The sequence below is a fragment of the Amycolatopsis sp. ATCC 39116 genome (assembly GCF_000231075.2).
Classification (GTDB): domain Bacteria; phylum Actinomycetota; class Actinomycetes; order Mycobacteriales; family Pseudonocardiaceae; genus Amycolatopsis_E; species Amycolatopsis_E tucumanensis.
Genome location: NZ_AFWY03000056.1, coordinates 1 through 51,203, shown reverse-complemented (window position 1 = coordinate 51,203; position 51,203 = coordinate 1). Strand labels below are relative to the sequence as shown.

Below are 51,203 nucleotides of genomic sequence, written 5' to 3'. Positions count from 1 at the left end.
TCCCGGCGCGGGTCGTCCTCCGCCGGACGTCGCGCGCCACCGTCCGCAACGCGCCGACCGCGCCGAGGCGCGTCGTCCGCGGCGCGACGCGGGTCGTCGTCGACCGGGCGGCGCCCGGGACGTCGCCCCGCCACACCACGCCCGGCTGCGACCGCACCCGCGGCAGCGCCGTCACCGCCCGGACGGTCCTCCGAGCCGGCACGGTCCTCCGCCGGACGACGCCGACGCGGCGCGTCACCCCGCGGCGCACCACCACGAGCCTCCCCGCCGGGACGCTTCGGGTCCGTGGGCCGCTTGCCGTCGCCGGCCTTCGGCTTCGCGTCCGGGTCGCGCTCGCGGTAGATCCGGACGATGCCCAGCACCAGGGTGCAGCCCGTCGTGATCGCCATCGTCGGGAAACCGTTGATCAGCGGCGTGCCGACCGCCAGCACCTTCGTCAGCATGTCGCTGTTGTCCGGCAACCCGGAGACCAGCAGCACGACCCCGGGCACGGTGATCCCCAGAATCAGCGGGGGCTGCACCATCGGCCCGAACAGACTGCGTCGTTGCACACCGCACACCGCGCCCACCGCGCCGACGAAGTACGCGCCCTGGAACAGCCAGCCGAGCTTGTTCTGCGTCTGCATGTCGATGACCGCGCCTATCACCGCCAGCCCGAAGGCGAGGAGCACGGCACCCCACCACGGCAGGCCCCGGCGTTCACCGACGATGGGACGCTGATCCCACGGCACGGGGATGTCGTCGGCGTCGGAATCGCTCCGGCGATCGGGAATGGCGGTCACGAGGCAACACCGTAACCTGTAGCCGGCCCCACTGGCTCCCCATCCCGGCGAGGATGCGGTTCAGACCACTGGCGCGCCCCCGCGGGAACCCGTCGTGATCAGGGGTTTCGGCTCGTCCGGCCGTGTTGGCAACCTGCCGGTAACGCGAATTTTTCGCTAGCTCGCGGCTATCTCGTCCCCCCTTCGGATGGGCGCCACCTCGGTCGGGCTGGCGGCCGCGTCCGACAGTGGCGCCACGGCTGCCCGGAACCCTTCGAGCGCCTCCATCTCCCGCCGGCGCGCCGACAGGAACCGCTGCAGGTGGGTGCTGCTGAGGTTGAGAGCCTCGACCGCGTTGCCCGCTGCCCGGTGCGCGGCCGCCGCGCCGGCCCGCACCCGCTCGATGTCGTCCACCACCGCCCGGTCGCTCGCGGCGAACAGCGCGGCCGACGCCACCACCGCGAACCCGGTCGGTCCGCACAGGAACACTCGCCGGTCGAGCATCCAGCGCAGCAGTTCGGGATCGGTGTCCAGCGCCGCCACCACAGCCGCGTCGGACGGCACGAACATCACCGTGCCGTAGATCGCGTCGGCCCAGCGCTGGTACCCCTTGCCCGCGAGCTCGGCCGCCCGGGAGCGGAGGTTGCGCACGTGGACCCGCAACGCGTCCATCCGCTCGTCCGGATCGTCGGTCTCGACCGCTTCCGCCCAGCAGGCCAGGCTCGCCTTCGCGTCGACCGGCACGGCCCGGTCGCCACCGACCCGCAGCACCATGTCCGGTTTGGCCGATCCACCGCCACCCAGGTCCGTCTGCAGTGTGTAGTGCAGCCCCTCGCGCAACCCCAGCGCCCGCGCGGTCTCCGCCAGTACCTGCTCGCCCAGTTCGCCCCTGCCGGTGATCGAGGCGAAGGCCACTTCGTACCTGCGCAGCGCGGCCTGCTGCTGATCCACGCGTGACCGCTCGGCTTCGACCTGGCGGGCCGCCGCGTCCGCGCGGCGCATGCTGTCGCCGTAGAGCCGCCACAGCAGGGCGACCGCCACGACCAGGACCAAAGCGATCGCGACGGCTGCCGTGCTGATCACGGTGGAGGCCACTGCCGCCCTCCTTTCTTGATCGTCGAGAACGTGACCGCATCATGACGGAGGGCACCGACAAAAACGGGGCCCGGCCGCGCGGATCCACTCCGAACACACGTTCGGGTGAAGCATCGCGGTGTGTCTGCGGGATTCTGTCGGACCCCCCTCCTAACTTGGGCCACGTGAGACTCCTGCACACCTCCGACTGGCACGTCGGACGCACCTTCCACGGGCTGGACCTGCTCGCCGAGCAGGACGCCGTGCTCGCGCACCTCGCGGACGTGGTGGCCGCCGAGGGGGTGGACGTCGTCCTCGTGTCGGGCGACATCTACGACCGTGCCGTGCCGTCCGCCGAGGCGGTGCAGGTCGCCAACCGCGCCCTGAGCCGCCTGCGGCACGCCGGCGCGCACATCGTCCTGACCTCCGGCAACCACGACTCGGCCCCGCGGCTGGGCGCGTTCGGCGAGTTCGCCGCCGCGGGCGGTCTGCACCTGCGGACCACGATCGACCGGATCGCCGACCCGGTCCTGCTCGACGACGAGCACGGGCCGGTCGCGCTCTACGGCATCCCTTACCTGGAGCCGGAACCGGCGCGGCACGCGCTCGGCGTTACGGGCGCTCGCGGGCACACGGGCGTGCTCACCGAAGCGATGCGCCGCATCCGCGCCGATCTCGCGGATCGCGCGCCGGGAACCCGCTCGGTCGTGCTCGCGCACGCGTTCGTGACCGGCGGCGCGCCGACCGAATCGGAGCGGTCCATCGCGATCGGCGGTGTGGAACAGGTTCCCGGCGCGGTCTTCGACGGCGCTGACTACGTCGCGTTGGGACACTTGCACGGCCCGCAGACGCTCGCCGAGCACCTGCGGTACTCGGGCAGCCCGGTCGCCTACTCGTTCTCCGAGGCGCAGCAACGGAAATCTGTGTGGATCGTGGACCTCGACGCGTCCGGCCTCGCCGGCGTGCGGCGGCACGAGCTGCCGGTTCCGCGCCGGCTCGCGAAGATCACCGGCAGGCTCGCGGACCTGCTCGCCGACCCGGCGCACGACGAGCTGGCCGAGTGCTACCTGTCGGTCACGCTCACCGACCCCGTCCGTCCGGTGGACGCGATGCGGTTGCTGCGGGAGCGGTTCCCGCACGCCGTGCACCTGGAGTGGCAGCCGGAGAACGGTAAGACGTCCGCCGCGTTGCGGTACGCCGCGGCGGTGCGGGGCCGGTCCGACGAGGAGATCGCGCACGGTTTCCTCGACGACTGCCGTGGCGCGCCGCCGAACGAGCGTGAAGCCGCGCTGCTCCGGACGGCCCTGGAGAAGGCGGACAGGGAGGACGCGGCATGAGACTGCACCGGCTGGAGGTGGCGGCCTTCGGACCGTACCGGTCCCGCGAGGTCGTCGACTTCGACGCGCTCGGCGCCGACGGGCTCTTCCTGCTGCACGGCGACACCGGCGCGGGCAAGACGACGCTGCTGGACGCGGTGGCGTTCGCGTTGTTCGGCACGGTTCCCGGTGCGCGCGGTCAGGTCAAGCGCCTGCGCTGCGACCTGGCGGATCCGGACGAGCCGACCGAGGTCGTGCTCGAACTGACCGTGCAGGGGCAGCGGCTGCGGTTGCAGCGCAGCCCCGAGTACCAGCGTCCGAAGCGGCGTGGCGAGGGAACGACGACGCAGCAGGCGAAGGCGGTGCTCCGGTGGGTCGGTCCGCCGCCCGCCGGCCAGCCCCCCGAGGGCCTGACGCGGATCGACGAGGTCGGCCGCACGGTCCAGCGCCTGCTCGGGATGAGCGCGGAGCAGTTCTTCCAGGTCGTGCTGTTGCCGCAGGGCGAGTTCGCCCGCTTCCTGCGCGCGGACACCGACGAGCGCGAGAAGCTGCTGGAGCGGCTTTTCGGCACGAAGCGGTTCGCCGAGGTCGAGGGCTGGTTCCGGGAGCGGCGGGCGGACCGGCGGCGCGAACTCGACCAGCAGCGCCAGGACCTGCGCGAGTGGACGGCGCGGTTCGCCCAGGTGGCTGGGGAGGACGTGCCTGAAGAGGACGTCGCGGGCTGGGTCGCGCGTACCGGCGAGCGGATCCGCTCCAGTGTGGAGCAGGCCCGCGAGGACGAGAAACGTGCCAGGGCGGCGCGCGAATCGGCTGACGAGCTGCTGGCCGAGCGGCTGTCGGCGGCGGAACGCGTGCGCCGGGTGCGGGAGGCGCACCGGCGGCTCGCGGCACTGGCGGAGCAGGAAGAGGACCGGAAGCGCTGGGCCGCCGAGCTCGAGTCGGCGAGGCGCGCGGCGGCAGTGGTGGGTGTCGCGGCACAGGCGGACCGGTGCGCGACGCAGCTGGACGAAGCCCGCGTGGCTGAGGAGCGGAAAGCAGCCGCCCTCGTGGCGACCGGCTTCACGGACGCGCAGGCGGACACCGCGGAGTTGCGCAAGCTGTCCGGGAAGCTGCGCGAGGAGGCCGGTGCGCTCGCCGGGCTGGTGGCCGAGGCCGAGCAGCAGGTGCGCGATCGACGGGACATCGAGCGCCATGCCGAGGCCGCGAGCGAGGCCAGGGCCCGCGTCCAGGTGCTCGGGGAGAAGCTGGCGGGCATTCCGGAGCGCGTGCGGGACCTGCGGGGGCGGCTCGATGTCGCGATCGACGCCGAGGCGAAGCTCGGTGAGGTCCGCAAGCGCGAGTCCGAACTGGTGGCCGCGGTCCGGGACGCGGAACGCCTGCCCGCGGCCGAGCGCGCCGTGGCGGATGCCGGAGCGGCGGCGCGCGAGGCCATCGACCAGCACCAGGAGGCGCGTGAACGGTTCCTCGAGCTGCGGAGGTGGCGGCTCGACGGGATGGCGGCCGAGCTCGCGTCCCGGTTGACGTCCGGCTCGCCGTGCCCGGTGTGTGGTTCCTCTGACCACCCGGCTCCGGCCATGGCGGCGCCGGAGGCAGTTTCACCGGAGCAGGAGCAGGCGGCCGAAGAGGCGGAGAGCCGGGCGGAGCGGCGCCGGAAGGCGGCGGAGGCGGCCAAGCACGACGCCGAAACGAAGCTCGCGGCGTTGCGTGAACGGCTGCGGGGCCGGGACGGAGCGCAGCTGACCGAGGAACTTTCCTTGCTGCGCAGGGAGATCGCGGGTCTCGACGCGCTGGCGAAGCAGCGGGCGCCGCTCGCGAAGCAGGTGCAGGCGGCCGAGACCGAGCAACGGGAACTGGAAGAGAAGCGCGCGGCCGAACTGCAGGCGGCCACGGCCGCCGAGACCCAGCACCGGGCGCTGACCGAGCGCGTCGCCGAACGCGCCCGGCGCCTGGAGGAGGCGCGAGGTGAGCACCCCGACGTCGCCGCCCGGCGCGCGCACCTGACGGGAATCCTGCGAGCGCTGGACGCCCTCGCCGAGGCGCGGTCCGCGGCTGCGAGCGCCGCTGAGCAGCTCGAGCGTCAGCGCGCGGAGGTCCGCGAAGCGTTGTGGAGAGCCGGTTTCGAGACCGTGGAGGAGATGCGGGCTGCCGCGCGTGACGAGGCGACGGTCCGTGATCTGGAGAAGCGGCTGGCCGACGCGGGTGCGGCGGAGGCGGCGGCGCGGGCCACGCTGAACGAGCCCGAGCTGTTCGGGGTCGGGCCGGACGACGAGGTGGACGTCGAGTCGGCGAGGGCGAAGGCCCAGGCGGCGCGGGAACGAGCCGAGGCCGCGGTGGCTGTGCTGCGGTCGGCGACCGCCCAAGCCGACGCCCTGGGCACGCTGGCCGAGCGGCTGGCGGCCGCGACCGAGCGGCTGCGGCCGCTGGAAGAGGAGTTCGCCGAGCTCGACGCGCTGACCGACGTGGTCAACGGGCGCGGGCAGAACGCGCGGAAGATGTCGCTGCGGTCGTACGTGCTGGCGGCCCGGCTGGAAGAGGTGGCCATCGCAGCGACGGCGCGGTTGCAGACGATGAGCCAGGGCCGCTACTCGTTCGTGCATTCCGATGCGGCCGGATCGCACGGCACGAGGGGCGGCCTGGGACTGGACGTGCTGGACGACTTCTCCGGCACGGTCCGTCCGGCGAAGACGCTGTCCGGCGGGGAGTCGTTCCTCGCGTCACTGGCGCTGGCCCTCGGGCTGGCCGACGTGGTCGCGGCGGAGACCGGCGGCTCGCTGCTGGACACGTTGTTCGTCGACGAGGGCTTCGGGACGCTCGACTCCGAAACCCTCGACGTGGTGATGAACATCCTCGACGAGTTGCGGGCCGGAGGCCGGGTGGTCGGCCTGGTGTCCCACGTGGAGGAGCTGCGGCAGCGGATCCCGACCCGGTTGCGGGTGCGCAAGTCCCGCACCGGGTCGAGTTTGGAGTTGCAGATGGCGTGAAGTTCAGGAGCGGTACGGGGTTTCGTGGTCGAGCAGCCAGCGCTTGACGTCCACGCCCCAGCGGAAGCCGCCCAGCGCGCCACCGATGCGGAGCACCCGATGGCAGGGCACGAACAGCGCCGCGGCGTTGCGGGCGCAGGCCGAGGCCGCGGCACGGATGGCGGCGGGGCGGCCGGCGAGGGCGGCGTACTCGGTGTAGGTGACCGGCTTGCCGGCGGGCACCGTGCGCAGCACGTCCCACGCGTGCTGCAGGAACTCGCCGGACCGCTGGCGCACGGGGATGTCGTCGATCGCGTCCAGTTCACCGTCGTGGTAGTGGCGGATCGCGGTGCTCACCGCGCCGAGGTCGCGCTTCTCGCGGAGTTCGGACGGGCGCAGTGAGGGGGAGATCTGGGGAGTCAGTTCGCCGAGGTCGGCGGTCCAGCCGGAGGCCAGGACGGCGCCGTCGCTCGCGACGATGGCGGTGAACGGTCCGATCCGGGTGTCGGTCGTGGACCAGTGGGCGATGCTCATGTCGGTTCTCCTTGACGGGGTTCAGGCTTGGCTCGAGCGCCACAGGTACATGCCGGCGTAGGACCGCCAAGGCCGCCACGCCTGGGCGCGTTCGGTGAGTGCGGGGATGTCGTCGGCGATGCCGAGGGCGGCCGCGCCCTTGCGGAGGACGAGGTCGCCGGTGAGCAGCACGTCGGGAGCGCCGAGGACGCGCATCAGCACGTAGTCGGCGGTCCATGGGCCGATGCCGGTGAGGGCGAGGAGTTCGGCTCGCAGCTCGGCGGGGTCGCGTCCGACGTGCACGTCGACGTCACCGGAGGCGAGTGCGGCGGCGGCGGCGAGGATGGCGTCGATCCGGCGCTTCGGGCCCCGCAGCACCTCGTGACCTCGCTCGGCCACCGCCTCGGCGGTGGGGAACAGCAGGAGGTCGGGCTGCCACGGGACCGGCTCGCCGAGCGCGGCGGTGAGCCGGCCGGCGGCGGTGCGCGCCGCGGCGACTGAGACCTGCTGGCCGAGCATGGCACGCAGCACCAGCTCGAAGCCGTCGGCGGCGCCGGGGACGCGGATGCCCGGGGTCGCGGCGACCGCCGGTGCCAGTGCCGGGTCGGCGGCGAGCACGCGCGCGACGGCCTCGGGGTCGGCGTCCAGGTCCAGCAGGCGCCGGGCCCGGGTGACCGCCGCGCCGAGGTCGCGGACGTCGGCGAGCCGGAGGCCGCAGCGCACGTGCCCGTCCTGCGGCCTCAGCGCCACCGTCGCGGCGCCGTGCGGGAGCCGGAGGGTGCGGGCATAGCTGTGCTCGTCGACGGACTCCACACCGGGCACGGCCCGGGCGGCGAAGAAGCCGAGGAGCCCGGCGGCGTCGAACGGCGGCCGGAACGGCAGTCGCAGGGACAGCCTGGTCCCGGCCGTGCCCGCTTCGGGCTCGGCGGCGCCGGCGCGGCGGCGTGCTGCGGCGGCGGCCGTGCGCAGCTGCGACGGGGTGCGGGCGAAGACCTCGCGGATGGTGTCGTTGAACTGCCGGACGCTGGCGAAGCCGGCCGCGAACGCGACGTCGGCCAGCGGCAGCTCGGACAGCTCGATGAGCAGCCGTGCCGAGTGCGCCCGGTGCGCGCGGGCGAGTGCCAGCGGTCCCGCGCCGAGTTCGGCGGTGAGGACCCGGCCGAGCTGCCGCTCGGAGTAGCCGAGGCGGCGGGCCAGGCCGGGCACGCCCTCGCGCTCGACGACCCCGTCGGCGATCAGTCGCATGGCCCGTGCGGCCAGGTCGGCGCGCACGTTCCACTCGGGTGAGCCGGGCACGGCGTCGGGCAGGCAGCGGCGGCAGGCGCGGAAGCCGGCGGCCTGCGCCGCGGCGGCGGTCGGGTAGAACCGCACGTTCTCCTGCCGCGGGGTGAGCGCCGGGCAGGACGGCCGGCAGTAGATGCCGGTCGTGCGCACGGCCGTGATGAACTGGCCGTCGAAGCGGGCGTCGCGCGAGGCGACGGCGCGGTAGCACCGCTCGTTGTCGCGCCAGAGCGCCTGCTCGGCCGGTGCGGCGATCGCTGTCATGGGTTCGATCCTGCCAGCAGGTCAGGCGCCTGACTGGCGGAATTCCGACATGGCCGTGAACGGGCGGCCGGGCCGGGTGGTGGGCCCGCCCCGTAGACTTCGGGCCGTGAGTCTGACCCTCGGTATCGTCGGCCTGCCCAACGTCGGCAAGTCGACCCTGTTCAACGCGCTGACCCGCAACGACGTGCTCGCCGCGAACTACCCGTTCGCCACGATCGAGCCGAACGTCGGCGTCGTGCCGCTGCCCGACGAGCGTCTGGACAAGCTCGCCGAGATGTTCAGCTCCGCCCGCACCGTGCCGGCCACGGTGTCCTTTGTGGACATCGCAGGCATCGTCAAGGGCGCGTCCGAGGGTGCCGGCCTCGGCAACAAGTTCCTCGCGAACATCCGTGAGGCCAACGCGATCTGCCAGGTCATCCGCGTGTTCGACGACCCGGACGTGGTGCACGTCGACGGCCGGGTGGACCCGTCGTCGGACATCGAGACGATCAACACCGAGCTGATCCTCGCCGACCTGCAGACGCTGGAGAAGGCGCTGCCGCGGCTGGAGAAGGAAGCCCGGACGAAGAAGGAGAACCGGCCCGCGCTGGAAGCCGCGCAGAAGGCGAAGGACATCCTCGACAGCGGACGGACATTGTTCTCCGCGCAGAAGGAGGTCGACACCGCGCTGCTGCGTGAGCTGAGCCTGCTCACCCTGAAGCCGTTCCTGTACGTCTTCAACGCCGACGAGGGTGTGCTGACCGACCAGGCGAAGCGCGAGGAGCTGACGAAGCTGGTCGCCCCCGCCGACGCCGTGTTCCTGGACGCGAAGGTCGAGGCCGAGCTGCTCGAACTCGACGACGAGGAGTCGGTGCGCGAGCTGCTGGAGTCGGTCGGCCAGACCGAGCCCGGCCTGCACGCGCTGGCCCGCGCCGGGTTCCACACGCTCGGGCTGCAGACCTACCTCACGGCGGGCCCGAAGGAGTCCCGCGCGTGGACGATCCCGCAGGGCGCCACCGCGCCCCAGGCCGCGGGTGTCATCCACACGGACTTCGAGCGGGGCTTCATCAAGGCGGAGGTCGTGTCCTACGACGACCTCGTCGAAGCCGGCTCGATGGCCGCCGCGCGCTCCGCCGGCAAGGTCCGGATGGAAGGCAAGGACTACATCATGGCCGACGGCGACGTGGTGGAGTTCAGGTTCAACGTCTGACCCGGCCTACCGCGCTGATCGCTCCGGCGGGGGCGACACCCGGTGGTCGGGGGTCGGCGTGTCTCGCAGGAGGGCCGGCATCCGGGCGTCGGCGAGTTTGAACAGTGCCGCGAACGCCAGGGCGAGCACCACGACGAGCCCCGCGTTGCGGATGGCTGCTCCGAGGCCCAGTTCCGTCACGTCCAGGAACGGGCACGGGTACCAGTCGGTGAAGGCGCCCTGCGTGAAGATGTAGACGAGCCACGCCAAGGGCCACACGAAGGCGCCCGCGACCGTCGACCACGAGATCCGCGGGCGCGGCCCGAACAGCAGCCACGCCGCGACCGTCGCCCACGGGGAGATGTAGTGGAAGCCGACGGTCGCGGCCAGGGCGGCTCCGGTGAGGTGCACCTGGGGCGCCAGCACGATCGCGAACACCAGCCCGGTGATGAGGATCCCCAGTAGCGCGTCCAGCCGCACCACACGTCAGACCGGGCCGTCGAATGTGGGGCGCCACACGAGCACCAGAGCGGCGGCGAGCACGAGCAGGTTGCTCTCGATGGTGAAGGAGCTGAAGAGCCGCCACAGGCGGACCCCGAGGCTGAGCGCCTCCCCGGTCTGGCCGGAATTCGCGTCGGCACCGCCGGTGAAGATCAGCGCCAGCTGGACGGCGAGCGAGGCGATCACGACGAGCGCGATGAGCCCGTGCCACCAGCGGGACACGGTCCGGGACGTTCGAGCCGCGGGAATCAGGTGACCGAAAGTAGCTCCTGGGTCCACGGAGCGCGTGCTCATGGCGCCGGGCCGCGGTCTCCGGGCGCGGCGGGGTGGGGTGGGGCGGCGCGAGGGCCGTGGGGCTGGTGGGCGGTGCGCGGGCTGGCGGGCCGGTGAGCCGTTGGGGGTGTCAGGGGCTGGTGGGCGGTGCGCGGGCCGGCGGGCCGGTGAGCCGTGGGCGATGTGTCGGCTGGCGGGCTGGTGGGCTGTGGGGGTTCCAGGGGTTGGTGGATGGTGCGCCAGCTGACGGGCCAGTGGGCCGTGGGGGTGTCAGGGGCTGGTGGATGGTGTGCCGGCTGACGGGCCGGCGGGCTGTCGGGGTGTCAGGGGCTGGTGGATGGTGTGCCGGCTGGCGGGCCGGTGGGCCGTGGGGTTCCAGGGGCTGGTGGGCGGTGTGCCGGCTGGCGGGCTGGAGGGCTCTGGGGGTGTTAGGGGTCGATGGGCGGTGCGCCGGCTGGTGGGCGGTGCGCGTGCCGCAGGGCGGGTGGACCATGAGCGGTGGGGCGTGCTGAGGTGGCAGGGCGCCTGCTCAAGGCCCAGCGGAGCCCGACGCCGGCGGCTGGGCGCCACCGAAAGAACAAGAGAACGCCCAGGCCGGGGAAGCCTGGGCGTTCTCTCGTGAACTGCGGGCGTCGAGCCCGTAACCGCCGATCAGCAGGTCACGTTCACCGATCCGCTCGACTCGAACGACACGTGCACGTGGTCGTAGTGGTTGGCCGTGGCGTCGCCGCGGTCTTCCATCGTCGACCAGCCGCTGCCGTCGTTGTAGCGCTGCCTCCAGATCACGTACTTGACGTTGAACTCGGACTGGTTGGCCAGCAGGTAGTCGGCGATGGCGTTGCCCGTGGACGTGTCCACCATGAAGTCCAGCGCGAGGCCACTGGGGTGGTCGCTCGTGCCGGAGCGGCCCGCTCGGCCGCCGATGTCGTCCACGCCGAACTTCGCGGCGATGTGGTTGCCCACCTTCGCCACGTGCGGCAATGTGCCCTCGAGCACCGACGAGCAGGCGTTCGCCGCCTTGGTCGTCGTCTTCGGGGTCGTCTTCGTGGACTTCGGCGTCGACTTCGAAGTGGTCGACGGCGGGGGCGCCACCGGCGGCGTCGTCGTCACCGGCGGGGGCGCCACCGGCGGCGTCGTCGTCACCGGCGGGGGAGGCGGTGGCGGCGTCGTCGTGCTGCTCGACGTGCTCGTCGGGGCCGAGGTCGTCGGCAGCGGCTTCATCTGCGCCGCCATGCTGGCCGTGTCCTGCCTGCTGAAGTTGCCGGTCAGCCAGACCGCGAAGCCCAGCACGAACGCCGCGGCCAGGCCGATCGCCAGGGGGACTCTCAGCGATTTCGCTTTGGATCTATGTCGACCCACCATTCGGAAGATCACCATTTTCGGGGAGGGGACTTTTCGGCCGTTCGGGGGATGGCCGCCCGTGACATTACGAATAGGACACGGAAAAGTCACCAACGAGTGGTCATGGACACAGATCAACTACGCGTGAAAAAGGCCCGCCGGGGTACCGGCGGGCCTTTGACCTGCTGGAACTCAGCCCAGCGCGGCGAGCACGAGAACGGCGAGCAGGGTGATCACGGTGGCCAGAGCGGTGACCCAGGCGCGCTGGGCCGGCGACAGGGCGGGCGTGGTGTTCATGGCGGCGAACCTCGGGGTGAGCAGGGACTTCCGCGCGTGACAGCGCCCACGACACCCCTGTCGTTACAGACCGGCGGCCGACGTGACCGAAATCACTCCTGTGGTCCCCGATGTCGCGCCGTGTACCAGAACACGGCCCCCGCCGCGGCGATCATCAACCCGAACGCCAGCGTCCCGACCACCACCGCGCGCGTCTCGCCCGGCGGTTCGACGGCGGTGGACGTGACCGCCGAAGCGGTCCCGGCGAGCACTCCCAGCAACAAGGCGACGGCGGCCCCCACGGCGGCCAGTCGCGTGACAACCTTCCTCATGGTGCGTTCCCTCCACCAGGGGCAACGCACGGGACCGGCCGCGAAGTTGCCGGTCCGGCCTAGATCACAGCGCGTCGATCGTGCCGTCGATCTGTTCGGCGAGCGACACGTCCTTCGCGGTGATCCCGCCCGCCGAATGGGTGCTGCACCGGAACGTCACGGTGCGCCACCGGATGTCCATGTCCGGGTGGTGGTTCACGCCCTCGGCGATCTCGGCGACGCGGTTGACCACCGCGATGGCCTGCGGAAAGTCGGCGAGTTCGGCCGTGCGCTCCAGCGCGTCGCCCGCGCGCTGCCAGTACGGCAGCTTGTTGAGGGCCTCGGAGATCTCGGTTTCGCTCAGTAGTTCCGCCATGTGCTCCATGGTGGTACGGCGGCGGGTACGCTGCACGGTTGCCACGGGAGTCCGGGTCCACCGGGCTGAGAGGCGGGTTCGCCCCGCGACCGTTCGCACCTGATCCGGATCATGCCGGCGCAGGGAGGGCCCCGACCTTTCTCGCCGGAACGAGCGAGGAGTGGTCATGAGATTCCGCACGGGCGTCCTGGTCGGCCTTGTCGCCGCCCTGACCGCGGGCTGCACGCTGGCCGGCAACGACGCGGAGGACGGCCCGGCCACGGTCACGCTCGTCACCCACGACTCGTTCGCCGCGCCGCAGCAGGTGCTCGACGCCTTCCGGCAGCAGACCGGCATCATGATCAACGTCGTGAAGAAGGGCGACGCGGGCGCGCTCACCAACACCCTGGTGCTCACGAAGGCCAACCCGATCGGCGACGCGGCGTTCGGCGTCGATTCGACCTTCGCCTCGCGCGCGCTCACCGAAGGCGTCTTCGCGCCCTACACCAGCCCCGAGGCCGATCGCGGCCCGCAGCGCTACGCCGTGGACTCCGAGCACCGCCTGTCCGCCGTCGACGTGGGCGACGTCTGCGTCAACATCGACACCACCTGGTTCGCCGAGCGCGGCATCCCGGAGCCCGCGACCTACGACGACCTGGTCAAGCCCGAGTACAAGGACCTGCTGGTCGTGGAGAACCCGGCCACCAGCTCGCCCGGACTGGCGTTCCTGCTCGGCACCATCGCCCGCTACGGCGAGCAGAACTGGCAGGCCTACTGGACCCAGCTGAAGGACAACGGCATGCGTGCCGTCGCCGGCTGGGAGGAGGCCTACGGCCAGGACTTCTCCGGCTCCTCCGGCAAGGGGCCGCGGCCGATCGTGGTGTCCTACGCGTCCTCGCCCGCCGCGGAGATCGGCGAGGACGGCAAGCCGCGCACGAAGGCGCTGCTGGACACCTGCTTCCGCCAGGTCGAGTACGCCGGTGTGCTGGCCGGCTCGCCCAACGCGGCCAACGCGCAGAAGGTGATCGACTTCCTGCTGTCCCAGCAGTTCCAGGCCACAGTGGCGGAGAACATGTACGTCTACCCGGCGCGGGAGGGCGTGGCGTTGCCCACGGCGTGGACGACGGCCGCCCCGCTGCCGCCGAACCCGGCGAGCCTGCCCGCCGAGACGGTGCAGGCCGGGCGCGAGCGGTGGATCGAGCAGTGGCGCTCCTTGCTCGGCCAGTGAGCCGTGCCGGGCTCGGGCTGGCGGCACTGGCCGTGCTGCCGCTCGGGTTCCTGGTCGTCTTCTTCGCCTGGCCGGTCGGCGCGATCCTGCGGCTGGGCTTCGTCGACGGCGAGGTGCTCGCCGCGCTCGCCGAGGGCGAGACGTGGCGGCTGGCCTGGTTCACGGTCGCGCAGGCCGCCGGTTCGACCCTGATCGCCGTGGTCGCCGGCCTGCCGGTCGCGTTCCTGCTGGCGCGCGTGCGGCTGCCCGGGGTGGCGGTCGTCCGGACGCTGGTGCTCGTCCCGTTCGTCCTGCCCACCGTGGTGGTGGGCCTGGCGTTCCGGGCGCTGTGGCCCGACGGCGGCTGGCTGTCCATCGTGCTGGCCAACGCGTTCTTCAACGTCGCCGTCGTCGGCCGCACGGTCGCCGGGCTGTGGGCGTTGCTGGACTCGCGGGCCGAGGACGCCGCCCGCGCGCTGGGCGCGTCCCGCTGGCGCGCGTTCCGCTCGGTGACGCTGCCCGCGCTGATGCCGGCGATCACGTCCGCGGCCGCCGTCGTGTTCCTGTTCTGCGCCACCAGTTTCGGCGTGGTGCTGATCCTCGGCGGCGCGCGGTACCGCACGCTGGAGACCGAGATCTACCTGCGCACCGAGAACCTGCTCGACCTGACCGGCGCGGCGGCGCTGTCGCTGGTGCAGATCGCCGCCGTGCTGGGCGCGCTGCTGCTCGGCGCGGCCGCTCGCCGCCGCCGGGAGAGCGCATTGCGGCTGCGGTCGCGCCGGGAGACCGCGCGCCGCCCGGTCGGCGGGGAGTGGGCCGTGGTCGGCGCGGCGGTGGTCGTGCTCGGCCTGCTGCTGACCCCGATCGTCGCGTTGCTGGTGCGCTCGGTGTCCACCGCGGACGGCTGGAGCCTGGCCGGTTACCGGGCGCTGTCCAGCACCGGCAACGACGGCACGCTCCAGGTGTCCGGCTGGGACGCGGCGCTGAACTCGCTGCGCACCGCGACCGACGCGACGGTGCTGGCGATGGTCATAGGGGTGTCGGCGTCGGTGCTGCTGGTCGCGTTGCGCCGGTCGCCGGGACGGCTCGCGCGCGGCGTCGGCGAGTCGATGGACGCCGCGCTGATGCTGCCGCTCGGCGTGTCCGCGGTGACCGTCGGGTTCGGCTACCTCATCACGCTCGACGCGCTGCCCGGCGACCTGCGCCGGTCGCCGCTGCTGGTGCCGCTCGCGCAGGCGCTGGTGGTGATCCCGCTGGTGATCCGCACGGTGCTGCCCGTGGTGCGGTCGATCGACGACCGCCTGCGCCAGGCCGCGGCCACCCTCGGCGCGAGCCCGGCGCGGGTGTGGCGCGAGATCGACGTGCCGCTGGCGTTCCGCGCCGTCGTCGCCGCTGCCGGGTTCGGCTACGTCGTCGCGCTCGGCGAGTTCGGCGCGACGAGCTTCCTGGCGCGCCCGCAGACGCCGACCCTGCCGGTCGCGATCGCGGCGCTGATCGCGCGGCCGGGCCAGCTCAACAACCAGATGGCGTACGCGGCGTGCGCGCTGCTCATGCTGGTCACCGCGGCCGCGGTGATCGTGATCGACCGGCTCGCGTCCGGCCGGGTGGGGGAGTTCTAGCCATGGCGTTGACCGTGTCCGGCCTGACCGTGCGGTACGGCCCGTTCACCGCCGTCTCCGGCGTGGACCTGGAGATCGCCGACGGCGAGGTGCTCGCGCTGCTCGGCCCGTCCGGCTCCGGGAAGTCGACGCTGCTGCGCGCGATCACCGGCCTGGAGCCGATCACCGCGGGCAGCGTGCGCTGGGACGGCGCCGACCTGGCCCGCGTGCCGGTGCACAAGCGCGGGTTCGGGCTGGTGTTCCAGGACGGCCAGCTGTTCCCGCACCGGGACGTGGCCGGGAACATCGCGTTCGGCCCGCGGATGCACGGGATGCCGCCGGCCGCGCGCGCGGAACGCGTGAGCCGGCTGCTCGACCTCGTCGGCCTGGCCGGCTACCAGAAGCGGCGGGTGACCGAGCTGTCCGGCGGTGAGGCGCAACGGGTGGCGCTGGCCCGCGCGCTCGCGCCGGAGCCCCGCCTGCTGCTTCTCGACGAGCCGCTGTCCGGTTTGGACGCCGGGTTGCGTGAGCAGCTGGCCGTCGACCTGGCCGAGATGCTGCGCAGCGCGAAGATCACCGCGCTGCTCGTCACGCACGACCAGGAGGAGGCGTTCACCCTCGCCGACCGCGTGGCCGTGCTGCAGGCCGGGAAGATCCGGCAGGCCGGGGCGGTGCGCGAGGTGTGGCGGCGGCCCGCGGACGAGGACGTCGCGCGCTTCCTCGGCGTCACCACGGTCGTCGACGGCGAGGCGGCGGACGGGATCGTGCGCTGCCCGTTCGGCGAGGTCGCCATCCCGGACGCTGCGGACGGGCCGGTCCGGCTCGGCCTGCGCCCCACCGGGCTGCGACTCGCGACCGCCGGGATCACCGGCGAGGTGCTGAGCAAGGTGCACCGCCGCGACAACGTCCGCTTGTCCGTGCGCACGAGCGCAGGCACGGTGGACGCGGTCGCGGCGGTGTCCGCCGACGTCAACCCGGGCGACGAGATCAGCATCGCCCCCGACCCGGACGGCGTCGCCCTGATCGGCTAACCGTCCTTCGTGGACAGCCGCGCGTAGGCCAGGGACAGGCCGATCACGACGTAGCACGCGGCGCGGATCGCGCCCTCGCCGAGCTGGTCGGCCGGGATCGGATCGCGCAGGATGTCCGCGATCGCGGTCCAGGACTGCGGCAGCAGGAACGGGTGCAGCCAGTCCACCGCCGACAGCAGGAGCAGCACCGTCGACACCACGACGCCGGCCAGCATCGACACCACGACGACCATCGGGTGCTCGGTGCACGCCGAGATCGCCAGCGCGATCGCCCCGACCGCCCACAGCTGCAGCGTCACCCACACCGCCGCCAGCGCGACCCGGCCCAAGGCGTCCACAAAGGACAGCGTGTTGCCGGACAGCGTGAACAGCGATCCGGTCCCGTTGATCACCAGCCCGGTCACCATCGCGACCACGGCCATCAGCAGCGCCGCGGCCAGCGTGAAGGACGCGACCCCGAGCGCCTTCATCAGCAGCAGCCTGCCGCGGCTCACCGGCGCGAGCAGCAGCCCGCGCAGCGTGCCCACGGCCGATTCGCCGGCCAGCGCGTCGCCCGCCGACATCGCCGTGACCAGCGGCAGCATCAGGTTCAGCGTCAGCCCGAGCGTGGCCAGCGGCAGGACCAGCGCGTTCCCGGCTGCGGACGCCAGCAGCGCGTTGTCGCCCTCACCACCGCTGGGCCCGCCGCCGCTGTCGCCCGCGATCGTCAGCCCGATCCCGACGATCACCGGGATCAGCGCGAGCAGGCCCAGCACGATCAGCGTGCGCGGGCGGCGGAAGATCCACCGCAGCTCGGCGCGGTAGAGCCGGTGGAACGGCACACTCCACCGTTCCACCGGCGCCGCGTCCAGTGTCGCCGTCATGACGCCCCCTCGTCCACATCCGGCAGGCCCCCGGTTTCGGAATCCCGTTGCGTCAGCCGCGCGAACAGGTCCTCCAGCCCGGTGCGGGCCCGCTTCGCCTCGTGCACGGACACCCCGGCCCGCACCAGCGTCTCGATCACCTGCGGCGCGGTCGCCGCGCTCAGGTCCGCCCGCACGCCCTCCGGCGTGAGCCGGCCGGGGATGCGGTTGTCGCGCAGGGCGGTGAGCGCCTTGTCACCGTCCGGAGTGGACACGACCAGCGACGGCGTGCCGGACTCCAGCAGCTCGTCCAGCTCGCCCTGCGCCACCACCGTGCCGTCGTGCAGGACCGCCACGTGCGTGCAGGTCGCCTCGACCTCGGCGAGCAGGTGCGAGGACACCAGCACGGTGACGCCCTCGGCGTGCAGCTCGCCGATGATGTTGCGGATCTCCCGCGTGCCCGCCGGGTCCAGGCCGTTCGTCGGCTCGTCCAGCACGACCATCCGCCGCGGCACGAGCAGGGCGGAGGCGAGCCCCAGCCGCTGCTTCATGCCCAGCGAGTACCCCCGGTAGCGCCGGTGCGCGGCGTGCCCGAGCCCGACCCGCTCCAGCGCGTTCTCGACCGCGCGGGGGATCGCCGCCGACGACAGCCGCGGCTCGGCGGCCGCGACGCGGCGCAGGTTCTCCCGCCCGGACAGGAACGGGTGGAAGCCCGGCCCCTCGACCAGCGCGCCGACATCCGGCAGCGCACGCGGCGCGCCGTCGGGCATCCGGTGACCGAGCAGCTCCACCTCGCCCTCGGTCGGGCGGACCAGGCCGAGCAGCATCCGGATCGTGGTGGTCTTGCCCGACCCGTTCGGCCCGAGCATGCCCAGCACCGCGCCCTCCGGCACGTCCAGATCGACCTGGTCCACCGCGACCGCGGTCCGGTACACCTTGCGCAGCCCCCTGGTCCGCGCGGCGAGTGCCGGACCCGCGGTGGGCGCTTCGACCGAAGCGCCCACCGGCAGTGTCTCCGTCATTTCGCTCCCAGAGCCTCGATCAGCACCTGCTCCGGCACCGCGCCGACGGCGAAGCGGCCGTCGTCGGTGACCAGCGCGGTGCCGACCTTCGTGGTGATCACGTAGCCGGTGCCGAACGCGCCGCTGACCGGCTTGCCGAACTGCGCCAGCAGGGCCTTCGGGTCCACGTTCTGCCCGCGCTCGCCCTGCTGCGGCGCCAGCGCCTCGGCCGGGAACGAACCGGTCAGGACGCTGTCCCAGCCGTCACCGCTGACCTGCACCGCGTCCTCGACGGCCCGCTGGTCCGGGTGCTCGGCAGGCGCCTGCTCCTCGGTCACCTTCGCGCCCTGCGGCGGGGTGAACTGGAACTCGCTCGCCGGCTGCGGCGCGAACGCGATGTCGCTGAACGCCACCTGGAACGCCGGGTCCGACGTGCCGTAGGTCATCACGGCCAGGCGCAGCGGCACGCGCTTCTCGGCATCGACCGCGACGCGCACCTCGCGCAACAGCGTGCGCTCGGTCGGCTTCGGCGTCAGCACCAGCTCGTACGCCGCGCGTCCGGCGACGCGGGCGGTGCCCTCGACCGTCACGGTGCTGCTCTCGCGGACCTTCGCGAGCACCTGCGTCGTCGCCGTCGCCGGGTCGCTGAGCTGGTACTCCTCCGGCTTCTGCAGCGCCTCCGGCGGCACCGTGACCTTCGTGGCCTCGTTCGACGCCGAGTTGTACGTCCACACGGTCGCGCCGTTGCGGACGACGGTGTGCTCGCTGGCCCCCTGCTCGATCGCGAGCTTGCTGTTGCCCGCGCCGTCGTTGTAGACGCGGGCCGCGTCGATGTCCAGGCTCGCGCCCCCCGGCAGGGTCGAGACCGGCAGGCCCAGGTTGTTGTCCACCGCGACCGTGCCCGCCAGCGCCGGCGTCTTGGTGGTGGCCACCGACTGCACCAGCTCCTCCGCGCTGATCGGCGGCAACTCGGGCGCCTCGCCCGCGGCCGCGGGCATCGCGAGCCAGGCGAGCCCGGCGGCGCCGAGCGCGGACCCGGTGACCGCGGCGGTGATGGCCTTCGTCTTCGGCTGCATCTCTTCTCCCTGTGTCAACCGAGCACCAGTGTGCTCTTTCCCCGCCGCTGACACTCCTCGATCCGCCCTGAGATGGCCCTGAGATGCTGAGAGACCGCTGAGAGCGCGCGCCCGAGCTGGAAAAACCGGGCATGCTAGACAACCGTGAACCCTCGGATCCTCGTGGTGGACGACGAGCCCGGTGTGCGCAAGGCGCTGCACCGCGGGCTGCGCGCGGAGGGCATGGACGTCGTCACCGCCCCCGACGGCCCGAGCGGCCTGCGCCTCGCGCAGACCGGGTCGTTCGACGTGCTGTTGCTGGACATCATGCTCCCCGGCCTGTCCGGGTACCGGGTGCTGCAGGCGCTGCGCGCGCAGGGCATCACCACGCCGGTGCTGATGGTGTCGGCCAAGGACGGCGAGGTCGACCAGGCCGACGGGCTCGACCTGGGCGCCGACGGCTACCTGGTCAAGCCGTTCTCGTTCGTCGTGCTGGTCGCGCAGATCCGCGCGGTGCTGCGGCGCGCCTCCAGCGAGGGGACGCGCGGGCCGCTGCGGATCGGCGGTCTCGTCGTCGACCGCGCCACCCGCGAGGTGCACTGGCACGACGACCCGGTCGCGTTGAGCCCGCGCGAGTTCAGCCTGCTCGAAGTGCTGGTCGGGCGAGCCGGGACGGTCGTCACCAAGGACGAGCTGCTGCGTGCGGTCTGGGGTGACGAGCAGGCCGCGACCCGCAACGTCGTCGAGGTCTACGTCGGGTACGTGCGCCGCAAGCTCGACGCGGTCGGGGCGGGCGCGCTGGTGCGGACCGTCCGCGGCCACGGCTACCTGGCCTCCGACGCCGCGCTGGACGAGGTCCTGCCCGGGTGAGCTTCCTCCGCCGGTGGTGGGAACGCCGGTCCATGCAGTTCCGGATCACGGCGCCGGCCGCCGCGGTCACGCTCGCGTTCCTGCTCGGCCTCGCCATCGTGGCGGGGCGCGGCCTCGGTCCGCTGCGCGACTCCTCCGTCGACACCGAGCTGTCCGAGGCGCTCGCTCCCGCCGCCGCGGCCGTGTCCGCGGGGCAGCTGCCGGTGCCGCCGGACGGCGTGACTCTGCGCGTGCTCGACACCGCGGGCGCGCCGGTCGACGGCGGTCCGGCGGCCTCGCTCGGGCCGGGTGACGTGCGCGCGCTCAAGGCGGGGCAGTCGGTGACCGTGGACCGGATGCGGTGGCTGGGCTCGGTGGTGACCGCGCCGGACGGGCAGCTGCGGCTGGTCGCGGCCGGGACCGGGCTGGTGGGCCAGCGCGCGGCCGTGCACAAGGCGGCGACCTGGTTGCTGTGGGCGGCCGGGATCGGCGCGGTGCTCGCCGCGATCGCGACTTGGCTCGTGGTGCGGTTCGCGTTGCGGCGGGTGAGCCGTCTGCGCCGCACGGTTCGCGCGCTGCCGCCGGGGGAGCGGGTGCCGCTGCCCGAGGCCGACGACGAGGTGCGTGCGCTGGCGGCGGACTTCAACGCGCTGCTGGCGCGGCAGGAGGAGGCGGCGCAGCGGCTGCGGCGGTTCACCGGCGACGCCGCGCACGAACTGCGCTCGCCGGTCGCGTCGATCCGCGTGCAGGCCGAGGTCGCCGTCGCGAACCCCGATCCGGAGCTGGCGCAGGAGACGCTGGCCGACATCCTCGCCGAAGCCGAGCGGCTGTCCGCGCTGCTGGACGGACTGCTGACACTGGCGCGGTCGGACGCCGGGGAGCTGCCGCCCGCCGAAGCGGTCGAACTGCTCACCGAGGCGCGCGCGGCCGCGGACCGGCTGCCGCCCGGATCGCCCGCCGTGCGCGTCACCGGGGTGGTCGGGCAGGCGTGGGCGCACGCGGCGCACTCCGAAGTCGAGCTGGTGCTGAACAACCTGCTGCGCAACGCCTGCCGGTACGCGTCATCGCAGATCGTGGTGTCGGTGCTGCCCGGGCATTCCACGGTGCGGCTGGTCGTGGACGACGACGGGCCGGGCATCCCGCCCGAGCACCGCGACCGCGTGTTCGACCGGTTCTACCGGGTGGGCGACGACCGCGCCCGCACCTCCGGCGGCACCGGCCTCGGGCTGGCGATGGTCGCCGAAGCGGTGCGGCGGCGCGGCGGGCGGGTGTCCGTCGGCGAATCCCCCGACGGCGGTGCCCGCTTCCAGATCGTCTGGCGATCGGCCGGTAACGTCTCCACCTCGTGAAGGTGATCGTGGGAGCGGCCATCGTGCGGGGCCGGTCCCTGCTCGCCCAGCAGCGCGCGTACCCGCGCGAGGTGGCCGGGCTGTGGGAACTGCCCGGCGGCCGCGTCGAACCCGGCGAGTCCGAAGTGGACGCCCTGCGGCGGGAGTGCCGCGAGGAGCTCGGGGTGGATGTCGTGGTCGGCTCGCGCGTCGGGCCGGACGTGCCGCTGCGGGCCGGGCTGGTGCTGCGCGTGTTCGCCGCCGCGCTGACCGACGAGCGCGCCCGGCCGGAGGCGCTGGACCACAAGGCGTTGCGCTGGCTCGACGCGGACGGCCTGGACGGCGTCGAGTGGCTGCCCGCGGACCTGGAACTGCTCCCGGACCTGCGGCGGTTGCTGACCTAGTCAGCGTCCGGTTGCGCCGTCGATCAGTTCGCGCAGGATGTCGGCGTGCCCGGCGTGGCGCCCGGTCTCCTCGATCAAGTGGGTGAGGGTCCAGCGCAGGGACGGCGCCGCGCCACGCCGCCCGCCCGGTCGCGGTCCGGGCGCGGACAGGTCCGGGCAGGCGGCGATCACGTCATTGGCGCTGGCCGTGGTGTCCCGGTAGGCGAGGACGACGTCGTCGGCGCTCTCGTCCGGTTCCGGGTGGAAGGTGGCCGCCCAGTCGTGAACCGGCTCGCCGAGCAGCCAGTGACGTTCGACGTGGGTGAGGTGCTTGACGAGGCCGAGCAGGTTCGTGCCCGACGGCACGCCGGGGGTGCGGACCTGCGGTTCCGGGACGCCCTGCGCCTTCGCGACCACTGCGCCGCGCAGGTAGTCGAGAAAGCCCACGAGCACGTCCCGTTCCGCGGGCCCGGTCCTCGGCGGGCGAGCGTCGCGGCGGCGCTTGGTGGACGGCATGGCCGCCACCCTGGCACGGGCTCTCCCCGGCGGGCACGGAAATTTGCCGGATCAGCAAGCTCGGGTCACCTGCCCGCGCCGACGAGCCGCATCGCCGAAGTCAGGCGGTGCTCGCCGCGTTCGGCGGCCCGGCTCGCGCCCTCCTTGCGGATCCGCGTCAGCTCCGCCGGGTCCGCCAGCAGCTCCAGCGTCCGCTCCCGGATCGGGCGCAGCGTCTCGACCACCGCCTCCGCCACGGCCTCCTTCAGCGCCCCGTACGAGGAGAACTCCGGGGCCACGTCCGCGGGCCGCTCGCCCCGGCAGCCGGCCAGGATCTCCAGCAGGTTCGCGACCCCGGGACGCTCCTCCGGCGCGTACTCGACCCCGGTGAACCCGTCGGTGACCGCGCGCCGCACCTTGCGGCGGATCAGGTCCGGCTCGTCCAGCACGAACACCACCCCGGCCGCGTCCCGCGCGGACTTCGACATCTTCCGCGCCGGGTCGCTCAGGTCCCGCACCCGCGCGCCCGTCGGCGGCAGCACCGGCCGCGGCACCGTGAACACCTCGCCGTAGGTGCCGTTGAACCGCCGGGCCAGCGCCCGCGCCAGCTCCACGTGCTGGTTCTGGTCCTCACCGACCGGCACCTCCGCCGCGCCCTGCAGCAGGATGTCGGCGGCCATCAGCACCGGGTAGGTCAGCAGGCTCAGCCGCACCCCGGGCTGGCCGCTGCCCTTCTCCTTGAACTGGATCATCCGCGCGGCCTCGCCGTAGCTGCACGTGCACTCCAGGATCCAGGTCAGCGCGCCCAGCTCGCGGGACAGGTCCGACTGCACGAACACCCGCTCGGCGGGGATCCCGGCCGCCACCAGGATGGCCAGCATCTCGCTGGTCCGGCCGCGCAGCTTCCCCGGGTTGTGCGTGGTCGTCATGGCGTGCAGGTCGGACACGAAGTACAGGTCGTCCGGCCCGCCGTCGGTCACCCAGCGCTGGATCGCGCCCAGGTGGTTGCCGAGGTGGGTGTGGCCGGACGGGGTGATCCCGGAAATTCGCATCGGTTGCTTCCTCGGGTCGGTGGCCACCCCCGCCACGGCCCCGGGAACGACGAAGGCCGCCTGCGCGGGCGGCCTTGTCGTGGGTTTCAGCGCACGTCGGAGGGACCGCCTGCGGGCGGCCACCAGAAGTTCACGATCGTACGCACACCGGCAGCGTAGCAGCGCCCGAAAGTAATATCCACATTGCCTTCCGGAAAGCAATTCTTTGGAATGTAGAACCGCTGTTGCACAGATTACTGGCAAATGGCTGAGAATTGTTTCCCGGGGGTACTCGCCGGGGCTACCGTGAAGGTATGTACATCGTGCTGATCGACTACACGGCCCCGGTGGAGGAAGTCGACTACTACCTGGCCGACCACGCGAAATGGCTGGACCGGCACTTCCGGTCGGGCGAGTTCCTGACGGCCGGGCGGCGCACGCCGCATTCCGGTTGCGTCATCATCACGCGGCCGATGCCGCGGGTGAAATTGGAGGCGATTCTGGCTTCCGACCCGTTCCGCCTGCGCCGGCTCGCGCGACACGAAATCGTCGAATTCGGCGCCACCCGCACCGCGCCGGAACTCCGGCTGGTGAACGAGGCGCTCGCCGTCTAGGCCGCCTTCTTGATGTCCGCCTTCGCCCGCTGGAGTGCGAGGACCGGGCACTTCTTGCAGCGAGGCTTCGAGCGGCAGCACTTCTTCTTGACCTTGCCCGCCTTCATGAGCTTGCGCACGACCTTGCGCGGGTCCGCGTCCTTCTTGCCCAAAACCACCACTCCACGACTCGGGGGTGCCCTCAGGTTAGGTGAGCCTAAGTGATCATCCACCGTGGCACTGGTCACAATGTGGTACCGGGTATCCTGAACGGGATCGCGTATGCCAAAGCGGGCCCGCGATTCATCCCTTCGAAATGTTCAGGAGCCCTCGCGTGCCCACAGCTACCGCCGAGAAGGTCCGCACCGACCTCCGCAACGTCGCCATCGTCGCGCACGTCGACCACGGGAAGACCACCCTGGTCGACGCCATGCTGCGGCAGTCCGGCGCCTTCGGCGAACGTGCCGAGCTCGTCGACCGCGTGATGGACTCGGGCGAGCTGGAACGTGAGAAGGGCATCACGATCCTCGCCAAGAACACCGCGATCCGCCGCCAGACCGCCGACGGCCCGGTCACCATCAACGTGATCGACACCCCCGGCCACGCCGACTTCGGCGGCGAGGTCGAGCGCGGCCTGTCCATGGTCGACGGCGTCCTGCTGCTGGTCGACGCCAGCGAGGGGCCGCTGCCGCAGACCCGGTTCGTGCTGCGCAAGACCCTGCAGGCGGGCCTGCCGGTCGTGCTGGTGGTCAACAAGGTCGACCGCCCGGACGCCCGCATCGCCGAGGTCGTCGAGGAGACCCACGACCTGCTGCTCGACCTGGCCGGCGACATCGAGGACGCCGACCTGGACGCGGTCCTCGACCTGCCGGTGATCTACGCCTCCGCGCGGGCGGGCAAGGCGAGCCTGGAGCAGCCCGCCGACGGCGCGCTGCCGGACAGCGAGAACCTCGACCCCCTGTTCGACGTCCTGCTGCGCCACGTGCCGCCGCCCAAGGCCGACCCGGACAGCCCGCTGCAGGCGCTGGTCACCAACCTCGACGCGTCGAACTTCCTCGGCCGCATCGCGCTCATCCGCATCCACGCGGGCAAGCTCCGCAAGGGCCAGACCGTCGCGTGGCTGCGCGAGGACGGCTCGGTGCAGAACGTCCGGATCTCGGAGCTGCTGGTCACCGAGGCGCTGGAGCGGGTGCCCGCGCAGGAGGCCTCCGCCGGTGACCTGGTCGCCATCGCCGGCATCCCGGACATCACGATCGGCGACACGCTGGCCGACGTCGAGAACCCGGTGGCGCTGCCCCGGATCACCGTCGACGAGCCGGCCATCTCGATGACCATCGGCGTGAACACCTCGCCGCTGGCTGGCCGCAACGGCGGCGACAAGGTCACCGCGCGCCTGGTCAAGGCGCGGCTGGACCAGGAGCTGATCGGCAACGTGTCGATCCGCGTCCTGCCCACCGAGCGCCCGGACACCTGGGAGGTCCAGGGCCGTGGCGAGCTGGCGCTGGCGATCCTGGTCGAGCAGATGCGCCGCGAGGGCTTCGAGCTGACCGTCGGCAAGCCGCAGGTGGTCACCAAGACCATCGACGGCAAGCTGCACGAGCCGTTCGAGCGGCTCACGCTGGACATCCCCGAGGAGCACCTCGGCGCGGTCACCCAGCTGCTCGCCGCCCGCAAGGGCCGCATGGAGGACATGAGCGGGCACGGCACCGGCCGCATCAAGCTGGAGTTCGTGCTCCCGGCGCGTGGCCTGATCGGGTTCCGCACCGACTTCCTGACCGAGACGCGCGGCACCGGCATCGCGAACCACGTGTTCGAGGGCTACCACCCGTGGGCGGGCGAGATCCGCACCCGGCACAGCGGTTCGCTGGTCGCCGACCGGTCCGGACCGGTCACCTCCTACGCGATGATCCAGCTCGCCGACCGCGGCACGTTCTTCGTCGAGCCGGGCGCCGAGGTGTACGAGGGCATGGTCGTGGGCGAGAACCCGCGTGCCGAGGACCTCGACATCAACATCACCAAGGAGAAGAAGCTCACCAACATGCGCTCCTCCACCGGCGACGAGCTGGAGCGCCTCGCGCGCCCGCGCAAGCTGGGCCTGGAGGAGGCGCTGGAGTTCTGCGCCGCCGACGAGTGCGTCGAGGTCGCGCCGAACGCGGTGCGGGTGCGGAAGGTGACGCTGGAGATCACGCAGCGGGCCAAGGAGCGTTCGCGCGCCAAGTCGCGCGGCTGAGTTCGCCGGGCCGGGGGACGTCCATCGCGGTGGGCGTCCCCCGTTCCGTTTCCGGGGGGAACCACGACACGCTCAGCAACGTCAACCTTTCGGCGGTACCTGATCCGGTGACAGCGAGTCCCGGCCGGTCTGGCAATCTCGGTACCGCGGCTACAGGCCTTGTGACACCATCATGGGCTCATCAGGGGAGGCAGCGTGCGGGGAAGCGGTAAAGCGGCGGCACTGGTCACGGTGCTGCTGACCGCACTGGCCGCCTGCACCAGCACCCCGCCGCCGCCGGTCGTGACGTCGCCGGTGGCCCAGTCGTCGAGCCCCGCGGCGCCGACTGCGTCGCAGATCGTGATCGGCGTGGACGACATCGCGGGCGGTTACAACCCGCACAACCTGGCCGACCAGTCCACGATCACCACGGCGCTGTCGCAGATGCTGCTGCCGTCGGTGTTCCGGCCCGACGCCAACGGCGAGAACCAGCTCGACACCACGCTGATGCGCTCGGCCGAGGTCACCTCGACCGACCCGTTCACGGTCACCTACCTGATCCGGCAGGACGCCTCGTGGTCCGACGGCGCGCCGATCGCGGTGGAGGACTTCGTCTACCTCGCCGAGGCCATGCGCGACCAGCCCGGTGTCGTGCAGCCCGCCGGGTACCGCCTGATCAGCAACATCCAGCCCAGCGAGGGCGGCAAGGGCGTCCAGGTGACGTTCTCCGAGCCGTACCCGGGCTGGCAGACGCTGTTTTCGAACCTGCTGCCGCAGCACCTGCTGAAGGACGCGCCGGGCGGCTGGCAGGGCGCACTGCAGGACAGCTTCCCGGCCTACGGCGGGCCGTTCTCGATCAAGACGCGGGACAACGCGCGCGGCGAGATCATCCTGGAGCGCAACGAGCGCTACTGGGACAAGCCGGCCGCGGTCGACCAGATCGTGCTGCGCCGGTCCGACGCCACCGGCCTGGCCGGCGCGCTGCGCAGCGGCAACGACCAGTTCGTCATGTCCCGCACCGACAGCGCCGGCCTGAACCAGTTCCAGGTGCTCGGGCCGAGCGTCCAGCTGGCCACGGTGGCCAGCCCGCGGGTGGCCGAGGTGCTGTTGCGCCCGGCGAACGGTCCGCTGGTGGACGACCAGGTGCGCGAGGCCGTGTCGGCGATCATCGACCGGAACAAGCTGATCGACGAGGGCACCGGGGGCGGTCCGTCGGCCGCCCTGCGGGCCGACGCGCAGGTGCGGTGGCCCTCGCAGGCCGGTTACGCACCGACGATCCCCGCCGGTTACGGCGTACCGGACCCGGCGAAGGCGGAGTCGCTGCTGACCGCGGCGGGCTACGTCAAGGAGGCCGGGATCTGGCGCAAGGACGGCAGGGCGCTCACGCTGGTCGTCGCGTCGCCGGGGCAGCAGGAGCCCTACGCGAGCATCGCGAAGGAGCTGAGCAACCAGCTCATCGCGGCCGGCATCCAGGTGAACACGCTGAACGCCCAGCCGCGGGACCTGTTCGCCAACCTGCTGGCGTTGCCGGTGAGTCAGGGCTCGACCGCCCCGACGGGCAACTCCGGCGCGGTGGGCGTCGACATCGCGGTGGCGCCGCTCCCGGTGGGCGGCGACGCGGCGACGGTGCTGGCGTCGACGTTCGGCTGCCGCCCCGGGCAGTCCACGCCGTCGGCGAACGTGGCCGTGATCCCGGCGAACCCGGCCGCCGTCTGCGACGAGAACCTGCAGACGACGATCGAAGAGGCGCTGACCGGGGAGAAACCCCTGGCGGACGCGCTGGCCGAGCTGGAGCCGAAGCTGTGGGCGCAGCACACGGTGCTGCCGTTGTTCCAGCTGGCCGACACGCTCGCCACGGGACAGGGCATCTCCGGGATGACCGCGGGCCCGCCGCTGCTGGGCCCCTTCAGCGAAGCCGTGAACTGGACCCGCAGCCCCCGCTGACCCCGCAACGACGAAGGCCCCCGGGCGGAACCGGGGCCTTCCTCTCGCACGAAACAGACCACAACCGCCACCCGGCAACGCCACGCACCAACCCCTTCGAGCCACCCCTCTCCCGCAACCCGATCCCCAGCCCAATCGGTTGCCGAGCCACCGGGTCAAGGCACGCTTTCCCGCCTTGACGCGGTGTCTCGGCAACCGAACACTGAAAGATCGGGTTCGGGAGGGACTCTCTCGATCGGGGCGTAGCGAAGCGAAGCCGGCGATTGAGAATCAGATCAACTGCCGCGCCCGCGCGTAGTGGCAAGCCGCCGGGTGGCCCTGCCCCCGGTCGACGAGCAACGGCTCCTCGTCGATGCACTTCGAGCGCTCCGCATCCGTCAGCTCGTTCGCGAACTTCGGGCACCGCGTGCGGAACCGGCAGCCGCTCGGCGGGTTCGCCGGGCTCGGCACGTCACCGGTGATCACGATGCGCTCCCGCGAGCGCTCCTTGCGCGGGTCGGGCACCGGGATCGCCGAGATCAGCGCCTGCGTGTACGGGTGCGCCGGGTTCTCGAACAGCTCCTCCGACGGCGCCGTCTCGACGATCTTGCCCAGGTACATCACCGCGATGCGGTTGGCGATGTGCCGGACCACGGACAGGTCGTGCGACACGAACAGGTACGACAGCCCGAACTCCGACTGCAGGTCCTGCAGCAGGTTCAGCACACCGGCCTGGATGGACACGTCCAGCGCCGACACCGGCTCGTCCAGCACCAGCAGCTTCGGCTGCAGCGCGAGCGCCCGCGCGATGCCGATGCGCTGCCGCTGGCCGCCGGAGAACTCGTGCGGGTACCGGTTGCCGTGCTCGGGCCGCAGGCCGACCGTGGCGAGCAGCTCGCGCACCCGCTCCCGGCCGCCCTTTTCGTACAGGTTGTGGATCCGCAGCGGCTCCGCGATGATCTCGTTGACCGGCATGCGCGGGTCGACCGAGGCGTACGGGTCCTGGAACACGATCTGCATCTGCCTGCGCAGGGACTGCATCTGCTTGCGCTGCAGCTTGCTCAGCTCGGTGCCCTCGAAGAACACCTCGCCCGCGGTGGCCGGCTGCAGGTTCAGCACCACCCGCGCGGTGGTCGACTTGCCGCACCCCGACTCGCCGACCAGCGCGAGCGTCTCCCGCTCGTAGATGTCGAACGACACCCCGGACACGGCCTGGACCTCGCCGATCTGACGCCGGATCAGCCCGCCGCTGCGCACCGGGAAGTGCTTGACGACGTTGCGGGCCGACAGCACGGGGGTCCGCTGGTCCTGCTCGGGCAGCACGCCGGCTGCGCTCTCGCTCATTCGGTCTTCTCCCCGGGGGTCACCGCGGCCACCGCGTCGACGTCGTCGACCGAGGTGGGGTTGAACAGATCAGTGGCTTCGCGGCCGGCCAGCTCGTCGCTGAAGTGGCAGGCCGCCTTGTGCAGACCGTCGGTGGTCGGCGCGAGCACCGGCTCCTCCCGGTCGCAGATGTCCTGCGCCATCGGGCAGCGCGGGCTGAACGGGCAGCCCGGCGGCATGTTGACCACCGAGGGCGGCGAACCCGCGATCGGGGTGAGCCGGTCGGTCTTGATGTCCAGCCGCGGCAGGCTGCCGAGCAGGCCCAGCGTGTAGGGCATGCGCGGGGTGTAGAAGATGTCGTCGACCGTGCCGGCCTCGACCACCTTGCCCGCGTACATGACCTGCACCCGGTCGGCCTGCCCGGCGATGACGCCGAGGTCGTGGGTGATCAGCACCATCGCGGCGCCGGTCTCCTGCTTCGCCGCCTGCAGCGCGTCCAGCACCTGCGCCTGCACGGTCACGTCCAGCGCGGTCGTCGGCTCGTCGGCGATGATCACCTCGGGCCGGTTGGCGATCGCGATCGCGATCACCACGCGTTGCCGCATACCGCCGGAGAGCTGGTGCGGGTACTCCGTGGCCCGCTGCTGCGGGTTCGGGATGCGCACCAGGTCCAGCAGCTCCACGGCCTGCTTGCGGGCCACGTCCTTGCGCACGTCGTGGTGCGCGGTGATGGCCTCGGCGATCTGGTCGCCCACCGGGTAGACCGGGTTCAGCGACGTCATCGGGTCCTGGAACACCATCGCGATGCCGCTGCCGCGGACCCGCGTCATCTCCTTCTCGGACAGCTCCAGCAGGTTGCGGCCCTTGAAGTTGATCGTGCCCCTGACGCGCGCCGAGCGGGGCAGCAGGCCCATGATCGCCAGCGAGGTCACCGACTTGCCGGAACCGGATTCACCGACGACGCCCAGCACCTCACCGCGGCCGAGCTGGTAGCTCACACCGCGGACGGCCTGAACCAGGCCGTCGTCGCTGGGGAACTGGACGGTGAGGTCCTCCACCGAGAGGACGGGGTCGGCCGTCGTCTGGGAGTCGAACGAGGTCATGCGCGCACCTTCGTCTGCTGGGGGTCGAACGCGTCGCGGAGCCCGTCCCCGATGAAGTTGATCGTCAGCGCGATCAGGATGATGAACAGGCCCGGGAAGTAGAACAGCCACGGGCGGGTGTCGACCGCCGTCTGCGCGCTGCTCACCAGCAGGCCGAGCGAGGTGTCCGGCGGCCGCACGCCGAAGCCGAGGAACGACAGCGCGGTCTCCAGCAGGATGCCGATGGACACCAGGATCGTCGCGTTCACGATCACCGAGCCGAGCGCGTTGGGCACCAGGTGCCGGAAGATGATCCGGCCGTCACCGGCGCCGAGCGCGCGGGCCGCCTCGATGAACTCCTTCTCCCGCAGCGACAGCACCACGCCGCGCGCGACGCGGGACACGTAGGCCCAGTACAGGCCGGCGATGACGACCGCGATCAGCCACCAGCTGCCGCCCGCGTTGTGGCCGAGCACGGCGGCGACGGCCAGCAGCGGCAGGGTCAGCACGAGGTCGGCGATGCGCATCAGGACGGTGTCGATCCAGCCGCGGTAGTAGCCGGCGACCGCGCCCCAGATCGTGCCGACGACCGTGGAGAAGATCGCGACCAGCACGGAGATCTGCAGTGAGATCTGGGTGCCGCGGAGCACCTGGGCCAGCATGTCCTTGCCGACCGCGTCGGTGCCGAACGGGTGCGCCAGCGACGGCGCCTCGGAGTTGTCCGGCGTGATGTCCTCGGGCCCGTACTTCCAGAGCCAGCCGCCGACGTAGGCCAGCAGCACGATCACGATCAGCAGGATCAGGCTCGCCACGGCCAGCCGGTGTTGCATGAAGCGGCGCAGGACCAGCTGGAACTGGCCGCGCTCCTGGACGGTGAACTCGCGCTCGACGGTGCCCTTGGGGCTGTCCTGCAGCTGGGCCGTCGCGGTGGTTTCGGTGGTCGAAGGCTCAGGCATGGCGGATCCTCGGGTCGAGCACGCCGTACAGCAGGTCGGCGACAAGGTTGAACAGGATGACGAAGGTCGCCGAGATCAGCAGCCAGGCCTCGACGGCGTAGACGTCGCTCTGGGCGATGGCGTCGAGCAGGAACGTGCCCGCGCCCTGCCACTGGAACACCTTCTCGGTCACGACGGCGCCGGAGATGATGGACGCGAGGTCCAGCGCGGTGACGGTGGTCAGCGGGATGAGGGCGTTGCGCAGCGCGTGCCGCCGCATCACGACGCCGCGGGACAGGCCCTTGGCGCGGGCGAGCCGCACGTAGTCGCTGTTGAGCACCTCGAGCATCGATCCGCGCTGGAAGCGGCTCCAGGAGGCGTAGGAGATCAGCGCCAGCGAGATGGTCGGCAGGATCATGTGCCCCAGCACGTCCGTGAAGTGGGCCCAGAAGCCGCCCTTCACGTAGATCGAACTCGCGCCGATCGTGTAGAAGACCTGGTCGCCGACGGCGTTGTTGATGTTGATGCCGGCCTGCTTCAGGAGCACCGCGAGCCAGAACGCGGGCATCGACAGGAAGAGGAAGCCGAAGAAGGTGGCCGTGTAGTCCAGCTTGGAGTACTGCTTCACGGCGCTGACGGCGCCGACGACGATCGCCAGGATCAACGCGATGACCATCGCGAGGAAGATCAGGCGGAACGTGACGCCGAAGCGGGAGATGACCTCGGAGCCGATGTCCATCGTCGAGTTGACGGACGGGCCGAAGTCGCCGCGGAAGATGCCGGTGATCCAGTTCCAGTACCGCTCCATCAGCGGCTGGTCCAGGTGCAGCCGGTGGGTCTCGGCGGCGATGGTCTGCGGTGGCGGTGGCGGATTTCGGGTGATGAGGTTGCTGAGCGGGTTGGCCGACAGCGACACCATCACGAAGACGACGAACGTCGACAAGATGAGGATCGGCACCGACACGAGCAGCCGGCGCAATGCGAAGGCGAGCATGGAGGTCTTCCTGCTGAAGTTCGACCAGCACGCCGCTCGTGACGGCGGAACCGGGCGGCGCGACCTGTCTAGTTGTGGTGGTTTTGTGCGGTTAGGGGGTGGGGGAGACCGGCGTCGCCGGTCTCCCCCACCGAATTACTTCTCAGTAATGTACTCCGGTCAGGGGGTCAGCCCTTCCGGATGCCCCATTCCTGCATGTTGTAGACCGGCCCGTCGAGGGTCGAGTTGTTGCGGATGTTGGCGATGTTGTCGTACGACGCGATGAAGGTCGGCTTCTGGTACAGCGGAAGCACGTACGCGTCGTCGGCCATGATCTGGTCGGCCTGGTTGAGCAGTTCCGCCGCCTTGGCCTGGTCGGTCTCGGCGTTGGCCTGCGCGATCAGGTTGTCGACCTGCGGGTTGGAGTACTCGCCGTAGTTGCTCTCCGAACCGGTGGTCCAGTTCTGCTGAGCACCGGAGAACGGGAACGGCGAGGCGACCCACGCGAACACGATGATGTCGAAGTCACCGTTGCTGGTGGTGTCACCGAGGTCGTCGGTGGGGATGATGTCCACCTTGACGCCCAGCTGGCTGGCGGCCTGCTGGAACAGCTCGCACTCGTTCTGGCGGATCTGGTTGCCCACGGTGTAGCGCATCCGCAGGGTCGGCACCGCCGCGCCGCTCGGGTCGATCAGCTGGTCGCCCTGCAGCTTGTAGCCGGCCTCGGTGAGGATCTGCTTCGCCTTGTTGATGTCACCCGTGCCCTGGCCGGTGGACGAGATGACGTCCTTGTAGCCCTCCTGGCCCGGCATGAAGTTGTGGTTCTGCAGCGGCTTCACCTTGTCGGTGAACTGGCCGACGGTCTTGTTGATGATGCCCTGGACGTCGACCGCGGTGTAGAGCGCCTGGCGCAGCGCCTTGTTGGCCAGCGCCGGGTTCTTCAGGTTGAAGTCGAAGTGCTCCCAGGTCAGGCCGAGGCCGATGTAGGAGGACACGTTCGGGATGTTGCGCACCTGGTTGACCAGGTCGACCTGCGGCTGCGGGTAGATGACCTGGACCTCGTTGTTCTGCAGGGCCGTCGGCTCCTGCGAGGCGTCGGTGATGATCCGGAAGATCACGCGCGACAGCTTCGGCTTGGCGCCCCACCACGCGGGGTTCGGCACCATGGTGACCGACACGTTGTTCTGGAAGTTGTCGATCTTCCACGGACCGCCGGACCAGGTCGGGACGGTCTCGCCGAACCACTTGTACGACTCGGCCAGGCCGGCCGGGGTGTTCAGGTCACCGTGCTGGGCGGCCAGGTGCGCGGGGTACATCGCACCGGTCGAGCTCCACAGGACCTTCCAGTCGGTGAACGGGTTGGTGAAGGTCACCGTGACCGTCTTGCCGCCGTCCGAGCCCACGACCGAGGCGATCCGGTCGTAACCGGAGGTGCTGGCGGGGGCGCAGTCCGGGCAGTCCTTGCCGTTCTGGACCTTCCAGTTGTAGATGAAGTCGTCCGCCGTGATCGGCGTGCCGTCGGACCACACGGCCTTCGGGTTGATCTTGTAGACCACCGTCTGCGGGTTCGTGCTGGTGATGTCGGCCGAGGTCACGAAGTCCGTCGCCAGCGTCGGCTTGAGGTCCGGCGTCGTGTAGAAGGTGTAGGGCAGGATGCCCTTGGTCACCATGCCGGTCTCGAAGACGTTGCCCTCACCGGACGTGACGTTCCAGTTCGGGATGTTCTTCTCGATCGCGAAGGTGACGTCACCGCCGTCCTGCAGCTGGTCAGCGGCGGCCGAGTTGCACGCGTTGGCGTTGGCGTCGCACTCGGCGAAGGCCTGGCCGGTCTGCACACCGCTGTTGTCACCACCGCCGCCGCCACACGCGGCGAGGACCAGCGCGGCGGTCGCGGCGAGCGCGCCGATTCTGGCGGCACGTGACTTGGTCTTCCCTAACATTCATTCTCCTTGCTCGACGCCGTCGTGGGTAGCGAGGCGGCCTCGTCCTGTGGCGGCGAACTGTCGAGGTGATCGAGTTTGCCCACCGTAGTCGTGCAACCTAGGCAGCGGAACAGCCGAGACGGCCACTCAGCGTGAGATTGTGATGGAACAGTGACGCGCGGTCCCTCACTCGAACGGGGGACGAGTGTCGCCGTTCGTGGCCGCCGGTCCTGCCCACCGGATCTCGGTGCACGGGCACCCCTTCTTGGATTTCCCCTGCTACGGCGCGGTGCGTAGCTCGGGGGAGAATAACCGACGCGTCCCACTTTGTGGACCCCACGAAAGGACTAGTCATACGCCTGTGACAGGAACGCCACACAATCTTCTAATTAACCTGAAGTCGTGACCGCTACCTCCGCACGCCGGCTCCTGCTCGTCCACGCCCACCCCGACGACGAGAGCATCACCACCGGCGGGACTATCGCCCGCTACGCCGCCGAAGGGGTCGAGACGACCCTCGTGACCTGCACACTCGGCGAGGAGGGGGAGATCATCCCCAAGGCGCTCGACCAGCTCGGCGCGTGGGCGGCGGACCAGCTCGGGGGCTACCGAGCGGGGGAACTGGCCTCCGCCGTCCGGGCGCTCGGGTTGACCCGTCAGTGTTATCTGGGAGGTATCGGGCGCTGGCGTGATTCGGGCATGGCGGGCACGCCCTCGGCCGACCACCCACGGGCGTTTTCCGGAGGAGATCCACATGAGCAGGCCGCCCAGTTGCGCGCCGTTCTGGACGAGACGCGGCCCCATGTGGTGGTGACCTACAACGACTTCGGTGGGTATGGGCACCCGGACCACATCCGGGCACACGCTGTAACCATGCTCGCCGTCGAAGACGCCCCCTACGTGCGGCGGGTCTTCCACATCGCCGCGTCCCGCGACGCGCTCGCCCGCGGGGTGGCGCGCCTGCGCGAGGAGCCGGGCCTGCCGTGGCGGTTGCCAGCCGACGGCGAGCTCCCGGTCACCCCGGACGAGGAGATCACCACCGCGATCGACGTGCGCGACCACCTCGACGCCAAGATCGCGGCGCTGGCCGCCCACGAGACGCAGATCAGCGTGCGGCCCCCGGCGTTCGCGTTGTCCAACGGCATCGCGCAGCCCATCGACGAGGTCGAGCACTATGTACTCGTGCGCGGCCCGGCGGAGGGCGCGGAGCGCGACCTGTTCGGAGGGCTGTAGGTGTCCAGGCTGCTGCTGGTGCTGCTGGTGCTCGACGCGGCGTTGCTGGCGGTGCTCGAGTTGTTCTTCCTGCCGCTGTACGTCGGCGGGACCATCCCGTTCCCGGTGACCGTGCTCGTCGCGGCGCTCACCACCCCGCTGCTCGTGCGGCTGGCCGGGCGGCTGGTGGCGCCGCGGGCGGCGTTTGCGCCGCTCGTCGCGTGGGTACTGGTCATAGTGATCGTCGGGCTGTTCGGGCCCGGCGGGGATCTCGTGCTGCTGCAGGACTGGCGAGCGTTGCTGCTCATCGCCGGCGGGGCACTGCCGGCGGCCATGAGCCTCGGTGGCGCGCTCGCCGTACCGCCGAAGAAGGGTGCTGCCAGCCGTGGGTGAAGCGATTTCCGATCGTCAGGTCGTCGGCGTGCTGCGCCCGGTCGTGCGCGCGTCCGGCCCGGTGCTGCACGCGCTGCGCACGCCGGGACGGCTGGAGGGCCTGGCTTCGGTGCGGGTGCCCGGTTCGGCCGCGTGGGAGGCGACCGACCGCGACGGCCACATCGACTGGTGGGTCAACCGCCTCGGCAGGCTGACGTCTCTGGTCACCTCGATCCCCGGCCTCGGCGGCGCGCTCGCCGACCGGCTGCCGGTGCAGGACGCGCTGGGCACGGCGGCGCAGGCGCTGCTGCTGACCGCCATCGCGGAGGAGTACGGCGTCAGCGACGTCGGCGAGAAGGTCCGGCTGGTCGCCTGGGTGCTCTTCCAGCGCGACATCGACCCGGCGCTCGCCGCGGGCAAGAACGAGGAGTTCGACGCCGCCGACGAGGACGCCGAGACCGCGAAGCTGGCCGGCGAGTTCTCCCAGGCGGAGCACCGGCCGCGCCGCATCACGCTGAAGTCGGCGGGCAAGACGCTGTGGCGCATGGGCCGCTCGCTGCTGGCCATCACCGACGAGCTGGAGAAGCGGCCGCACGGCCGGTTCTACCACCGGGCCGTCGGGATGCTGCCGGTGGTCGGCCTGGTCGGCGACTACCTCGGCGAGCGCAGCGGGCTGAAGCGGGTCGTGCGCCGCGCGGACGAGTGGCTCGCCCGCGCGGCCTGAACCTCAGTGGCGCCAGAACAGGAAGGTGTACTGGCCGACCGCCGCCGCGACGTCGTCGCCGCCGACCGCTCCGTAGATGAACGTGACGAGGTCCCAGAACGCGTCGCCGACCGCGGGCACCGCGAACAGCAGGGCGAACAGGACCAGCGGCGCCCACGGCCGCGCCTTCGCGCCGAACTCGCGCGCCTCCGGTGACAGGTACGGCTCGATCGCGCCGTAGCCGTCGAGCCCGGGCACCGGCAGGATGTTCAGCACGAACGTCGCGATCTGCAGCAGCGCCAGGAACGACAGGCCCGCCAGCAGGCCGATCGGCATCGGCACCAGCATCACGACCACGGTCAGCACGATGCCGATCAGCAGGTTGGACAGCGGCCCGGCGAGCGACACCCAGGACGCGACCCCGCGGGTGCGCAGCGCCCAGCGGTTGATCCACACCGCGCCACCGGGCAGCGGGATGCCGCCGATGAGCAGGAAGACGAGCGGCAGCACGATCGACAGCACCGGGTCGGTGTAGTGCCGGACGTCCATCGACAGGTAGCCCTTGGAGGCCACCTCGTAGTCGCCGCCCTTGAAGGCGACGAAGGCGTGCCCGAACTCGTGCAGCGTGAGTGAGAGCACCCAGCCGGCGATCACGAGGATGAAGACGCCGGCTACCACCATCGGGTCTTGGTCGGAAGTGAGCAGTGTGCTCGCGTCACCGAACGCGGCCAGTAGGCCACCCACTACGGTGAGTGCGAGAATGCCGAAGAAGACAGGACTTGGTCGGACCGCGGATCGTTGCACGGGGTCCAGTCTGTCGCATCCTGGCGAGTTGATGTTCGGCGTGTCCGCTTGCGCGACGGGGCAGAAGCATCCCCCAACCTCGCTACTCCGCTTGACCTAGCCTCATTACACGGGTGTAATCACAGTGCTGTTATTCGTTGCTGCAAGGGGGCGACGGTGACGGCGATGCAAGACCGCCAGCCTGGGGAGTGCGTGGAAGCAGAGGAGGCGGACGTGCGGTTGGAATCCGACGGAAGGGATTGGGGGAACGTCGTGGAGTGGCGAGAAGGCCCGGAGGTGGAGCTGGGCGAGCTCGTCGACCTCTTCGACAACGACGAGCCCCCCGAGTGGCAGGACCGCGCACTGTGCGCGCAGACCGATCCAGAGGCGTTCTTCCCGGAGAAGGGCGGCTCGACCCGTGAGGCGAAGCGGATTTGCCAGGGCTGCGAAGTGAAGGGCGAATGCCTGGAGTACGCGCTGGCCCACGACGAGCGCTTCGGCATCTGGGGCGGTCTGTCCGAACGGGAGCGTCGGAAGCTCAAAAAGCGGGCTGTGTAAGGAAATTTAACGCCTGCTTCACAACGAGGTGACAGGTCTCCGCGTGCTCGTGCGGGTGCGTGGAGTCACGGTCGGCTCAGCTAGGCTGGCGCGGCAGAAGATCCTCACCGATCGCCGCCGCCCACTGGAGAAGCCTTGCCCGACAACGTGAACGTCCCGGACAGGACCTCGAAGGTGGCCAGGATCGCCCCGGTGGCGGGCGTTTTCGTGGTGCTCGCCGCGCTGGGGCTGTCGGTGAACGCGGGACGATTGGGGTTCGACCTCGCCGGCGGACGGCTCCTCGAAGCCGGTTCGCTGAGCGAGGTCTGGTCGGCTTACCTCGCGGGCTGGCACGCCGTGAACGGTGGCACCGCGAGCGCCGCGCCGGCCGCGCTGGCCGTGCTCGGCACCTTCGGTGCGGTGTTCACGCCGCACGGGTTCGTGTCGTTGTTGATGACCGCCGACGCTCCGCTCGCCGGGGTGTCGGCGTTCTTCGCGACGCGGCGCTTGCCGGTGCAGCCCTGGGTGCGCGCGGTGATCGCCGCCGCCTACGGGCTGCTGCCCGCCGCGACCGCCGCGGTGTCGCAGGGCCGGCTCGACGTCGTGGCCGCCCACATCCTGCTGCCGCCGGTGATCGCAGGCATCGCGGGCGTGCTCGCGTATCCGGGGCAGCGGTGGCTGCACTCGTCGTCGCTGTGCGCGCTCGGCCTGGCGTTGCTGGGCGCGTTCTCGCCGCTGGCGCACCTGCTCGCGCTGGCCGGGCTGCTCGTCGGGTTCGTCGTGCTGCCCTCGCCGGCGCCGCTGCTCAAGCGGGCCGCGTCGGTGGTCATCGTCGTGCTGGTGCCGCTGGCGTTGCTGATGCCGTGGCCGACCGTGCTGGTGAACCACCCGGCGCTGGTGCTGCACGGGCTGAGCGGGCCGGGGGATCCGGTGACCGCGGTCGACCTGGCCGGGCTGGACCCGGGCGGCGCCGGGGCGTGGCCGGTCGGGCTCGCGTTGCTGCTGGCGGCCGTGATCGCGTTCGCGGTGCGGCCGGGCCGGGCCGCCGGTGCCGGGCTCGCCGTGGTGGTGCTCGGCGTCGCCGGGCTGCTGGTCGTGCGGCTGGTGGAAGTGGCGCCGCTGCAGGGCGGGCCGGTGTCGCCGGGTTTCGCCGGGGTGCCGCTGCTGGTCATCGGGGCCGGACTGCTGTGGATCGTGCTGTCGGCTTGCCGCGGCGCGGTCGGAAAGCCCTTTCTCGCCGGTGGCGGGGTGCTGCTGGTGGCGCTGGCCGTCGGGGTCGTCGTGGCGGGCAGCGGCGGGCCGCTGCACTCCGGTGGCGGGCCGGCGCTGGCGCAGGACCAGGCCGACGAGCTGGCCCGCACCGGCCGCTCGGTGCTGGTCCTGGACGCCGGGGACGCGCCCGCGCTGCAGACGGGCGGCCGGATGCCGCGGTTCGGGGACGAGCAGCTGGCGGTGAGCGCGGCGACGCCCGCCCGGCTGGCCGGGTGGCAGGACGCGCTGACCGACCCCGAGCCGGGCCGGACCAGGGCCGCGTTGTCCGGCGCCGCGGCGTCCGGGGCGCTGTTCGTGGTGCTGCCCGCGGGCGCCGATCCGCGCCCGATCGTCACGATGGCCGGTGACCTGGCGTCGTCGGTGGCGCCGACGTCCGACGGGCGGCCGGTGCTGCGGCTGCTGGAGCCGGGCGGGCAGGTCGTGTTGATCCCGCCCGGGGTGGCGCGCCAGGCGGTGACGTCGCAGGCGCCGACGAGCACGCTCGGGGTGACGCCGGTGGACGCGCAGCTGCCGGACGTGCGGGTGCGGGTGTCGGAGGGCGTGCCGGGGCGGCTGCTGGTGCTGGCCGCCGAGCACGAGGACGGGTGGCGCGCGCAGGTGGACGGCAAGCTGGTGCCGGTCGTGCCGGCGTGGGGGCACCAGGTGGCGGTCGCGGTGCCGACCAGCCAGGCCGAGGTGACGCTCGAGCACCCGTCGACGCTGCGGGACGTGCTGCTGCTGGTCCAGATCGCGGCCGCGCTGTTCACCCTGCTGACCGCGGTGCCGACCAGGCTGCGCGAACCACGCCCACTGGAGCCGGCAGCGGAGCCGGCGCACTCCTGAGCGATCCGGCAGGCCCGCGCAGGACGGTCGCGAGGCACGTGCCGCGCCGGAGCCGCTGGAGGGCCGGCGATGGCGCCGGTGCGCTTCTCACCGGTGCCCGCTGCGGTGGAACCGCTGGCCGTGGTGCTCCTGAGCAATCCGGCAGGGCCGCGCAGCCGCTGCGCCCACGAGCCGGCCGGGGCCGCCGCCACCCACTCGAGAACCAACGGCCCGGAAACCACTCGTTCCGGGCACCGCCCGGGGAACTACTCGCCGCCCTCGATGATGTCCGGTTCGACGCCCAGGTAGCCCGCCACCTGCTCCACCAGCACGTCGTGCACGAGCTCGGCCAGTTCGCCCGGGTCCTTGGCCCGCGCCTCCAGCGGCCGCCGGTACAGCACGATCCGCGCGCGCGTCGGCAGGCCGACCCGGTCGACACCCGCCGGGACCAGGCGGGACAGCGGCACCGCCCCGTCGTGGAGCACCCCGTCGTCCGCCGGGCCGCCCGCGCCGCGGATCTCCGGCACGTCGTCGACCGCCACGTCGAGCTTGGTCAGCTGGTCCCGCCACCTGGCCTCGATCGGCTCCAGCGCATCGAGCACGAGCTGGTCGAACTTCTCCGCACGGCTGGCCGCGGCCGGCAGGGTCGCCGGGTACAGCGGCCCGCGCAGCCCGCGGCCATGCCGGTCCCGGCGGACACGCCGCCGGTGCCGGGAACTTCGAGCCATAGACACATCCGGAAGGTTACGCGTTGGCCTCGGTCGGTGGCCTGCACCGGTGCGCCTGCGCGCACTTGTCAGGGGGAAGCGCTATCGTCCCTGATCGTGTCGAGCGTACGAAAGTGTTCGCGAACGGGGTGCCTGAACCCGGCCGTCGCCACGCTTACCTACGCCTACAGCGATTCGACCGCGGTGGTCGGTCCCCTCGCGACGGCGTCCGAGCCGCATTCCTACGACCTGTGCGAGGCGCACGCGCTCCGCCTGACCGCGCCCCGGGGCTGGGAGGTCGTCCGGCACGAGGGCGAGTTCGCCGCCCCGGACCGGTCCGACGACGAGCTCACGGCGCTCGCCGAGGCCGTCCGGGAGGCCGGCCGGTCGGACAAGCCCGCCCCGCCGCCGGAACCGGAGGGCCCCTCCGGCCGTCGCGGCCACCTGCGGGTGCTGCCCGACCCGATCTCGTAGGTCACGCCACATCCGCCTGGCGTTCCCCCGGTAGGCTCTCGGGTATCCGCAGCCCATGGACAACTCTCGGGGAGAGCGCGTGTCAGACCTGTCGGCCATCGTCAAGGCCTACGACATCCGGGGCGTCGTCGGCGAGCAGCTGGACGCCGGCCTCGTACGGGACTTCGGCGCCGCCTTCGCGCTGCTGATCAAGCCGGAGTCGCCGTCGGTGGTGATCGGCCACGACATGCGCGAGTCCTCGCCCGGCCTGGCCGCCGCGTTCGCCGAGGGTGTCACCTCGCAGGGCCTGGACGTCGTGTCGATCGGCCTGTGCAGCACCGACCAGCTCTACTTCGCCTCCGGGTCGCTCAACATGCCCGGCGCGATGTTCACCGCGAGCCACAACCCGGCCAAGTACAACGGCATCAAGCTCTGCCGCGCGGGCGCCGCCCCGGTGGGGCAGGAGTCCGGGCTCGCCGAGATCCGCGACACCGTCGAGCAGGGCGTGCCGGAGTTCGCCGGCCAGCCCGGCAGCGTCACCGAGCGGGACGTCCTCCGCGACTACGCCGCGTACCTGCGCAAGCTGGTCGATCTGTCCGGCAGCCGACCGCTGAAGATCGCCGTCGACGCGGGCAACGGCATGGGCGGCCACACGGTCCCGACCGTGTTCGGAATGCAGACAGCGTCGCGAAGCGACTCCGTTGAGGGTGGCGGTGGGCGACGGGAGGGCCTGCCGATCGAGATCGTGCCGATGTACTTCGAGCTCGACGGCAGCTTCCCCAACCACGAGGCCAACCCGCTCGACCCGAAGAACCTGGTCGACCTGCAGGCCAAGGTCCGCGAGGTGGGTGCCGACGCGGGCCTGGCCTTCGACGGCGACGCCGACCGCTGCTTCGTGGTCGACGAGAACGGCGACCCGGTGTCGCCGAGCGCGATCACCGCGCTGGTCGCCGTGCGCGAGCTGGCCAAGGACCCCGGCGGCACGATCATCCACAACCTGATCACCTCGCAGGCCGTGCCGGAGATCGTCGCCGAGCACGGCGGCAAGCCGGTGCGCACCAGGGTCGGCCACTCGTTCATCAAGCAGGAGATGGCCGCCACCGGTGCGATCTTCGGCGGCGAGCACTCCGCGCACTACTACTTCCGCGACTTCTGGCGCGCCGACACCGGCATGCTGGCCGCGCTGCACGTGCTGGCCGCGCTCGGCGAGCAGGACCGGCCGCTGTCCGAGCTGACCGCGGAGTACTCGCGCTACGCGGCGTCCGGCGAGATCAACTCGACGGTCGACGACCAGGTCGCCAAGCAGCTCGCGGTCAAGGACGCGTTCGGCAGCCGCCCCGGCGTCGAGATCGACGAGATGGACGGCCTGACCGTGAAGCTGCCGAACAAGGCGTGGTTCAATCTGCGCCCGTCCAACACCGAGCCGCTGCTGCGGCTCAACGTCGAGGCCGCCGACGAGGACGCGGTCCGCGCGCTGACCGACGAAGTCCTCGCGATCGTTCGCAGCTAGGGAGGTTCCATGGCAGTCGCGCTCGATGCCCAGTTGCTGGAGATCCTGGCGTGCCCGTCCGACGACCACGCGCCGCTGCGCCCCGGAACGGCGAGCGACCCGGAGGCCGACGCGCTGACGTGCACCTCCTGTGGTCGCGAGTACCCGGTCCGGGACGGCATCCCGGTGCTGTTGCTCGACGAGGCCACGATTCCGGGTGAGTCCCGTGCCGACGGTGCTTGACGACACCCTCCTGGACGACCCCGCGCGCCTGGCGGAGGCCGACACTGCAGGACTGCTGAGGGCGGCGGCGATGGCTGGCGCCCAGGTGCGCTCCACCGCCGAGGTCGCCGCGGACGCCGAGCTGGCCGACCGGCTCGACCTCGGCCGTCCGCGGGCGCTGGTGCTCATCGTCCGTCCCGGGGTGAGCCGGAGCGTCGCGCGTCTGCTGTACGCACTGCTGGCGCCGGCCTGCCCGGCGCCGGTCGTGGTCAGCGAGGCGGTGCCGCCGTGGATCGGGGCCCTCGACGTCGTCTTCGCGCACACCGACGACCCGTTCGACCGCGAGCTGGCCGCCGGCGTGGAGCGCGCCGCGCGGTACGGGGCGACGGTCGTGCTGTCCGCGCCGAACGAGGGCCCGGTCGCGGCGTCGCTGGCGGGCAAGGGCGTGCAGCTCGTCCCGCGGGTCCCGGTGCCGCCCGAACTGACCTTCGCCCGCGGCCTGGCCGCCGGGCTGCTCACCGCGAACGCACTCGGCCTGCTGGTCGCCGACGTGCAGTTGCTGGCCGACCAGCTCGACTCCGAGGCCGAGCGCGGCCACCTCGGCCGCGACTCCTTCGCCAACCCCGCCAAGGCGCTCGCCCTGCGGCTCGCCGACCGGATCCCGCTGCTGTGGGGGCTGGACCCGATCGCGGTCGCGGTCGCCCAGCACGCCGGATACGCGCTGGGCTCGTTCGCCGGGGTGGTCGCCGACATCGCCGACTACCGGCAGGCGCTGACCCGTCGCGCTCTGCGCCAGGCCGCGGCGAGCAGCTCCGGCGAGCGGGACATCTTCGCCGACCCCGATTTCGACACCGACCTGCCGAACTACCGGGTGCTGCTGCTCGCGGTGCACAGCGGCCCGGCGGCCGACGCGGCGCGCCACGACGCTTCGCATACGCTTCCCGGGGCCGGAGTGGTCGCCCCAGCGGACGAGATCGTCGGTGACGAGCCCGTGCGCGCCGGGGTGCTCGCGCTACGGTTCGAGCTGGCCGCGGTCTACCTCGGGCTGGCGACCGCCACCACGGGTGGTGGCGGGCACTACGAGCCCGCGTCCGCCTGACGCCGGTTTCGGGCCCGATCCCGCGGGAATCGGGCGAGGGGTTGGAAGAGCCAAGGAGTTGAGAAGACAGTGGAGCTGCTGCGCAATGCGGTGCGGCCCTACGCCTGGGGGTCCCGGACGACCATCCCCGAGCTGCTGGGACGCGAGGTGCCCGCGCCGCACCCGGAGGCGGAGCTGTGGATGGGCGCCCACCCCGGCGACCCGTCGCGCATCGTCGGCCCGGACGGTGACGAGCGCAGCCTGCTGGAACTCGTCGAGGCCGATCCGCTCGGCCAGCTGGGCCGGGAGTGCGCCGAGCACTGGGGCAACCGGCTGCCGTTCCTGCTGAAGATCCTCGCCGTCGAGGAGCCGCTGTCGATGCAGGCGCACCCGTCGGCCGAGCAGTCGGCCGAGGGCTACGCCCGCGAGGAGGCCGCCGGCATCCCGCGGGACGCGCCGAACCGGAACTACCCGGACCCGACCGCGAAGCCCGAACTGGTGTGCGCGCTGACCGAGTTCCACGCGCTCGCGGGCTTCCGCAAGCCGGAGCGCACGGTCGAGCTGCTGCGCGCCATCGAGACCCCCGGTCTGGCGAAGTACACCGAGCTGCTGGCCGCCCAGCCGGACTCCGACGGCCTGCGTGCGCTGTTCACCACGTGGATCACGCTGCCGCAGCCGGTGCTGGACGAGCTGCTGCCCGAGGTGCTCGACGCGTGCGTGCTGCACGTGAAGGACCACGGCGAGTTCGACGTCGAGTGCCGCACGATCCTCGAACTGGGCGAGGCGCACCCGCGGGACGCCGGTGTGCTGGCCGCGTTGCTGCTGAACCGGCTGACGCTGAGCGCCGGCGAGGCGATCTACCTGCCCGCCGGGAACCTGCACCTGTACCTGCACGGCACGGCCGTGGAGATCCTGGCGAACTCGGACAACATCCTGCGCTGCGGGCTCACGCCGAAGCACGTGGACGTGCCCGAGCTGCTCCGCGTCGTCGACTTCACCTGCGCGGACATGCCGATCCTGCGCGGTGAGCCGTCCGCGTGCGGCGAGGTGTACACGACCGACGCGCCGGAGTTCGAGCTGTCCCGGTGCGAGTGGGAGGCCGGGGAGACCGGTTCGCTGCGCGTCGACAACGGCAAGCCGCAGATCCTGCTGTGCACGCAGGGTTCGGTGCGGATCAAGGCGGAGAGCGGTCAGGAGATCGAACTGCGCCGCGGGCAGTCGGTGTGGGTGCCGGCTTCGGATCCGGCGGTCGCCGTGCACCCCGCGGAGAGCGGCCGGACGCAGTTGTTCCGCGCCACATCGGGCTGCCTGTAGCGATGATTCCGGCGGTGCCGGAACGGTCGTATGCGGCATGACCGAAAACCTCTGGCCGCTGGTGCACGCCGAACGGAAGGCACTCGCGGATGACCTCGCCGACCTGACCGACGAGCAGTGGGCGACGCCGTCGCTCTGCGCCGGGCTTTCCGTGCGCGAGGTGCTCGCCCACCTCACCGCGTCGGCGAGCCTGACGCCCGTGCGATGGCTGGCTGGGGTGATCCGCTGCCGCTTCGACTTCGACAAGCAGGTGGCGGTGCGGCTGGCCGAGCACCTCGGCGACGCGCCGGCCGACACGCTCGCGCGGTTCCGCCGGGTCGTCGGCAGTACGACGAAGCCGCCACTGCCGGTGATCGCCCTGCTCGGCGAAGCGGTGGTGCACGGCGAGGACATCCGGCGGCCGCTCGGACTGCGGCGAGACCACCCGGAACCGGTGCTGACCCGGCTGGCCGCGTACTACGCGGGCTCGGACCTCGTCGTCGTCGCGAAGAGCCGCGTGAGCGGGTTGCGGCTGGTCGCCAGCGACGGCCCGTTCACGACCGGCTCCGGCCCGCTGGTCACCGGACCCACCCTCGCGCTGATCATGGCGATGACCGGCCGCACGGCGTACTGCGACGAACTCGACGGCGACGGGGTGGCTCTGCTCCGCGAGCGCTAGACGAGTGATGCGTAACTCGGTCAGTGGTCGTAGGCGGTGAGGGATCGGGTGGTGGGTTGGCCGGTGGCGCGGTGGTGCCAGATGGCGGCGGTGAGGGCCAGGAGGCGTTGGGCGATGCGGATGCCGACGCCTTCGATGGTGGGTCCGCCGTGCTGTTCCAGGTTCAGTTGGCCTTTGAGGGTGTCGTTGACCGATTCGATGAGCTGGCGGATGGACTTGAGCAGCGGCTCACCCGGGATGGGGCTTGCGGTTGCGGTAGGACGGCCGGATCAGCCGGACGCCGCGCTCGGTGAGGTAGTGGTCGAGTTCGCGGGAGACGTAGCCTTTGTCGGCCATGATCAGCAGTCCGGGGTCCTCGGCGAGCAGGTGCAGGCGCAGGCCCCAGAACCAGCGGGAGTGCGAGCGGCAGAAGCCGTACTTGGCCCAGCCGGCCAGGTCCGACGGTTGTAGCCGGACTGGCCGGGCAAGTACCGGAACGTCGGGCATCCGGACGGGCAGGAACCGCGACCACCGGGCCTCGGAGGTGAAACCCCAGCAACGCCTGAGCCACGGCCAGGGTGACCAACTCGGCGTCGGTCCGCTTCGGTGGCCGGCCAGCCGACGCCGGCCCGCCAAGCGGTCGTGTTCAGGTCTGTCGTCACGAACGGATCTTGAACACCCTTCGTCCGTCTCCAGACACCACCCAGACTTCCGCATTACTCGTCTAGGCCGGATCGATCACGCGGCTGCGGATGTGCTCGTAGACCACGCTCGTCCGCACGTCGGCCACTTCCTTGCGCTGCGTGAGGCGGTCGATGACGAACGCGTACAGGGCGTCGTTGTCCGGCACCGCCACGTGCACGAGGAAGTCCTCGCCGCCGGAGACCACGAACACGCCCAGCGTCTCGGGCAGCAGGGTCACCCATTCCCGGAAGGCATCGATGACCGGCCGGGACGGCGGGCGCACCCGGACGGCGATGAGCGCCTGCACCGGGCGGCCGATCTTGGCCAGGTCGAGGTCGACGTTGTAGCCGCGGATCACCCCGCGCTCGCGCAGCGCGCGCACGCGCTCCAGCGACGTGGACGGCGAGACGCCGGTCGCGGCGGCCAGTTCCCGGTTGGTCCGCCGTCCGTCGCGCTGCAGTTCCCGCAGCAACGCCTGATCAAGTTCGTCCAAGCGGGCCAAAACGGGCCTCCCGTCGAATTAAGTTCGGACTTGCTGGCTGACTCGCACATCTTTGCCTAGCTTGTGCGCTCGTGACCACAGATCCTCAGGTTGAAGTTCAGCTCGACGCCACCACCCGCACCGCGAAGGTCAAGTGGGTGATCGTCGCCGACCCGTCGCTCGGGCCGGGTCTCGTCGCGAACGCCACCGCGTGCCTCGGCGCCGCGGTCGGCAAGGTCCTGCCCGACCTGGTCGGCCCGCAGGTCGAGGACGCCTCCGCCCGCCCGCACGCCGGGCTGCCGTGGACCGGCTGCTCGATCCTGGCCGCCGACGCGGCGAAGCTGCTGCAGATCCGCACGAAGGCCGCCAACCGGGAGGGCGTCTTCGTCGCCGACATGTCCAAGCACGCGCAGGCCAGCCGGTCCTACGTGGAGTACACCGAGGCCATGGCGGGTACCGACGAGGAGGCCTTCGAGTACTACGCCGTGAGCCTGGTGGGGCCGCGGAACAAGATCGACAAACTGGTCGGCGGACTCCCACTGCTGCGCTGAGGCGGGAAGCTCTAGGCTCACTGCGACAAAACGGAAAGACTTCAGCAGGGGGTCAGCGTGTCGGCAAGTGGCGGAACGAAGGCGATCGTCGCGGCATTGATCGCCAACGCCGGGATCGCCGCGGCGAAGTTCGTCGGGTTCCTGATCACGGGGTCGTCGTCCATGCTCGCCGAGTCGGTGCACTCGGTCGCCGACACCTCCAACCAGGGTCTTCTCCTGCTCGGCCAACGCCAGGCGCGGCGGCGGGCCACCCGGGAGCACCCGTTCGGCTTCGGCCGGGAGCGGTACTTCTGGTCGTTCGTGGTCGCGTTGATGCTGTTCACGCTCGGCTCGGTGTTCGCGCTCTACGAGGGCATCCACAAGATCGAGCACCCGGAGCCGCTGACCAGCCCGCTGGTCGCGGTCGGCATCCTGGTCGTCGCGATCGGCCTGGAGACCTACTCGTTCATGACCGCGATCAAGGAGTCGCGCAAGATCAAGGGCGACGCGACCTGGTGGCAGTTCATCCGCCAGTCGCGCACGCCGGAGCTGCCGGTCGTGCTGCTGGAGGACACCGGCGCGCTGCTCGGCCTGATCTTCGCGTTGATCGGCGTCGGGCTGTCCGAGGTGACCGGCGAGCCGGTGTGGGACGGCATCGGCACCGTGATGATCGGTGTCCTGCTCGGCATCATCGCGATCATCCTCATCGTCGAGATGAAGAGCCTGCTGATCGGCGAGGGCGCCACCGACCGCGAACTGGACAGCATCTGCGAGGCCCTGACCGGCGGCCGCGTCGACCGCGTCATCCACATCCGCACCCAGTACCTCGGCCCGGACGAGCTGCTGGTCGCCGCGAAGCTCGCGCTCGCCCCGCGCCTGGAGCTGTCCGAGGTGGCGGGCGAGATCGACGCGGCCGAGGCCAGGGTGCGCGAGCGGGTGCCGTCCGCGCGGCTGATCTACCTGGAGCCGGACCTGGACCGCCAGCTCGTCTGACCTCCGATTCGCTCGCCTCACCCGTTCGCGTTAGGGTGACCAACCGGACCTGAGACCCAGGACACCGGGAGGAGACACCCTTGCCAGGTAACGGGCTGTGGCGCACGAAGTCGATCGAGCAGTCCATTAAGGACACCGACGAGCCGGACACCAGGTTGCGGCGCAACCTGTCCGCGTGGGACCTGACGGTGTTCGGGGTCGCGGTCGTGATCGGCGCCGGTATCTTCACGCTGACCGCGCGCACGGCGGGCGACTACGCCGGACCGTCGGTGTCGCTGGCGTTCGTGTTCGCCGCGATCGCGTGCGGTCTCGCCGCGCTGTGCTATGCCGAGTTCGCCTCGACGGTGCCGGTCGCCGGGAGCGCGTACACGTTCTCGTACGCGACGTTCGGCGAGTTCATGGCCTGGATCATCGGCTGGGACCTGGTGCTCGAGCTCGCCGTCGGTGCCGCCGCGGTGTCCAAGGGCTGGTCGGTGTACCTGGAGACGGTGCTCGGCTACATCTTCGGCGACGGCGCGAAGACGACGTTCGACATCGGCGGCGTCACCGTCGACTGGGGTGCGCTGATCCTGGTGCTCGCGCTGGCCCTGGTGCTGACGATCGGCACCAAGCTGTCCTCCCGGGTGTCCATGGTGATCACCGCGATCAAGGTCGGCATCGTGCTGTTCGTGATCGTGCTCGGCCTGTTCTACGTCAAGGGCGCCAACTACTCGCCCTACATCCCGCCGGGCGCCCCTGCGGCCAGCGGTGAGTCGGGCGTCGACCAGTCGCTGTTCTCGGTCATCGCGGGCGGCGCGAGCAGCTCGTTCGGCCTGTTCGGTCTGCTGGCCGGAGCCTCGCTGGTGTTCTTCGCGTTCATCGGGTTCGACATCGTGGCCACCACCGCGGAGGAGACGAAGAACCCGCAGCGCTCGGTGCCGCGCGGCATCTTCGGCTCGCTGGCGATCGTCACCGTGCTGTACGTGGCCGTGTCGCTGGTGGTCGTCGGCATGGTGCCCTACACCGACCTGGCCACCGACGCGGGCGACGGCAGCCACAAGACGCTGGCGACCGCGTTCGCCGCGAACGGCGTCAACTGGGCGGCGAACGTCATCTCGATCGGCGCGCTGGCCGGCCTGACCACCGTGGTGATGGTGCTGATGCTCGGCCAGGTCCGGGTGCTGTACGCGATGTCGCGCGACGGCCTGCTGCCGCGCTCGCTGGCCCGCACGAGCGAGCGGGGCACCCCGGCACGCGCGACCATGCTGGTCGGCCTGCTGGTCGCGGTGGCGGCCACGTTCTTCCCGGCGGACAAGCTGGAGGAGATGGTCAACGTCGGCACGCTGTTCGCGTTCGTGCTGGTGTCGGCCGGCGTGCTGGTGCTGCGCCGCACGCGGCCGGACCTGCCGCGCGCGTTCCGGGTGCCGTGGGTGCCGGTGGTGCCGATCCTCGCGATCCTGGCGTGCCTGTGGCTGATGCTGAACCTGACGGTGCTGACCTGGCTGCGGTTCCTGGCCTGGATGGCGCTGGGCGTGGTCATCTACTTCGCCTACAGCCGCCGCCACTCCCTGCTCGGCAAGCGCGGCGCGACCGAGTCGCCGATGCCGGTGGAAGGCGCCGATCCGACGAAACCCTGAGTCAGCAAGGAAAAGGCCCCCTCGCCGAGGGGGCCTTTTCGTTTGCTCAGCGAGCCATGTTCAGGTGGAACCGGGGGAGGTCGGGGAACAGGGGGACCTGCTCGGCCTCTCCGCGAGCCGGTTTGCCCGGTGTCTCCAGGCCGGCGGCGATGGCCACCGCCTGGTCCCACTCCGGGTCCACCAGGTAGTCCGCGTGGCCGAGCACCCCGGCCGCCCAGCGGCGCGCGCCGGAGGGCGGGTGGACGGGGTCGGGCAGCCAGTGGTCCCCGCCGAGGACGAGCGCGCCGGTCGCGCCCGCGGCGGCCGGCGGCAGGGCACCCCAGCCGCCGTCCGGCAGGTAGCCCTCGCCGGTGAGCTTGTCGCCGTCGACCTGGTGCCGCCAGGTGGTCACGCCGCCGCCGAAGATGTCCGTGCCGCGCGCCAGCCCGCGCCACCGCCCGTCCAGCGATCCGTACAGCGTGGCGAGCGCGGCGTGCGGCAGCACCGCCGGGAACGCCCGCTGGTACCCCCACTGCAGCGGTGACCCGGCGCTGAGCAGGCCGACCCGTTCCCGGTCCGCCGGGGACACGCTGTGCACGAGCCGCGCGGCCGCGATCACCGCCAGCACGCTGCCCAGCTTCTCCCCGCCCAGCACCACGCGTGTGTTCGGCTCGGCCAGGTGCTCCTTCGCGCGGGCGGCGAGGTCCGGCACCACCTTCAGCGCGTAGCACGGCGGGATCGCCGGGTGCGCCGCCCGCGGCCAGAAGCACACGAGGTCCGCCAGCGCGCCCAGGTGCCGGTTGCGCCCCGGCTTCGTGGCCGCGGTGTAGACCACCCGCAGCAGCCCGACGGCCAGCACGCCCAAGCCGAACACCCCGGTCGCGGACAGCGGGTCGAGCCAGCCGGGGAACGTGCCGAAGCCGTACCAGGCGACCAGCAACGCGGCCGCGCCGAGCGACAGCCCTGCGATCACGCCGAGCGCGAGGTGGTGCAGGTGCCGCCGTTCCCAGGCCGACCGGGCCCACGCGGCAGCCGCGGACTGCTCGTCCGCCGGAGACTGCAGCATCCGCACGATTCCGGGAATCCCGCGCGACCGCCGCCGCAGCGGCACGGCCACCGCGAACCCGAGCACGCCCAGCACGATCGCCAGCACCAGACCGCCGCCC

General features: G+C 71.7%; 51 protein-coding genes, 1 pseudogene and 1 riboswitch. Of the genes and pseudogenes, 27 read left to right on the top strand and 25 right to left on the bottom strand.

All coding sequences use genetic code 11. From position 1 onward, the window contains the following. Positions 1 to 782: DUF6542 domain-containing protein (locus AMY39116_RS44910; protein WP_020422322.1), on the bottom strand; the 782-nt coding region annotated here is incomplete at its 3' end. A gap of 156 nt (positions 783 to 938) precedes the next feature. Beyond that, positions 939 to 1,856 carry a DNA recombination protein RmuC gene (rmuC, locus tag AMY39116_RS0335355; protein ID WP_020422321.1) on the bottom strand — a complete coding sequence of 306 codons (918 nt, stop codon included), beginning with the start codon at positions 1,854 to 1,856 and terminating at the stop codon, positions 939 to 941. 164 nt (positions 1,857 to 2,020) lie between these two features. Between rmuC and AMY39116_RS0335350 the strand changes: the two genes are divergently transcribed. Both AMY39116_RS0335350 and AMY39116_RS0335345 read left to right on the top strand, forming a co-directional pair. Beyond that, a complete protein-coding gene (locus tag AMY39116_RS0335350; RefSeq protein WP_020422320.1) occupies positions 2,021 to 3,172 on the top strand; it encodes an exonuclease SbcCD subunit D in 1,152 nt (383 codons plus the stop codon). Continuing rightward, positions 3,169 to 6,132, top strand: coding sequence for an AAA family ATPase (locus AMY39116_RS0335345; RefSeq protein WP_020422319.1), 2,964 nt, complete (start codon positions 3,169 to 3,171; stop codon positions 6,130 to 6,132). The genes AMY39116_RS0335350 and AMY39116_RS0335345 overlap by 4 nt, the downstream gene beginning before the upstream one ends. A 3-nt stretch (positions 6,133 to 6,135) precedes the next feature. On the opposite strand, the gene AMY39116_RS0335340 is transcribed toward AMY39116_RS0335345, so the two are convergent. After that, positions 6,136 to 6,645, bottom strand: coding sequence for a methylated-DNA--[protein]-cysteine S-methyltransferase (locus AMY39116_RS0335340; protein ID WP_020422318.1), 510 nt, complete (start codon positions 6,643 to 6,645; stop codon positions 6,136 to 6,138). A gap of 21 nt (positions 6,646 to 6,666) precedes the next feature. Beyond that, the gene (locus AMY39116_RS0335335) at positions 6,667 to 8,169 is read right to left on the bottom strand and encodes an AlkA N-terminal domain-containing protein (protein ID WP_020422317.1); all 1,503 of its coding nucleotides are present in this window, start codon (positions 8,167 to 8,169) and stop codon (positions 6,667 to 6,669) included. A 106-nt stretch (positions 8,170 to 8,275) separates the two neighbouring features. Between AMY39116_RS0335335 and ychF the strand changes: the two genes are divergently transcribed. Next, positions 8,276 to 9,358 carry a redox-regulated ATPase YchF gene (gene ychF / locus AMY39116_RS0335330; protein ID WP_020422316.1) on the top strand — a complete coding sequence of 361 codons (1,083 nt, stop codon included), beginning with the start codon at positions 8,276 to 8,278 and terminating at the stop codon, positions 9,356 to 9,358. Between the two features lie 6 nt (positions 9,359 to 9,364). On the opposite strand, the gene AMY39116_RS47215 is transcribed toward ychF, so the two are convergent. The 3 genes from AMY39116_RS47215 to AMY39116_RS48200 form a co-directional block, all read right to left on the bottom strand. Next, the gene (locus AMY39116_RS47215) at positions 9,365 to 9,820 is read right to left on the bottom strand and encodes a Pr6Pr family membrane protein (RefSeq protein WP_020422315.1); all 456 of its coding nucleotides are present in this window, start codon (positions 9,818 to 9,820) and stop codon (positions 9,365 to 9,367) included. A 3-nt stretch (positions 9,821 to 9,823) separates the two neighbouring features. Beyond that, positions 9,824 to 10,060: a hypothetical protein gene (locus AMY39116_RS47210; RefSeq protein WP_020422314.1), complete on the bottom strand. Its 237-nt coding sequence runs from the start codon at positions 10,058 to 10,060 to the stop codon at positions 9,824 to 9,826. Positions 10,061 to 10,762: 702 nt separating this feature from the next. Further along, on the bottom strand, positions 10,763 to 11,083 hold the full coding sequence (locus tag AMY39116_RS48200) for a hypothetical protein (protein ID WP_308191146.1): 321 nt from the start codon (positions 11,081 to 11,083) through the stop codon (positions 10,763 to 10,765). On the opposite strand from AMY39116_RS48200, the gene AMY39116_RS48195 reads away from it, so the two are divergent. After that, a complete protein-coding gene (locus tag AMY39116_RS48195) occupies positions 11,067 to 11,600 on the top strand; it encodes a hypothetical protein (RefSeq protein ID WP_369794394.1) in 534 nt (177 codons plus the stop codon). The genes AMY39116_RS48200 and AMY39116_RS48195 overlap by 17 nt on opposite strands. A gap of 241 nt (positions 11,601 to 11,841) precedes the next feature. On the opposite strand, the gene AMY39116_RS0335310 is transcribed toward AMY39116_RS48195, so the two are convergent. Both AMY39116_RS0335310 and AMY39116_RS0335305 read right to left on the bottom strand, forming a co-directional pair. Then, positions 11,842 to 12,060 carry a hypothetical protein gene (locus tag AMY39116_RS0335310; protein ID WP_020422310.1) on the bottom strand — a complete coding sequence of 73 codons (219 nt, stop codon included), beginning with the start codon at positions 12,058 to 12,060 and terminating at the stop codon, positions 11,842 to 11,844. A gap of 64 nt (positions 12,061 to 12,124) precedes the next feature. Next, positions 12,125 to 12,415, bottom strand: a complete 291-nt coding sequence (locus AMY39116_RS0335305) for a 4a-hydroxytetrahydrobiopterin dehydratase (RefSeq protein ID WP_020422309.1) — start codon at positions 12,413 to 12,415, stop codon at positions 12,125 to 12,127. A gap of 33 nt (positions 12,416 to 12,448) precedes the next feature. Continuing rightward, positions 12,449 to 12,559, top strand: a riboswitch (TPP riboswitch). A gap of 22 nt (positions 12,560 to 12,581) precedes the next feature. Between AMY39116_RS0335305 and AMY39116_RS0335300 the strand changes: the two genes are divergently transcribed. Genes AMY39116_RS0335300 through AMY39116_RS0335290 form a run of 3 tightly spaced genes read left to right on the top strand, consistent with a single transcriptional unit; the run spans position 12,582 to position 16,230 of the window. Beyond that, the gene (locus AMY39116_RS0335300) at positions 12,582 to 13,622 is read left to right on the top strand and encodes a thiamine ABC transporter substrate binding subunit (protein WP_020422308.1); all 1,041 of its coding nucleotides are present in this window, start codon (positions 12,582 to 12,584) and stop codon (positions 13,620 to 13,622) included. Next, positions 13,619 to 15,220: an iron ABC transporter permease gene (locus AMY39116_RS0335295; protein WP_020422307.1), complete on the top strand. Its 1,602-nt coding sequence runs from the start codon at positions 13,619 to 13,621 to the stop codon at positions 15,218 to 15,220. Before AMY39116_RS0335300 ends, AMY39116_RS0335295 begins: the two co-directional genes overlap by 4 nt. Positions 15,221 to 15,222: 2 nt before the next feature. Further along, positions 15,223 to 16,230 carry an ABC transporter ATP-binding protein gene (locus AMY39116_RS0335290; protein WP_020422306.1) on the top strand — a complete coding sequence of 336 codons (1,008 nt, stop codon included), beginning with the start codon at positions 15,223 to 15,225 and terminating at the stop codon, positions 16,228 to 16,230. Here the strand turns inward: AMY39116_RS0335290 and AMY39116_RS0335285 are convergent. From AMY39116_RS0335285 to AMY39116_RS0335275, 3 genes are read right to left on the bottom strand one after another with little or no spacing between them, the layout of a single operon-like run. Then, the gene (locus AMY39116_RS0335285) at positions 16,227 to 17,093 is read right to left on the bottom strand and encodes an ABC transporter permease subunit (protein WP_020422305.1); all 867 of its coding nucleotides are present in this window, start codon (positions 17,091 to 17,093) and stop codon (positions 16,227 to 16,229) included. The genes AMY39116_RS0335290 and AMY39116_RS0335285 overlap by 4 nt on opposite strands. Continuing rightward, complete coding sequence (locus AMY39116_RS0335280; RefSeq protein WP_020422304.1) at positions 17,090 to 18,094, bottom strand: ABC transporter ATP-binding protein; 1,005 nt, start codon at positions 18,092 to 18,094, stop codon at positions 17,090 to 17,092. Before AMY39116_RS0335280 ends, AMY39116_RS0335285 begins: the two co-directional genes overlap by 4 nt. Continuing rightward, positions 18,091 to 19,149, bottom strand: coding sequence for a sigma-E factor regulatory protein RseB domain-containing protein (locus tag AMY39116_RS0335275; protein ID WP_020422303.1), 1,059 nt, complete (start codon positions 19,147 to 19,149; stop codon positions 18,091 to 18,093). Before AMY39116_RS0335275 ends, AMY39116_RS0335280 begins: the two co-directional genes overlap by 4 nt. A gap of 144 nt (positions 19,150 to 19,293) precedes the next feature. Here AMY39116_RS0335275 and AMY39116_RS0335270 point away from each other — a divergent pair, with 144 nt between their 5' ends. The 3 genes from AMY39116_RS0335270 to AMY39116_RS0335260 are packed head-to-tail and all read left to right on the top strand — an operon-like array spanning position 19,294 to position 21,709. Beyond that, the gene (locus AMY39116_RS0335270) at positions 19,294 to 19,998 is read left to right on the top strand and encodes a response regulator transcription factor (protein WP_020422302.1); all 705 of its coding nucleotides are present in this window, start codon (positions 19,294 to 19,296) and stop codon (positions 19,996 to 19,998) included. Between the two features lie 32 nt (positions 19,999 to 20,030). Continuing rightward, positions 20,031 to 21,326 (top strand): cell wall metabolism sensor histidine kinase WalK, encoded by a 1,296-nt coding sequence (locus AMY39116_RS0335265; RefSeq protein ID WP_051123658.1) that lies wholly within the window; start codon positions 20,031 to 20,033, stop codon positions 21,324 to 21,326. Next, positions 21,323 to 21,709 carry a (deoxy)nucleoside triphosphate pyrophosphohydrolase gene (locus tag AMY39116_RS0335260; protein WP_020422300.1) on the top strand — a complete coding sequence of 129 codons (387 nt, stop codon included), beginning with the start codon at positions 21,323 to 21,325 and terminating at the stop codon, positions 21,707 to 21,709. Before AMY39116_RS0335265 ends, AMY39116_RS0335260 begins: the two co-directional genes overlap by 4 nt. Here AMY39116_RS0335260 and AMY39116_RS0335255 read toward each other — a convergent pair whose 3' ends face one another. After that, positions 21,710 to 22,204: a DinB family protein gene (locus tag AMY39116_RS0335255; protein ID WP_027936497.1), complete on the bottom strand. Its 495-nt coding sequence runs from the start codon at positions 22,202 to 22,204 to the stop codon at positions 21,710 to 21,712. Positions 22,205 to 22,269: 65 nt separating this feature from the next. Beyond that, positions 22,270 to 23,235, bottom strand: coding sequence for a tryptophan--tRNA ligase (trpS, locus tag AMY39116_RS0335250; protein WP_020422298.1), 966 nt, complete (start codon positions 23,233 to 23,235; stop codon positions 22,270 to 22,272). 293 nt (positions 23,236 to 23,528) lie between these two features. Here trpS and AMY39116_RS0335245 point away from each other — a divergent pair, with 293 nt between their 5' ends. Further along, the gene (locus AMY39116_RS0335245) at positions 23,529 to 23,828 is read left to right on the top strand and encodes a YciI family protein (RefSeq protein WP_020422297.1); all 300 of its coding nucleotides are present in this window, start codon (positions 23,529 to 23,531) and stop codon (positions 23,826 to 23,828) included. Here AMY39116_RS0335245 and AMY39116_RS46430 read toward each other — a convergent pair. Next, positions 23,825 to 23,986 carry a hypothetical protein gene (locus AMY39116_RS46430; protein ID WP_157358800.1) on the bottom strand — a complete coding sequence of 54 codons (162 nt, stop codon included), beginning with the start codon at positions 23,984 to 23,986 and terminating at the stop codon, positions 23,825 to 23,827. The two genes, AMY39116_RS0335245 and AMY39116_RS46430, sit on opposite strands and share 4 nt — an antisense overlap. 137 nt (positions 23,987 to 24,123) lie before the next feature. Between AMY39116_RS46430 and typA the strand changes: the two genes are divergently transcribed. Both typA and AMY39116_RS0335230 read left to right on the top strand, forming a co-directional pair. Next, complete coding sequence (typA, locus tag AMY39116_RS0335235; protein ID WP_085929378.1) at positions 24,124 to 26,037, top strand: translational GTPase TypA; 1,914 nt, start codon at positions 24,124 to 24,126, stop codon at positions 26,035 to 26,037. A gap of 195 nt (positions 26,038 to 26,232) precedes the next feature. Then, positions 26,233 to 27,960 (top strand): ABC transporter family substrate-binding protein, encoded by a 1,728-nt coding sequence (locus AMY39116_RS0335230; protein WP_027936496.1) that lies wholly within the window; start codon positions 26,233 to 26,235, stop codon positions 27,958 to 27,960. 270 nt (positions 27,961 to 28,230) lie between these two features. Here AMY39116_RS0335230 and AMY39116_RS0335225 read toward each other — a convergent pair whose 3' ends face one another. The 5 genes from AMY39116_RS0335225 to AMY39116_RS0335205 form a co-directional block, all read right to left on the bottom strand. Next, positions 28,231 to 29,283 carry an ABC transporter ATP-binding protein gene (locus AMY39116_RS0335225; RefSeq protein WP_020422294.1) on the bottom strand — a complete coding sequence of 351 codons (1,053 nt, stop codon included), beginning with the start codon at positions 29,281 to 29,283 and terminating at the stop codon, positions 28,231 to 28,233. Next, on the bottom strand, positions 29,280 to 30,365 hold the full coding sequence (locus AMY39116_RS0335220; protein WP_020422293.1) for an ABC transporter ATP-binding protein: 1,086 nt from the start codon (positions 30,363 to 30,365) through the stop codon (positions 29,280 to 29,282). The genes AMY39116_RS0335225 and AMY39116_RS0335220 overlap by 4 nt, the downstream gene beginning before the upstream one ends. After that, entirely contained in the window at positions 30,362 to 31,300 is a 939-nt protein-coding gene (locus tag AMY39116_RS0335215; protein WP_020422292.1) for an ABC transporter permease, read from the bottom strand. Before AMY39116_RS0335215 ends, AMY39116_RS0335220 begins: the two co-directional genes overlap by 4 nt. After that, entirely contained in the window at positions 31,293 to 32,273 is a 981-nt protein-coding gene (locus AMY39116_RS0335210; protein ID WP_020422291.1) for an ABC transporter permease, read from the bottom strand. The genes AMY39116_RS0335215 and AMY39116_RS0335210 overlap by 8 nt, the downstream gene beginning before the upstream one ends. 167 nt (positions 32,274 to 32,440) lie before the next feature. Then, positions 32,441 to 34,192 carry an ABC transporter family substrate-binding protein gene (locus tag AMY39116_RS0335205; protein ID WP_020422290.1) on the bottom strand — a complete coding sequence of 584 codons (1,752 nt, stop codon included), beginning with the start codon at positions 34,190 to 34,192 and terminating at the stop codon, positions 32,441 to 32,443. 384 nt (positions 34,193 to 34,576) lie between these two features. Between AMY39116_RS0335205 and mshB the strand changes: the two genes are divergently transcribed. The 3 genes from mshB to AMY39116_RS0335190 are packed head-to-tail and all read left to right on the top strand — an operon-like array spanning position 34,577 to position 36,482. Beyond that, a complete protein-coding gene (gene mshB / locus AMY39116_RS0335200) occupies positions 34,577 to 35,407 on the top strand; it encodes an N-acetyl-1-D-myo-inositol-2-amino-2-deoxy-alpha-D-glucopyranoside deacetylase (protein ID WP_020422289.1) in 831 nt (276 codons plus the stop codon). Then, positions 35,408 to 35,779: a hypothetical protein gene (locus tag AMY39116_RS0335195; RefSeq protein ID WP_020422288.1), complete on the top strand. Its 372-nt coding sequence runs from the start codon at positions 35,408 to 35,410 to the stop codon at positions 35,777 to 35,779. Then, positions 35,772 to 36,482: a hypothetical protein gene (locus tag AMY39116_RS0335190; RefSeq protein ID WP_027936495.1), complete on the top strand. Its 711-nt coding sequence runs from the start codon at positions 35,772 to 35,774 to the stop codon at positions 36,480 to 36,482. The genes AMY39116_RS0335195 and AMY39116_RS0335190 overlap by 8 nt, the downstream gene beginning before the upstream one ends. A gap of 3 nt (positions 36,483 to 36,485) precedes the next feature. Here the strand turns inward: AMY39116_RS0335190 and AMY39116_RS0335185 are convergent, their stop codons facing one another. After that, positions 36,486 to 37,265 (bottom strand): site-2 protease family protein, encoded by a 780-nt coding sequence (locus tag AMY39116_RS0335185; RefSeq protein ID WP_027936494.1) that lies wholly within the window; start codon positions 37,263 to 37,265, stop codon positions 36,486 to 36,488. A gap of 282 nt (positions 37,266 to 37,547) precedes the next feature. Here AMY39116_RS0335185 and AMY39116_RS0335180 point away from each other — a divergent pair, with 282 nt between their 5' ends. Next, a complete protein-coding gene (locus tag AMY39116_RS0335180) occupies positions 37,548 to 37,802 on the top strand; it encodes a WhiB family transcriptional regulator (protein WP_208400690.1) in 255 nt (84 codons plus the stop codon). A gap of 135 nt (positions 37,803 to 37,937) precedes the next feature. After that, positions 37,938 to 39,875, top strand: coding sequence for a hypothetical protein (locus AMY39116_RS0335175; RefSeq protein WP_020422285.1), 1,938 nt, complete (start codon positions 37,938 to 37,940; stop codon positions 39,873 to 39,875). 245 nt (positions 39,876 to 40,120) lie between these two features. Here AMY39116_RS0335175 and AMY39116_RS0335170 read toward each other — a convergent pair whose 3' ends face one another. Further along, entirely contained in the window at positions 40,121 to 40,582 is a 462-nt protein-coding gene (locus AMY39116_RS0335170) for a metallopeptidase family protein (RefSeq protein ID WP_020422284.1), read from the bottom strand. Between the two features lie 96 nt (positions 40,583 to 40,678). Between AMY39116_RS0335170 and AMY39116_RS0335165 the strand changes: the two genes are divergently transcribed. The 6 genes from AMY39116_RS0335165 (at position 40,679) to AMY39116_RS0335140 (ending at position 45,775) form a co-directional block, all read left to right on the top strand. After that, a complete protein-coding gene (locus AMY39116_RS0335165; protein ID WP_084506208.1) occupies positions 40,679 to 41,035 on the top strand; it encodes a DUF3499 domain-containing protein in 357 nt (118 codons plus the stop codon). 79 nt (positions 41,036 to 41,114) lie between these two features. Further along, on the top strand, positions 41,115 to 42,524 hold the full coding sequence (locus AMY39116_RS0335160) for a phosphomannomutase/phosphoglucomutase (protein ID WP_020422282.1): 1,410 nt from the start codon (positions 41,115 to 41,117) through the stop codon (positions 42,522 to 42,524). 9 nt (positions 42,525 to 42,533) lie between these two features. Further along, on the top strand, positions 42,534 to 42,746 hold the full coding sequence (locus tag AMY39116_RS0335155) for a Trm112 family protein (RefSeq protein ID WP_020422281.1): 213 nt from the start codon (positions 42,534 to 42,536) through the stop codon (positions 42,744 to 42,746). Beyond that, on the top strand, positions 42,730 to 43,824 hold the full coding sequence (locus tag AMY39116_RS0335150; RefSeq protein WP_020422280.1) for a hypothetical protein: 1,095 nt from the start codon (positions 42,730 to 42,732) through the stop codon (positions 43,822 to 43,824). Before AMY39116_RS0335155 ends, AMY39116_RS0335150 begins: the two co-directional genes overlap by 17 nt. Positions 43,825 to 43,893: 69 nt before the next feature. Further along, the gene (gene manA, locus AMY39116_RS0335145) at positions 43,894 to 45,117 is read left to right on the top strand and encodes a mannose-6-phosphate isomerase, class I (protein WP_020422279.1); all 1,224 of its coding nucleotides are present in this window, start codon (positions 43,894 to 43,896) and stop codon (positions 45,115 to 45,117) included. A 37-nt stretch (positions 45,118 to 45,154) separates the two neighbouring features. Further along, a complete protein-coding gene (locus AMY39116_RS0335140; protein WP_020422278.1) occupies positions 45,155 to 45,775 on the top strand; it encodes a maleylpyruvate isomerase family mycothiol-dependent enzyme in 621 nt (206 codons plus the stop codon). Positions 45,776 to 46,003: 228 nt separating this feature from the next. Here AMY39116_RS0335140 and AMY39116_RS47695 read toward each other — a convergent pair whose 3' ends face one another. Further along, complete coding sequence (locus AMY39116_RS47695) at positions 46,004 to 46,261, bottom strand: hypothetical protein (RefSeq protein WP_020422277.1); 258 nt, start codon at positions 46,259 to 46,261, stop codon at positions 46,004 to 46,006. A gap of 217 nt (positions 46,262 to 46,478) precedes the next feature. Beyond that, complete coding sequence (locus AMY39116_RS0335130; RefSeq protein WP_027936492.1) at positions 46,479 to 46,931, bottom strand: Lrp/AsnC family transcriptional regulator; 453 nt, start codon at positions 46,929 to 46,931, stop codon at positions 46,479 to 46,481. An 80-nt stretch (positions 46,932 to 47,011) separates the two neighbouring features. On the opposite strand from AMY39116_RS0335130, the gene AMY39116_RS0335125 reads away from it, so the two are divergent. The 3 genes from AMY39116_RS0335125 (at position 47,012) to AMY39116_RS0335115 (ending at position 50,058) form a co-directional block, all read left to right on the top strand. Continuing rightward, positions 47,012 to 47,470, top strand: a complete 459-nt coding sequence (locus AMY39116_RS0335125; RefSeq protein ID WP_020422275.1) for a DUF2000 domain-containing protein — start codon at positions 47,012 to 47,014, stop codon at positions 47,468 to 47,470. Between the two features lie 57 nt (positions 47,471 to 47,527). Then, a complete protein-coding gene (locus AMY39116_RS0335120; protein WP_027936491.1) occupies positions 47,528 to 48,442 on the top strand; it encodes a cation diffusion facilitator family transporter in 915 nt (304 codons plus the stop codon). Between the two features lie 80 nt (positions 48,443 to 48,522). Continuing rightward, complete coding sequence (locus AMY39116_RS0335115; protein WP_020422273.1) at positions 48,523 to 50,058, top strand: amino acid permease; 1,536 nt, start codon at positions 48,523 to 48,525, stop codon at positions 50,056 to 50,058. A gap of 46 nt (positions 50,059 to 50,104) precedes the next feature. Here the strand turns inward: AMY39116_RS0335115 and AMY39116_RS46660 are convergent. Continuing rightward, positions 50,105 to 51,203, bottom strand: a pseudogene (locus AMY39116_RS46660) (hypothetical protein); the annotation flags it as partial.

What these genes read in the sequence shown, in the direction of transcription:
- AMY39116_RS0335285 (WP_020422305.1), bottom strand. Translation starts at nt 17,093, where the DNA reads ATGACGGCGACACTGGACGCGGCGCCGGTGGAACGGTGGAGTGTGCCG.
- typA (WP_085929378.1), top strand. Translation starts at nt 24,124, where the DNA reads ATGTTCAGGAGCCCTCGCGTGCCCACAGCTACCGCCGAGAAGGTCCGC.
- AMY39116_RS0335280 (WP_020422304.1), bottom strand. Translation starts at nt 18,094, where the DNA reads ATGACGGAGACACTGCCGGTGGGCGCTTCGGTCGAAGCGCCCACCGCG.
- AMY39116_RS0335335 (WP_020422317.1), bottom strand. Translation starts at nt 8,169, where the DNA reads ATGACAGCGATCGCCGCACCGGCCGAGCAGGCGCTCTGGCGCGACAAC.
- AMY39116_RS0335255 (WP_027936497.1), bottom strand. Translation starts at nt 22,204, where the DNA reads ATGCCGTCCACCAAGCGCCGCCGCGACGCTCGCCCGCCGAGGACCGGG.
- AMY39116_RS0335265 (WP_051123658.1), top strand. Translation starts at nt 20,031, where the DNA reads ATGCAGTTCCGGATCACGGCGCCGGCCGCCGCGGTCACGCTCGCGTTC.
- AMY39116_RS0335310 (WP_020422310.1), bottom strand. Translation starts at nt 12,060, where the DNA reads ATGAGGAAGGTTGTCACGCGACTGGCCGCCGTGGGGGCCGCCGTCGCC.
- AMY39116_RS0335245 (WP_020422297.1), top strand. Translation starts at nt 23,529, where the DNA reads ATGTACATCGTGCTGATCGACTACACGGCCCCGGTGGAGGAAGTCGAC.
- AMY39116_RS0335155 (WP_020422281.1), top strand. Translation starts at nt 42,534, where the DNA reads ATGGCAGTCGCGCTCGATGCCCAGTTGCTGGAGATCCTGGCGTGCCCG.
- AMY39116_RS0335300 (WP_020422308.1), top strand. Translation starts at nt 12,582, where the DNA reads ATGAGATTCCGCACGGGCGTCCTGGTCGGCCTTGTCGCCGCCCTGACC.
- AMY39116_RS0335290 (WP_020422306.1), top strand. Translation starts at nt 15,223, where the DNA reads ATGGCGTTGACCGTGTCCGGCCTGACCGTGCGGTACGGCCCGTTCACC.
- trpS (WP_020422298.1), bottom strand. Translation starts at nt 23,235, where the DNA reads ATGCGAATTTCCGGGATCACCCCGTCCGGCCACACCCACCTCGGCAAC.
- AMY39116_RS0335340 (WP_020422318.1), bottom strand. Translation starts at nt 6,645, where the DNA reads ATGAGCATCGCCCACTGGTCCACGACCGACACCCGGATCGGACCGTTC.
- AMY39116_RS0335170 (WP_020422284.1), bottom strand. Translation starts at nt 40,582, where the DNA reads ATGGCTCGAAGTTCCCGGCACCGGCGGCGTGTCCGCCGGGACCGGCAT.
- AMY39116_RS47695 (WP_020422277.1), bottom strand. Translation starts at nt 46,261, where the DNA reads ATGCCCGACGTTCCGGTACTTGCCCGGCCAGTCCGGCTACAACCGTCG.
- AMY39116_RS0335345 (WP_020422319.1), top strand. Translation starts at nt 3,169, where the DNA reads ATGAGACTGCACCGGCTGGAGGTGGCGGCCTTCGGACCGTACCGGTCC.
- AMY39116_RS0335275 (WP_020422303.1), bottom strand. Translation starts at nt 19,149, where the DNA reads ATGCAGCCGAAGACGAAGGCCATCACCGCCGCGGTCACCGGGTCCGCG.
- AMY39116_RS0335225 (WP_020422294.1), bottom strand. Translation starts at nt 29,283, where the DNA reads ATGAGCGAGAGCGCAGCCGGCGTGCTGCCCGAGCAGGACCAGCGGACC.
- AMY39116_RS0335220 (WP_020422293.1), bottom strand. Translation starts at nt 30,365, where the DNA reads ATGACCTCGTTCGACTCCCAGACGACGGCCGACCCCGTCCTCTCGGTG.
- AMY39116_RS0335140 (WP_020422278.1), top strand. Translation starts at nt 45,155, where the DNA reads ATGACCGAAAACCTCTGGCCGCTGGTGCACGCCGAACGGAAGGCACTC.
- AMY39116_RS0335205 (WP_020422290.1), bottom strand. Translation starts at nt 34,192, where the DNA reads ATGTTAGGGAAGACCAAGTCACGTGCCGCCAGAATCGGCGCGCTCGCC.
- AMY39116_RS0335215 (WP_020422292.1), bottom strand. Translation starts at nt 31,300, where the DNA reads ATGCCTGAGCCTTCGACCACCGAAACCACCGCGACGGCCCAGCTGCAG.
- AMY39116_RS0335305 (WP_020422309.1), bottom strand. Translation starts at nt 12,415, where the DNA reads ATGGCGGAACTACTGAGCGAAACCGAGATCTCCGAGGCCCTCAACAAG.
- AMY39116_RS0335210 (WP_020422291.1), bottom strand. Translation starts at nt 32,273, where the DNA reads ATGCTCGCCTTCGCATTGCGCCGGCTGCTCGTGTCGGTGCCGATCCTC.